The 57,671-nt window shown below is 72.0% G+C and carries 43 protein-coding genes (1 of these 43 only partly in view); 8 read left to right on the top strand and 35 right to left on the bottom strand.

Going from position 1 to position 57,671, the window contains the following annotated elements:
- Positions 1 to 143 precede the first annotated feature (143 nt).
- The gene (locus ACFYS8_RS34165) at positions 144 to 2,591 is read left to right on the top strand and encodes a DNA topoisomerase (ATP-hydrolyzing) subunit A (protein ID WP_387648877.1); all 2,448 of its coding nucleotides are present in this window, start codon (positions 144 to 146) and stop codon (positions 2,589 to 2,591) included.
- A 58-nt stretch (positions 2,592 to 2,649) separates the two neighbouring features.
- Here ACFYS8_RS34165 and ACFYS8_RS34160 read toward each other — a convergent pair whose 3' ends face one another.
- From ACFYS8_RS34160 to ACFYS8_RS34145, 4 genes are read right to left on the bottom strand one after another with little or no spacing between them, the layout of a single operon-like run.
- Entirely contained in the window at positions 2,650 to 3,279 is a 630-nt protein-coding gene (locus ACFYS8_RS34160) for a hypothetical protein (RefSeq protein ID WP_387648875.1), read from the bottom strand.
- Positions 3,276 to 3,836: a hypothetical protein gene (locus ACFYS8_RS34155; RefSeq protein WP_387648872.1), complete on the bottom strand. Its 561-nt coding sequence runs from the start codon at positions 3,834 to 3,836 to the stop codon at positions 3,276 to 3,278. The genes ACFYS8_RS34160 and ACFYS8_RS34155 overlap by 4 nt, the downstream gene beginning before the upstream one ends.
- A complete protein-coding gene (locus ACFYS8_RS34150; protein WP_387648870.1) occupies positions 3,836 to 5,290 on the bottom strand; it encodes a putative T7SS-secreted protein in 1,455 nt (484 codons plus the stop codon). The genes ACFYS8_RS34155 and ACFYS8_RS34150 overlap by 1 nt, the downstream gene beginning before the upstream one ends.
- Positions 5,287 to 5,583 (bottom strand): WXG100 family type VII secretion target, encoded by a 297-nt coding sequence (locus tag ACFYS8_RS34145; protein ID WP_387648868.1) that lies wholly within the window; start codon positions 5,581 to 5,583, stop codon positions 5,287 to 5,289. Before ACFYS8_RS34145 ends, ACFYS8_RS34150 begins: the two co-directional genes overlap by 4 nt.
- Before the next feature lie 119 nt (positions 5,584 to 5,702).
- On the opposite strand from ACFYS8_RS34145, the gene ACFYS8_RS34140 reads away from it, so the two are divergent.
- Positions 5,703 to 6,608 carry a sucrase ferredoxin gene (locus ACFYS8_RS34140; RefSeq protein WP_387648866.1) on the top strand — a complete coding sequence of 302 codons (906 nt, stop codon included), beginning with the start codon at positions 5,703 to 5,705 and terminating at the stop codon, positions 6,606 to 6,608.
- Positions 6,609 to 6,656: 48 nt separating this feature from the next.
- Here the strand turns inward: ACFYS8_RS34140 and ACFYS8_RS34135 are convergent, their stop codons facing one another.
- The 6 genes from ACFYS8_RS34135 to ACFYS8_RS34110 all read right to left on the bottom strand — a co-directional run bounded on the left by ACFYS8_RS34135 (position 6,657) and on the right by ACFYS8_RS34110 (position 13,532).
- Positions 6,657 to 8,264: a cation acetate symporter gene (locus tag ACFYS8_RS34135; protein ID WP_387648864.1), complete on the bottom strand. Its 1,608-nt coding sequence runs from the start codon at positions 8,262 to 8,264 to the stop codon at positions 6,657 to 6,659.
- On the bottom strand, positions 8,261 to 8,686 hold the full coding sequence (locus ACFYS8_RS34130) for a DUF485 domain-containing protein (RefSeq protein WP_387648861.1): 426 nt from the start codon (positions 8,684 to 8,686) through the stop codon (positions 8,261 to 8,263). The genes ACFYS8_RS34135 and ACFYS8_RS34130 overlap by 4 nt, the downstream gene beginning before the upstream one ends.
- A 114-nt stretch (positions 8,687 to 8,800) precedes the next feature.
- Positions 8,801 to 9,550, bottom strand: a complete 750-nt coding sequence (locus tag ACFYS8_RS34125; RefSeq protein ID WP_387648859.1) for a response regulator — start codon at positions 9,548 to 9,550, stop codon at positions 8,801 to 8,803.
- Positions 9,520 to 10,680 carry a sensor histidine kinase gene (locus ACFYS8_RS34120; RefSeq protein ID WP_387648856.1) on the bottom strand — a complete coding sequence of 387 codons (1,161 nt, stop codon included), beginning with the start codon at positions 10,678 to 10,680 and terminating at the stop codon, positions 9,520 to 9,522. Before ACFYS8_RS34120 ends, ACFYS8_RS34125 begins: the two co-directional genes overlap by 31 nt.
- Before the next feature lie 75 nt (positions 10,681 to 10,755).
- Complete coding sequence (locus ACFYS8_RS34115) at positions 10,756 to 11,241, bottom strand: DUF1453 domain-containing protein (protein WP_387648854.1); 486 nt, start codon at positions 11,239 to 11,241, stop codon at positions 10,756 to 10,758.
- A gap of 140 nt (positions 11,242 to 11,381) precedes the next feature.
- A complete protein-coding gene (locus ACFYS8_RS34110; protein ID WP_387648851.1) occupies positions 11,382 to 13,532 on the bottom strand; it encodes a type IIA DNA topoisomerase subunit B in 2,151 nt (716 codons plus the stop codon).
- Between the two features lie 429 nt (positions 13,533 to 13,961).
- On the opposite strand from ACFYS8_RS34110, the gene ACFYS8_RS34105 reads away from it, so the two are divergent.
- On the top strand, positions 13,962 to 14,192 hold the full coding sequence (locus ACFYS8_RS34105) for a hypothetical protein (RefSeq protein ID WP_387648848.1): 231 nt from the start codon (positions 13,962 to 13,964) through the stop codon (positions 14,190 to 14,192).
- Between the two features lie 112 nt (positions 14,193 to 14,304).
- On the opposite strand, the gene ACFYS8_RS34100 is transcribed toward ACFYS8_RS34105, so the two are convergent.
- The 7 genes from ACFYS8_RS34100 to ACFYS8_RS34070 all read right to left on the bottom strand — a co-directional run bounded on the left by ACFYS8_RS34100 (position 14,305) and on the right by ACFYS8_RS34070 (position 24,995).
- Positions 14,305 to 15,156 (bottom strand): S1 family peptidase, encoded by an 852-nt coding sequence (locus tag ACFYS8_RS34100; RefSeq protein ID WP_387648845.1) that lies wholly within the window; start codon positions 15,154 to 15,156, stop codon positions 14,305 to 14,307.
- A gap of 191 nt (positions 15,157 to 15,347) precedes the next feature.
- Complete coding sequence (locus tag ACFYS8_RS34095; RefSeq protein ID WP_387648843.1) at positions 15,348 to 16,970, bottom strand: RNA polymerase sigma factor; 1,623 nt, start codon at positions 16,968 to 16,970, stop codon at positions 15,348 to 15,350.
- 487 nt (positions 16,971 to 17,457) lie between these two features.
- Positions 17,458 to 18,330, bottom strand: coding sequence for a FadR/GntR family transcriptional regulator (locus ACFYS8_RS34090; RefSeq protein ID WP_387648840.1), 873 nt, complete (start codon positions 18,328 to 18,330; stop codon positions 17,458 to 17,460).
- Positions 18,331 to 18,647: 317 nt separating this feature from the next.
- Positions 18,648 to 19,457 carry a hypothetical protein gene (locus tag ACFYS8_RS34085; RefSeq protein WP_387648837.1) on the bottom strand — a complete coding sequence of 270 codons (810 nt, stop codon included), beginning with the start codon at positions 19,455 to 19,457 and terminating at the stop codon, positions 18,648 to 18,650.
- A 41-nt stretch (positions 19,458 to 19,498) separates the two neighbouring features.
- Positions 19,499 to 21,133 carry an ATP-binding cassette domain-containing protein gene (locus ACFYS8_RS34080; protein WP_387648834.1) on the bottom strand — a complete coding sequence of 545 codons (1,635 nt, stop codon included), beginning with the start codon at positions 21,131 to 21,133 and terminating at the stop codon, positions 19,499 to 19,501.
- A 327-nt stretch (positions 21,134 to 21,460) separates the two neighbouring features.
- Complete coding sequence (locus ACFYS8_RS34075) at positions 21,461 to 22,219, bottom strand: NUDIX domain-containing protein (RefSeq protein WP_380486908.1); 759 nt, start codon at positions 22,217 to 22,219, stop codon at positions 21,461 to 21,463.
- Between the two features lie 136 nt (positions 22,220 to 22,355).
- Positions 22,356 to 24,995 carry a glycogen debranching N-terminal domain-containing protein gene (locus ACFYS8_RS34070; RefSeq protein WP_387648831.1) on the bottom strand — a complete coding sequence of 880 codons (2,640 nt, stop codon included), beginning with the start codon at positions 24,993 to 24,995 and terminating at the stop codon, positions 22,356 to 22,358.
- 660 nt (positions 24,996 to 25,655) lie between these two features.
- Here ACFYS8_RS34070 and ACFYS8_RS34065 point away from each other — a divergent pair.
- Complete coding sequence (locus ACFYS8_RS34065) at positions 25,656 to 26,969, top strand: alpha/beta fold hydrolase (protein ID WP_387648829.1); 1,314 nt, start codon at positions 25,656 to 25,658, stop codon at positions 26,967 to 26,969.
- Positions 26,970 to 27,006: 37 nt separating this feature from the next.
- Here ACFYS8_RS34065 and ACFYS8_RS34060 read toward each other — a convergent pair whose 3' ends face one another.
- Positions 27,007 to 28,509, bottom strand: a complete 1,503-nt coding sequence (locus ACFYS8_RS34060; protein ID WP_387648827.1) for a DUF4192 domain-containing protein — start codon at positions 28,507 to 28,509, stop codon at positions 27,007 to 27,009.
- 207 nt (positions 28,510 to 28,716) lie between these two features.
- On the opposite strand from ACFYS8_RS34060, the gene ACFYS8_RS34055 reads away from it, so the two are divergent.
- Positions 28,717 to 30,912, top strand: coding sequence for a RecQ family ATP-dependent DNA helicase (locus ACFYS8_RS34055; protein WP_387648824.1), 2,196 nt, complete (start codon positions 28,717 to 28,719; stop codon positions 30,910 to 30,912).
- Between the two features lie 307 nt (positions 30,913 to 31,219).
- Positions 31,220 to 31,906: a hypothetical protein gene (locus ACFYS8_RS34050; RefSeq protein WP_387648937.1), complete on the top strand. Its 687-nt coding sequence runs from the start codon at positions 31,220 to 31,222 to the stop codon at positions 31,904 to 31,906.
- Positions 31,907 to 32,104: 198 nt separating this feature from the next.
- On the opposite strand, the gene ACFYS8_RS34045 is transcribed toward ACFYS8_RS34050, so the two are convergent.
- From ACFYS8_RS34045 to ACFYS8_RS34035, 3 genes are all read right to left on the bottom strand, one after another.
- The gene (locus ACFYS8_RS34045) at positions 32,105 to 32,458 is read right to left on the bottom strand and encodes a hypothetical protein (RefSeq protein ID WP_387648823.1); all 354 of its coding nucleotides are present in this window, start codon (positions 32,456 to 32,458) and stop codon (positions 32,105 to 32,107) included.
- A gap of 505 nt (positions 32,459 to 32,963) precedes the next feature.
- Positions 32,964 to 33,647, bottom strand: a complete 684-nt coding sequence (locus ACFYS8_RS34040) for a ribonuclease HII (RefSeq protein ID WP_387648821.1) — start codon at positions 33,645 to 33,647, stop codon at positions 32,964 to 32,966.
- Positions 33,648 to 33,859: 212 nt separating this feature from the next.
- On the bottom strand, positions 33,860 to 34,483 hold the full coding sequence (locus tag ACFYS8_RS34035; protein ID WP_387648818.1) for a TetR/AcrR family transcriptional regulator: 624 nt from the start codon (positions 34,481 to 34,483) through the stop codon (positions 33,860 to 33,862).
- A gap of 143 nt (positions 34,484 to 34,626) precedes the next feature.
- Between ACFYS8_RS34035 and ACFYS8_RS34030 the strand changes: the two genes are divergently transcribed.
- A complete protein-coding gene (locus tag ACFYS8_RS34030; RefSeq protein WP_387648815.1) occupies positions 34,627 to 36,180 on the top strand; it encodes an MFS transporter in 1,554 nt (517 codons plus the stop codon).
- Between the two features lie 97 nt (positions 36,181 to 36,277).
- Here the strand turns inward: ACFYS8_RS34030 and ACFYS8_RS34025 are convergent, their stop codons facing one another.
- From ACFYS8_RS34025 to nrdR, 11 genes are all read right to left on the bottom strand, one after another.
- Positions 36,278 to 38,020, bottom strand: coding sequence for a DUF4153 domain-containing protein (locus ACFYS8_RS34025; protein ID WP_387648812.1), 1,743 nt, complete (start codon positions 38,018 to 38,020; stop codon positions 36,278 to 36,280).
- A 209-nt stretch (positions 38,021 to 38,229) separates the two neighbouring features.
- A complete protein-coding gene (locus tag ACFYS8_RS34020; protein WP_387648810.1) occupies positions 38,230 to 41,343 on the bottom strand; it encodes an Ig-like domain-containing protein in 3,114 nt (1,037 codons plus the stop codon).
- Positions 41,344 to 41,563: 220 nt separating this feature from the next.
- On the bottom strand, positions 41,564 to 42,520 hold the full coding sequence (locus tag ACFYS8_RS34015; protein ID WP_387648807.1) for a carbohydrate ABC transporter permease: 957 nt from the start codon (positions 42,518 to 42,520) through the stop codon (positions 41,564 to 41,566).
- The gene (locus tag ACFYS8_RS34010; protein WP_387648804.1) at positions 42,517 to 43,542 is read right to left on the bottom strand and encodes a carbohydrate ABC transporter permease; all 1,026 of its coding nucleotides are present in this window, start codon (positions 43,540 to 43,542) and stop codon (positions 42,517 to 42,519) included. The genes ACFYS8_RS34015 and ACFYS8_RS34010 overlap by 4 nt, the downstream gene beginning before the upstream one ends.
- 95 nt (positions 43,543 to 43,637) lie before the next feature.
- Complete coding sequence (locus tag ACFYS8_RS34005) at positions 43,638 to 45,008, bottom strand: ABC transporter substrate-binding protein (RefSeq protein WP_387648801.1); 1,371 nt, start codon at positions 45,006 to 45,008, stop codon at positions 43,638 to 43,640.
- 184 nt (positions 45,009 to 45,192) lie between these two features.
- The gene (locus tag ACFYS8_RS34000; RefSeq protein WP_387648800.1) at positions 45,193 to 45,759 is read right to left on the bottom strand and encodes a Clp protease N-terminal domain-containing protein; all 567 of its coding nucleotides are present in this window, start codon (positions 45,757 to 45,759) and stop codon (positions 45,193 to 45,195) included.
- Between the two features lies 1 nt (position 45,760).
- Entirely contained in the window at positions 45,761 to 45,991 is a 231-nt protein-coding gene (locus tag ACFYS8_RS33995) for an RNA polymerase subunit sigma-70 (RefSeq protein WP_387648797.1), read from the bottom strand.
- Between the two features lie 51 nt (positions 45,992 to 46,042).
- Positions 46,043 to 46,795, bottom strand: a complete 753-nt coding sequence (locus ACFYS8_RS33990; RefSeq protein WP_387648934.1) for an SDR family oxidoreductase — start codon at positions 46,793 to 46,795, stop codon at positions 46,043 to 46,045.
- A 91-nt stretch (positions 46,796 to 46,886) separates the two neighbouring features.
- The gene (locus tag ACFYS8_RS33985; RefSeq protein WP_387648795.1) at positions 46,887 to 47,624 is read right to left on the bottom strand and encodes a hypothetical protein; all 738 of its coding nucleotides are present in this window, start codon (positions 47,622 to 47,624) and stop codon (positions 46,887 to 46,889) included.
- A gap of 85 nt (positions 47,625 to 47,709) precedes the next feature.
- Positions 47,710 to 50,589 (bottom strand): vitamin B12-dependent ribonucleotide reductase, encoded by a 2,880-nt coding sequence (locus ACFYS8_RS33980; RefSeq protein ID WP_387648793.1) that lies wholly within the window; start codon positions 50,587 to 50,589, stop codon positions 47,710 to 47,712.
- A 157-nt stretch (positions 50,590 to 50,746) separates the two neighbouring features.
- Positions 50,747 to 51,217, bottom strand: a complete 471-nt coding sequence (nrdR, locus tag ACFYS8_RS33975; protein ID WP_387648791.1) for a transcriptional regulator NrdR — start codon at positions 51,215 to 51,217, stop codon at positions 50,747 to 50,749.
- 453 nt (positions 51,218 to 51,670) lie between these two features.
- Between nrdR and lexA the strand changes: the two genes are divergently transcribed.
- On the top strand, positions 51,671 to 52,396 hold the full coding sequence (gene lexA / locus ACFYS8_RS33970) for a transcriptional repressor LexA (protein WP_198520699.1): 726 nt from the start codon (positions 51,671 to 51,673) through the stop codon (positions 52,394 to 52,396).
- Positions 52,397 to 52,508: 112 nt separating this feature from the next.
- Here lexA and ACFYS8_RS33965 read toward each other — a convergent pair whose 3' ends face one another.
- The 3 genes in view from ACFYS8_RS33965 to ACFYS8_RS33955 are tightly spaced (at most 12 nt apart) and all read right to left on the bottom strand, a layout consistent with a single transcriptional unit that may run on beyond the window.
- Positions 52,509 to 54,590 carry an ATP-dependent DNA helicase gene (locus ACFYS8_RS33965; protein ID WP_387648788.1) on the bottom strand — a complete coding sequence of 694 codons (2,082 nt, stop codon included), beginning with the start codon at positions 54,588 to 54,590 and terminating at the stop codon, positions 52,509 to 52,511.
- A 12-nt stretch (positions 54,591 to 54,602) separates the two neighbouring features.
- Positions 54,603 to 56,378 (bottom strand): IucA/IucC family protein, encoded by a 1,776-nt coding sequence (locus ACFYS8_RS33960; protein WP_387648785.1) that lies wholly within the window; start codon positions 56,376 to 56,378, stop codon positions 54,603 to 54,605.
- A protein-coding gene (locus tag ACFYS8_RS33955; protein ID WP_387648784.1) for a GNAT family N-acetyltransferase crosses the window boundary here: on the bottom strand, positions 56,359 to 57,671 show its 3' portion. The gene runs 592 nt beyond the window's last position; 1,313 of the gene's 1,905 nt are visible here — the last part of the coding sequence; the start codon falls outside the window, past its right edge — the gene reads right to left on this strand; the stop codon is at positions 56,359 to 56,361. Before ACFYS8_RS33955 ends, ACFYS8_RS33960 begins: the two co-directional genes overlap by 20 nt.

The following is a 57,671-nucleotide window of genomic DNA, read 5'->3' as shown; positions in this document are numbered from 1 at the left end:
CCGTCAGGTGTCCGTGCGTCGGGCGCGTTCGCCAGCGGCGGAAGCGGCCCGGGTGACAGGCGGTGTCCCACCGAGGGTCCACAATGGGGGGCGTTCATGCCTTGGCCCTGCCCACCCCAGTACCGCAAGGGAGCCCCGCAGCGATGGCCCGCCGCAGTTCGCCCACCCCGCCGCCCGGTGACTTCGAGGAGCGCATCCTCGATGTCGATGTCGTGGACGAGATGCAGGGCTCGTTCCTGGAGTACGCCTACTCGGTGATCTACTCCCGGGCCCTGCCGGACGCCCGCGACGGCCTGAAGCCGGTGCATCGCCGGATCCTCTATCAGGCCAACGAAATGGGCCTGCGCCCGGAGCGCGGCCACGTCAAGTGCGCCCGCCTGGTCGGCGAGGTGATGGGCCGTCTCCACCCGCACGGCGACGCCTCGATCTACGACGCCGTGGTGCGCATGGCGCAGCCGTTCTCGATGCGGCTGCCGCTGATCGACGGTCACGGAAACTTCGGCTCGCTCGGCAACGACGACCCGCCGGCCGCGATGCGCTACACCGAGTCCCGGCTGACGGCCGCCTCGATGTCGATGGTGGAGTCGATCCACGAGGACACCGTCGACTTCGGCCCGAACTACGACGGCTCCGAGCAGGAGCCCCAGGTGCTCCCCTCGGCGTACCCGAACCTGCTGGTCAACGGCGCCACCGGGATCGCGGTCGGCATGGCCACCAACATGCCGCCGCACAACCTGTCCGAAGTGGTGGCCGCCGCCCGGCACTTGATCAAGCACCCGGCCGCGGACCTGGAAACCCTGATGCGGTTCGTCCCCGGCCCGGACCTGCCGACCGGCGGCCGGATCGTCGGCCTGTCCGGCATCCGCGACGCGTACGAGTCCGGCCGCGGCACCTTCAAGATCCGCGCCACCACCACGATCGAGAACGTCACCGCCCGCCGCAAGGGCATCGTGGTCACCGAGCTGCCGTACACCGTCGGCCCGGAGAAGGTGATCGCGAAGATCAAGGACCTGGTCAACGCGAAGAAGCTCCAGGGCATCGCCGACGTCAAGGACCTCACCGACCGCGAGCACGGCCTGCGCCTCGTCATCGAGGTGAAGAACGGCTTCGTCCCCGAGGCGCTGCTGGAGCAGCTGTACAAGTTGACGCCGATGGAGGAGACCTTCGGCATCAACAACGTGGCGCTGGTGGACGGCCAGCCGCTGACGCTGGGCCTGAAGGAGCTGCTGGAGGTCTACGTCGACCACCGCTTCACGGTGGTCAAGCGCCGCAGCGACTTCCGCCGCCGCAAGCGCCAGGACCGGCTGCACCTGGTCGAGGGCCTGCTGATCGCCCTGGTCGACATCGACGAGGTGATCGCGATCATCCGCAACAGCGACGACGCGGCCCAGGCCAAGAACCGGCTGATGGAGCGCTTCGGCATCTCCGAGACGCAGACCGCGTACATCCTGGACACCCCGCTGCGCCGGCTCACCCGCTTCGACCGGGTCGAGCTGGAGGCCGAGCAGGCCAAGCTGCTCAAGGAGATCGCCGAGCTGACCGAGATCCTGGAGTCCGACACCAAGCTGCGTTCCGTGGTGTCCTCCGAACTCGGCGCGGTGGCCAAGCAGTTCGGCACCGAGCGGCGCACCGTGCTGCTGGAGGCCGGATCGGTGCCGTCGGCGGCGCTGTCGGTGCCGCTGGAGGTCGCGGACGACCCGTGCCGGGTGCTGCTGTCCTCCACCGGCCTGCTCGCCCGCACCTTCGACCTGGAGCCGGTCACCGACGAGCCGTCCCGGGCCAAGCACGACGTGCTGGTCTCCGCCGTCCCCGCCACCGCGCGCGGCGACATCGGCGTGGTCACCACGGCCGGCCGGGTGCTGCGCCTGCCGGTGATCGACCTGCCGGCGCTGCCCCCGGGCACCACGGCGCTGGCCGGCGGCGCCGCGGTCTCCGAGTTCCTCCGGCTGGAGGCCGACGAGACGGCGCTGGCGCTGACCACCCTGGACGAGTCCTCGCCGGGCCTGGCGCTCGGCACCGTGCAGGGCACGGTCAAGCGGGTGGTGCCCGAATGGCCCGCCAACAAGGACGAGTTCGAGGTGATCGCGCTCAAGGACGGCGACACCCTGGTCGGCGCGGTCGAACTGCGCACCGGCGAGGAGGACCTGGTCTTCCTCACCTCCGACGCCCAGCTGCTGCGCTTCCAGGCGAGCCAGGTCCGCCCGCAGGGCCGCCCGGCCGGCGGCATGGCCGGCATCAAGCTGGCCGACGGCGCCCGGGTGCTGTCCTTCACCGCCGTCGACCCGGCCGAGGACGCGGTGGTCCTCTCGGTGGCCGCCGCCACCGGCACGCTGGACGGCGAACAGCAGACCAGCTGGAAGCTCACCCCGTTCGACCAGTACCCGCGCAAGGGCCGGGCCACTGGCGGCGTCCGCTGCCAGCGCTTCCTGCGCGGCGAGGACGGCCTGGCGTTCGCCTGGGCCGGCCCGGTGCCCGCCCTCGGCGCCGCCGCCAACGGCCAGCCCGTCACCCTCCCGGAGCGCGACCCGCGCCGCGACGGCTCCGGCACCCCGGTGCCGGCGCAGATCGCGGCGGTCGGCGGCCGGATGTGACGAAACGGCGGGCGCCCCCTCGCACGAGGGGGCGCCCGCCGTTTTCACCCGTGCGGATTCAGAACAGCGGCACGCGCTCCGCGGGGCGCTGCACCGGCAGCGGCGCCGGATCGTCCGTCAACACCTCGACGGTGTCGGTCAGTTCGGACAGCAGCGCGACGTACTCCGGCAGGTCGGGCAGCGACGGCGTCGTCAACGAGAACACCAGCAGCTCGGAGATCTCCGGCAGCGGCAGGTAGACGTCCACCCGGACCAGCGGCAGCGCCGGCTGCTCGGGCACCGGCGTCCACTCGACGCCGCTGAACGCCACCACGGCCGGGCCCTGCTCGGTCTCGGTGCGGTGCACGTCGGCGGCCGGGTCCAGCGAGAGGACCTCCTCCAGCGTCTCGATCACCGCCTCCGGGTCGGCCGCCGGCTCCAGCGTCTCGCTGCGGGCCACCAGCGACGCGGTGGACACCCGGTCGTCCTCGGTGGCCATCAGGCACACCCCGGCGTAGCTCGCACCGTCCTCGGCGGCGGCGTCGGCCAGCTCGCCGTAGAACTGCTGGACGCCCGCACGCTGCGCCTCGGTGCCGCCCGCCCATATCTCGCACGCCAACTCCCGCAGGTGGACGGCGCGTTGATCATCGTCCAGGTGCATGCCGAGGTCGTGGAAGTGCACCGGCACGTCGAAGGTGTAGCTGCTCATCGGGCCACCGTCCGGTTCCACCCGGCCACGGGGGCAACGGGGGCCAGCTCGACGCCGAACTCGCCCGCGGAGCGGGCCGTCAGGCCGTGCTCGGCGGCGATCGCGTGGATTCGCTCCGGCCGCACGCCCCGGTAGTCCTTCGGGGAGAGCAGGAACGCGGACATCTCGCTTCCCCAGCGCAGCCCGGCCCAGCCGTCGAGCTCCTGCTTCCCGGCCGGCCGGCGCGCGTAGGCCGCGGCCGCGGTGCGGCAGATCGCCGCCATCCGGGCGTCCCAGAGCCGCTCGCCGTCGCCCCACTCGCGGACCAGCCGGACCGGGCCGACGAACCTGGTCAGCGGCCGCAGCAGCATCCGCAGCCAGCCCCGGTCCGGCCACTCCAGGTCGGTGGCCACCTCGATCACCACGAATACCGGCACGTACAGCAGCCGGGCCATCAGGTCCAGCGGGACCAGCACCCACTGGACGGCGAACCACAGCACCAGCCCGATCCGCGAGCGCCGCCCCGCCGACGGGGTCAACGGCGCTGTGCCGTACGTCAACGGCGGTGTGCCGTACATCAGTTGCCTCCGCTGAACTGGTCGTGGATGCCGGTGACGATGCCCGGCAGCGAGGGCACCCCGTTGATGCCCCGGCTCCACCAGGACATCGGGTCGAGGCTGCCGTCGGCCCGGATCGCGTTCTGGAACGAGGGGATCGAGCGCAGGCCCGGCAGGTTGGCGACCCGGGTGGACTTGAACGTGTCGACCGCGGTGCCGTACACCGACTCGGCGACGTGCTTCTCCCAGGCGAACTTCATCCGGTTGCCCATGCCGGGCAGCGCCTTGAAGGTGGTCTTCAGCGCGCCCTCCGCGCCGATCTCGGTGACCCGGACGGCCGACCCGCGCAGTGCGTCGCCCATGTGGTCGACGATCTGGCTCTTGGCGATCTCCCGGACCTTCCCGCCGGTCTGCCGCATCACCGTCTCACCGGTCTCCAGCGCCACCTTCTCGATCTTCGGGACCAGCTTGGTGGTGACCTTCATGACCGGCTTGGCCGCCGTTCCGACCAGCTTGCCGAACGGCAGCGCACCCAGCCCGTCGCCGACCAGGTCCATCGCGCTGACGTCCGCGCCGCCGAGCTTGGCCAGGCCGTGGCTGGCCAGCGCACCCGCCGAGAGCACGCCGCCGGCCAGCGCCAGCGCGCCGGACAGCGGCGGGAACCACAGGGTGCACAGGGCCGCCACGCCCAGGATGGTGGAGGCGATGCCCAGCCAGTCGCCGATCTTCTTCAGCAGGTCGGCGTGCTTGGTGGCCCACTCCTTGAGCGCGTGCCCGGCCCGCTTCAGCGCGTCCTTGAAGCCGTCCCACATGCTGGTGGACGGCGCGTTCTGGTTTGCCTTGCGCAGGGCCCGGGCGACCTTCCCGGCCTCGTCCTGGTGATCCTCGCGAAGTTCCTTCGCCTGCTTCACTATCGCCCGGAAGGCGTCCTCGGCGTTCTCCAACGCCTGCTTGGCGTCGTCGAGTTCCTCGCCGGCCGCGTTCAACTCGCGCTGCGCGGCGTCGATCTCGGCCTGGGCCTGCCGCAACTGCGCGTCGTCGGTGTACATCCGCCCGGCCAGCCGGAACGCCGGGGCGCCGGCCGCCGTCTCGTACCGCGAGCGGGCGCCGTCCTGCTGACGCTCGCAGGTCTCGCAGCGCCGCTTGGCCGCCTCCGCGTCCGCCTCGTAGCGTCTCGCCACCTCCTGGAAGTGCGTCAACTGGCCGCGCCAGCCCTCCAGTTGCCGGGCCGCCGTGCGCACCGCGTCGTCGCTGTCGCGGAGCAGGCCGGGCAGTTCACCGACCTTCCCGGCGAACGCGCGCGCCGCGTCGCCGCGCCAGCTGCCGCCGGCCCGGGTGAGCCGCTCCAGGGTGCCGTGGGCGCTCTCCAGCGCCCCGGCGGCGGTGGTCAGCCGCTGCACCAACTCGTCCACACTGGCCGGGTTTCCGGGCGCCGGGTCGAAGCCCAGCGCGGGGAACTGCGCCGTGTCGCTCACGCGGCACCGCCGCCGAACGCGTCGCGCAGGGCCTGGTCGGTCTCCGCGTAGGCCCGCCGGGTGATGTTCAGCCCCTCCTCCACCTGCTGGGTGGACTCGGCGATCTTCTTGATCGCGTCGTCCCAGCTGTCGTGGAACTCGTCGCAGGCGTGGTCCAAGGACTTGGCGCCGGTGGTCTTCGGCCCGGTGTCCCGCATCGCGTTCAACGCGGTGCGCAACTCGCCCTGACTTCGGTGCAGGTCCGCCAACAGGCGGTCCAGGTCCGCCACATCGACCGCGAAAAAAGACCCCAAGACTCCCCCAAAAGAACGTCAAATCCAGGTAATGGAGCCCAGCATAGTGCGCACCCTCCCGACCCTCCGCAGGCGAAGCTCCACCGCTCCGAACGGCCGCCCGGACATAAGGTGGGCAGGTGAGCACCTGTACGACGCTGTCGCGCGAACTGACCGAGCCGCTGGCCGCCACCGCGGCCACCGCCACCACCTGGCTGCTGCTCGAACAGCCCGGCCCCTGGGGCGCCCAGGCGCTCGTCGGCAGCCACCTCGACCACGAGCTCGGGGCGGCGCTGGACCAGGTCACCGAGGGCACCGGCGTCCGGGTCGCACTGATCCGCCGGCCCGGCCGGCACGCGGACACCGACACCGCCGCCCGGCACGAGGTGCTGATCGCGCACACCGCGCCCACCGACCCGTGGGTGCGCCGGGCCCGCCTGGACGACCCCGCCGCGCTGCTCGACCTCGACTTCGCCGCCCTCGGCGCGGGCCGCCACGACGGCTTCGGCGCCGAGCACATCGGCGGCCCGATCGCCCTGGTGTGCACCAACGGCCGCCGCGACCGCTGCTGCGCGCTGCTCGGCCGCCCGCTGGCCGCCGACCTGCTGTCCGCCGGCCACAGCGAGGTCTGGGAGGTCACCCACCTCGGCGGCCACCGCTTCTCCCCCACCATGCTGGTGCTGCCGCACGGCTACGCGTACGGCCGGCTCACCGCGGAGTCCGCCAAGGAGGTGCTGTCCGCCACCGCCGCCGGCCACACCGTCCCCGCCCACTCGCGCGGCCGCTCGTACTGGCCCCGCCCGTCCCAGGCCGCCGAGCAGGCCGTCCGCGACCTGACCGGCGAGAGCGCCGCCGACGCGCTGACCATGCGCCAGACAGCCGACGGCGACGGCTGGACGGTCGAGGTGGCGCACACCGACGGCCGCCGCTGGCGGGCGACGGTCGCGGAGGCCGCGAGCGAGCCGCCCCGCGCCGAGAGCTGCGGCAAGGCCCCGGGCACCCCGTCCCGGATGGACGTCACCGCCCTCGCGGCCGTCACCGAATGACGAACGGGCCCCGCACCACCCGGTGCGGGGCCCGTCCTCGACGCTCCGTCAGGCGGCTCCGGCGCCGGTCAGGGCGCGGACCTCCAGCTCGGCGTAACCGTCCTCGTCGGCGGGCTCCCGGTCCAGCAGGGTGCCCAGCCAGCCGGCCAGGAAGCCGAGCGGGATGGAGACCAGTCCGGGGTTCTCCAGCGGGAACCAGTGGAAGTCCATGCCGGGCAGTACCGAGGTCTTCGCCCCGGAGACGACCGGCGAGAACAGCACCAGCACCACCGCCGGGACCAGGCCGCCGTACACCGACCAGACCGCGCCCCGGGTGGAGAAGCGCTTCCAGAACAGCGAGTACAGCAGCGTCGGCAGGTTCGCCGAGGCGGCCACCGCGAACGCCAGGCCGACCAGGAAGGCGACGTTCAGGCGCTGCGCGTACAGGCTGAGCACGATCGCGAGCCCGCCGATCACCACGGCGGAGACCCGGGCCGCGATCACCTCCTCGCGCTCGGACACCTGCCGGCTGCCCTCCCGCCGCCAGGCCCGGGCGTACAGGTCGTGGGCGAAGGCCGCGGAGGACGCCAGGGTGAGTCCCGCGACCACCGCCAGGATGGTGGCGAACGCGATCGCCGAGATCACCGCGAACAGCAGCAGGCCCCAGGTCGAGCCGTCGCCGCCGCCGAGGTCCAGGGCGAGCAGCGGAACGGCCGTGTTGCCCGCCGCGTTGGACACCCGGAGGTCGTGTCCGCCGACCACCGCGCCCGCCCCGAGCCCGAGCACGATCGCCATCAGGTAGAACGAGCCGATCAGGCCGATCGCCCACATCGTGGAGCGCCGGGCGGCCCGCGCGGTCGGCACCGTGTAGAACCGGCTGAGGATGTGCGGCAGTCCGCCGGTGCCGAGCACCAGCGCCAGGCCGAGGCTGACGAAGTCCAGCCGGTCGAGCGCGCTGGAGCCGTAGTTGAGGCCCGGCCGCAGGTACTTCTCGCCCTCGCCGCTGCGCCGCGCGGCGGTCTCCATCAGCGCGCCCAGGTCGCCGTGGAAGCGGGCCACCACCAGCACCGTGAGCAGCACCGAACCGCCCACCAGCAGGAAGGCCTTGACGATCTGGATCCAGGTGGTGGCGCGCATTCCGCCGACCGTCACGTAGACGATCATCAGGGCGCCGACCCCGATGATGGTCCACGCCTTGGCGGCCCCGCTGTTGGTGCCCAGCAGCAGCGCGACCAGGCTGCCCGCGCCGACCATCTGCGCGATCAGGTACATCAGCGTGACGACCATGGACGACAGGCCGGCCGCGGCCCGTACCGGCCGCTGGCGCATCCGCAGCGCCAGCACGTCGGCCAGCGTGTACCGGCCCGCGTTGCGGACCAGTTCGGACACCAGCATCAGCACGACCAGCCAGGCGACCAGGAAGCCGATGCTGTAGAGCACGCCGTCGTAGCCGTACAGCGCGATCAGTCCGGTCACGCCCAGGAAGGAGGCGGCGGACAGGTAGTCGCCGGACAGCGCGAAGCCGTTCTGCAGCGGGGAGAAGTCCCGGCCGCCGGCGAAGAAGTCCTCGGCGGCGTGGCCGCGGCGGCCGACCCAGACGGTGATGGTCAGCGTCACCGCGACGACGACGGCGAACAGGGCGACGGCGAGGCCGTGGTTGGGGTGGTGAGCAGTCATCGCAGCTGGTCCTGGGTGTCCCAGCGCAGCTCGAGGGCGGCTCGATCGCGCTTGGTGCGGGCATTACGGGCATAGAGCCAGGTGAGCAGGAACGTCGAGGCGAACTGGCCGAGGCCGAGCGTCCAGGCCACGTTCAGCGGCCCGGCGATCCGGCGGCCCAGCAGGTCCGGCATGAAGGCCTCGGCCGTCACGAACAGCAGGTACCAGGCCAGGAACCCGGCGCTGGCCGGGAACACGAACGAGCGGTAGCCCCGCCGGATCTCCTGGAAGGCCTCACTGTCCTGGACGCTCCGGTACACCGCGCCCCCGACCCGGTCCTCCGGCGGCACCGCGTCCACTTCCGCACTGCGCCGCGGCGCCACCACCCGCGGTTGGGGGGCGGCGGTCCCGGCCCACCAGTCGACTCTCTCCTGCTGCGCCACTTGCCGACACCTCATCATTTCGGTCGTTACGACCGAACCATGATGGAGTGTCACAAACCACACAACGAAACCCGTGAAGAAACCTTCAACCGAAGCAGCGAAAGGGCGGTACGTTCACCAACCTTCGGAAATTCCATGCTTGAAGGCGTACGCGACGGCCTGCGCCCGGTCCCGGACCGCCGTCTTCGCGAAAAGGTTGTTGATATGGGTTTTCACCGTTGCGGGGCTGACGAACAACCTCTCGGCGATCTCCGCGTTGGACAGTCCGGACGCGATCAGCGCCAGCACCTCGGCCTCCCGCTGGGTCAGCCCGTCCGGCAGCACCGCCCGGGCGGTTTTCCCGGCCTCGGGCTTCGACGGCCGCACCGGCTCCGGGGCCCCGCTCGGCGGCGGACTGGTGCTCGGCGCGCCCGAAAGCCGCTCCAGCAGCCGCAGTTGGACCTGCGGGGAGAGCCCGGCCGCGCCCGAACGGACGTCCGCGACCGCGCGGGCGATCTCCTCCGCGCCGGCGTCCTTGGTCAGGAAGCCGCGCGCCCCGGCCTGCAGCGCGGAGAACAGCGAATCGTCGTCGGCGTACGTGGTGAGCACCACCACCTCGGTGCCCGGGTGCTCGGCGCGGATCCGCCGGGTGGCCTCCACACCGTCGCAGCGCGGCATCCGCAGGTCCATCAGCACCACGTCGGGGGCGTGTTCGGCGACCAGCCGCACCGCCTCCTCGCCGTCCGCCGCCGAGCCGACCACCGTGATGCCCGGCAGCAGGCCGAGCAGCATCACGATGCCCTCGCGGACCACGGTCTGGTCGTCGGCGACCACCACCCGGATCGGTCCGCCCGTCACGTCGGCACCCGCAGCAGCACGCGCCACCCTCCCTCCTCGGGGCCCGCCAGCAGTTCGCCGCCGAGCAGTTCCGCGCGTTCGCGCATCCCGAGCAGACCGTACCCGCTCCCGCTGTCCCCCAGCACCGGGTGTCCGCCGCGGGGCGCCCGGGAGTTGTGCACCCGCAGCTCCACCGCGCCGTCCAGGTAGCCGAGCCGGACGTCCACCCGGCCGCCGGGCGCGTGCTTGCGGGCGTTGGTCAGCGCCTCCTGGGCGACCCGGCGGACGGCCAGTCCGGCCTCGGCGGGCAGCGGACGGGGCACCCCGTCGACGGCCAGTTCGGCCCCGGACTGCGCGGCCAGCCCGGCCACGAACTCGGTGACGGGGGCGAAGTCGCCGCGCAGCGCGGACAGCGCCTGCCGGGTCTCGGCCAGCCCGTCCTGCGCCATCCGCCGGGCGGCGACCACCCGTTCGCGGATCTCCGCCCGTTCGGCGCCGGCGTCCAGCATCAGCCGGGCCGCCTCCAGGTGCACCAGCTGCGCGGACAGGCTGTGCGCGAGGACGTCGTGGATCTCCCGGGCGATCCTGGTCCGTTCGGCGAGCGCCGCGGACTCCGCCTGCGCGACCTGCGCGGCCCGTTCCTGGGCGAGCAGGGCGCGCTGCGCGGCGCGGGCCTGGCTGTCCAGGCGCAGCAGGTAGCCGAGCAGTCCGAGGCCGCCCGCGACGGCCAGCATCATCAGCATCGAGTCGCCCGAGCTGAGACCGTAACTGCCCAGCGCGGCACCGGCGGTGAGCAGCCCGGCGCCCAGCGGCAGCCGGATCACGGCGAGCACCGCGAGCCCGCACCAGATCACCGAGGCCAGGGTGTCGGCGCCGCCTTCGTGGGCCAGCGCGGAGAACACCAGCAGCCCGGCGGCGCAGCCCAGCGCGGGCCACAGCCGCTGGGCCCGGCAGTTGAAGAACCAGCCGGTGAACAGGGCGGCCGATCCCGCGATCCAGAAGATCGGGGGCAGCAACCGCCAGCCGGAGTACCGCTGTTCGGCGAAGGTCCCGAACAGCACGGCGGCCAGCATCGCGCCCCGGCCGAAGAACGACAGCACGAGCCGGGCCCGGGAGCTGCGTTCCCTGATCGGGGCGTCCCCGGCCGGCCACCGGGTCCAGCGTTCCAGCGTGCTCACCGGCTGTTCCTCTCTCAACGGCGGTGCCGCCGACCCCCGTTGCGGGGCCGGCGGCTCTGGTGGTCCGACGGGCCGTCAGGCGGCCAGCGTGTGCTGCTTGCCGCCGTCCAGGTGCTTGGCCCGCCACTGGATGGCCACCGAGCGGGTCAGCAGCAGCAGGCCGAGCGACAGCAGCAGCACGCTGTTGGACTGGTGGATGTGCAGCGCGACGGCCACCCCGTACCAGCCGGCGCGGATCAGGATCGCGCCGACCCAGGCGAACGCGGTGGAGGCGGTGCCCTTGGTCCACAGCGCACCGTCCGACTCGCGCCAGATCCGCACCGTCCAGCCCCAGGCGCAGCCCATGCCGACGGTGGTGATCAGCGAGCAGCCCACGATGACGGCGGCGGCGGTCTTGTGCTGCGGGTCGATCAGCACCGGGTCGCGCAGCGCGACGGCGGCCAGCACCAGCGGCAGCAGCCAGAAGCGGCGTTCGGTGTCCAGCCGGCGGGCCCGCAGCTGCCGGCCGACCACGAGGGCGATCACGGCGACGGCGATCAGGACATCGGACAGGGCGGTCATTTCGGTTGCCTCCTGGGCGGGGTGTTCTCGACACCACGAACGCTACGGAGCACGGGCCGCGGAATCCTCGGAGCGCGGGTTGATCCCGCAGCTGAAAGGGCTCTCCACCCGTGGGTGGAGAGCCCTTCCGAGCGGCTTGCTCAGGCGTCGATCCGGGAGCGGTCCAGGGTGGCCGCCGAATCCACGATGAACTCCCGCCGCGGCGCGACGTCGTTGCCCATCAGCAGGTCGAAGGTCTTCTCCGCGGACTCCAGGTCGCCCAGGTTGATCCGGCGCAGGATCCGGTGCCGCGGGTCCACGGTGGTCTCCGCCAGCTGGTCGGCGTCCATCTCGCCGAGGCCCTTGTAGCGCTGGATCGGGTCCTTCCAGCGCAGCCCCTTGCCCTGGAACTCCAGCAGGGTGCGGCGCAGTTCGGCGTCCGAGTAGGTGTAGTGGTACTTCTCCTGGCCGCGCTTGGGGTTGGTCAGTTCGATCCGGTGCAGCGGCGGCACCGCGGCGAACACCCGGCCCTGCTCGACCATCGGCCGCATGTAGCGGTGGAACAGCGTCAGCAGCAGGGTGCGGATGTGGGAGCCGTCGACGTCGGCGTCGGCCATGAAGATGACCTTGCCGTACCGGGCCTGGTCGATGTCGAAGGTGCGGCCGGAGCCTGCTCCTATGACCTGGATGATCGACGCGCACTCGGCGTTCTTGAGCATGTCGCTCACCGAGGCCTTCTGGACGTTCAGGATCTTGCCGCGGATCGGCAGCAGCGCCTGGAACTCGGAGTTGCGGGCCAGCTTGGCGGTGCCCAGCGCCGAGTCGCCCTCGACGATGAACAGTTCGCTGCGGTCCACGTCGTCGCTGCGGCAGTCGGCCAGCTTGGCGGGCAGCGAGGAGGTCTCCAGCGCGGTCTTCCGGCGCTGGGCCTCCTTGTGCTGCCGGGCGGCGACCCGGGTGCGGGCGGCGGCGACGACCTTCTCCAGCACGGCCCGGGCCTGGAGCTTCTCGTCCTTCTTGGCGGAGGTGAGGAAGCTCTTCAGCTCCTTGGCCACCACCGCGGCCACGATCCGGTTGGCCGCCGAGGTGCCCAGCACCTCCTTGGTCTGCCCCTCGAACTGCGGCTCGGCCAGCCGGACGGTGACCACCGCCGTCAGGCCCTCCAGCGCGTCGTCCTTGCTGATGTCGTCCTCGGCGACCCGCAGCAGTTTGCTGGCGCGCAGCACCTCGTTGACGGTCTTGGCGAGCTGCCGCTCGAAGCCGTTGACGTGGGTGCCGCCCTTGGGGGTGGAGATGATGTTGACGAAGGAGCGCACCGTGCTGTCGTAACCGGCGCCCCAGCGCAGCGCGATGTCCACCCCGAGCTCGCGGGTGACCTCGGTGGGGGTCATGTGCCCGAGCTCGTCGAGCACCGGGACGGTTTCCTTGAAGGTGCCCTCGCCGCGCAGCCGCAGCACGTCGGAGACCGGGCGGTCGGGCGCGAGGAACTCGCAGAACTCGCTGATGCCGCCGTCGAAGCGGAAGGTGTCCTCCTGGACCTGCTCGCTCTCCGTCAGCCGCTCGTCACGGACCACGATGGTCAGGCCGGGCACCAGGAACGCGGTCTGCCGGGCGCGGGCGTGCAGCGACTCCAGCGAGAGCTTGGCGTCCTTGAGGAAGATCTGCCGGTCCGCCCAGTAGCGGATCCGGGTGCCGGTCCGGGTCTTGGCGAACTTGCCCTTCTTGGTCATTCCGCTGCCGGCCGTGAACTTCGCGTCCGGGCCGTCCTCGCCGAACGTGCCGGGGGTGCCGCGCCGAAAGCTGATCGAGTGGGTGGTGCCGAAGCGGTCGACCTCCACGTCCAGCCGGGCGGACAGCGCGTTCACCACCGAGGCGCCGACGCCGTGCAGACCGCCGGAGGCCGCGTACGAGCCGCCGCCGAACTTGCCGCCCGCGTGCAGCTTGGTCATCACCACCTCGACGCCGGACAGCCCGGTCTTGGGCTCCACGTCCACCGGGATGCCGCGGCCGTTGTCCCGCACCTCGACCGAGCCGTCCTGGTGCAGCAGCACGTCGATCCGGTCGCAGAACCCGCCGAGGGCCTCGTCCACCGAGTTGTCGATGATCTCCCACAGGCAGTGCATCAGACCGCGACTGTCGGTCGACCCGATGTACATGCCCGGCCGCTTGCGGACCGCCTCCAGCCCTTCGAGGACGAGCAGATGCCGCGCGGTGTAGTCGGACCCGCCCTCGCCGGTCACCAGTGAGGACGGGACGGTCTTTTCTCCACTCACGCTCTGCACTCCTCCACGATGTTGACGGACACCCCGCATGCTCTCAGCAACTGAGACTTCGGCCGCCGAGGCCCGCGCGCCTTGTACGCGCTGCGCGAACACGACTCCCACCACGAACGCGGCCCCCACCCTGCCATGTCCTGCCGACACCACGGGTCCTGGCGGACCGGGGCGGCCGGGCAGGGCGGCGGAGCTGCTGCGATGCGGTCAAACGGGGTCCGGGACGGGGCTTATGCTCCAACCCAGCGGAGGATTATGCTACGCGGACCTCGCTCCCCGGCCCGATCGGGTGTTCGAGGTGATTGGCAGACCATCGGAATCGGTACGCATGAACCACCGGTGCCCGGGGCACGCCCTCATCAACGAGACAGCAGAATCCTCAAAGAGAAAAGCCACGAGCGGGAACGAATTCGACCTGGTTGGATGTTGATCCTGGTACACAGCTCGTCGAGCTAGAGAAGAGGCGACGTGACTACTGTTCTGACCCCTGCGAGCCCGCTCACCGCGGCAGACCGCTGCGACCGTTGCGGCGCTCAGGCCTACCTGCGCGTCGTCCTTTCCAGCGGTGGAGAGCTGCTGTTCTGCGCCCACCACGGGCGTAAGTTCGAGCCCGAGCTCAAGAAGATCGCCGTGGAGATACACGACGAGAGCGAGCGCCTCTCCGGCACCTCGGCAACGGCCGGCGAGGGCGAGCGCTGACGCTCCCGCTCGTCTCCTGAGCTGCCTGAACGGCCGGGCGGCCCACCCTTCGGGGCGGGCCGCCCGGCCGTGGCGTTCTGCCCGGCCGTCGCGGCAGCTCGCGTCGGGCACGTCACAGCACGTTCTGCACGGACTCCGCGACCGCCGAGATCCTGGTGTACACCCCCGGGCGCCCGGCCTGCGCGCAGCCGGCCCCCCAGGACACCAGGCCGGCCAGCCGCCCGCCCACCAGCAGCGGGCCGCCGCTGTCGCCCTGGCAGGCGTCCTTGCCGCCCCGGTCCTCCCCCGCGCACACCATGCTGGTCGCGTCGTACGCGCTGTCCGGTCCGCCCGGGTAGGCGCGCCCGCAGGCGGCGTCCGAGAGCACCGGCACCGTCACCTGCCGCAGCGTGTTCGAGTAGCTGCCGTTGCCCCGGGTGTCGCCCCAGCCGAACACCGTCGCCGGGGTGCCCACCGCGTACGGCCGGCTCTCGCCCGCGCCCACCATCTCCAGCACCTGCCGGTCCTCCTGCGGCTCGGCCAGGGTGACCACCGCCACGTCCCGCGAGTTCGCGGCGAAGCTGTAGTTCGGCTCGATCCACACCCCGCTGACCGCCACCTCCCGCCCCGCGCTGCCCCGCAGGTCGTCCCGCCCGACGATCGCCCGCAGCCCCGGCCGCTGGACCGGCCGGCCGGTGGTCTCGTCGTAGAAGCAGTGCGCGGCCGTCACCACTTTGGTCGGGGTGACCAGCGCCCCGCCGCAGAACTGCCCGGAGCGGGACGAGCCGAACTGCGCACGGCTGGACAGCGCCACCATCCACGGATGATCGCCGGTGCTGGCACTCGTCCCCCCGACGATCCGCCGCTGCGCGGCGGCCGGGGCGGCCGCACCCAGCGCGATCAGCGGGGCAGGCAGGGCCGCCAGGGCGACGAGCGCGACCGCCCGGCGGCGGAGCCGAGGCGCGGACGGGTCCAGGATGGGCACCGGTTCTCCAGGGGGTTCGGCGTGCAGACGTGGGAAGTGCACTGGTCGGAGTGCGACAACCTGCCCAGCGTAGTCACCCCGTCACCCAACGTGCCCAATCTGAACGCACCGGCCACCCCATCGGGCGACCCCCGGACATACGAACGGGCCCCTCCGCCGGCGGCGAAGGGGCCCGTCCAGGTGACGAACTGTCAGTCCAGGTAGTCGCGCAGCACCTGCGAACGCGACGGGTGGCGCAGCTTCGACATGGTCTTCGACTCGATCTGACGGATGCGCTCACGCGTCACGCCGTAGACCTTGCCGATCTCGTCCAGCGTCTTCGGCTGACCGTCGGTCAGGCCGAAGCGCATCGAGACCACGCCCGCCTCGCGCTCGGACAGGGTGTCCAGCACCGAGTGCAGCTGCTCCTGGAGCAGGGTGAAGGAGACCGCGTCGGCCGGGACGACCGCCTCGGAGTCCTCGATCAGGTCACCGAACTCGCTGTCGCCGTCCTCGCCGAGCGGGGTGTGCAGCGAGATCGGCTCGCGGCCGTACTTCTGAACCTCGATGACCTTCTCGGGGGTCATGTCGAGTTCCTTGGCCAGCTCCTCCGGGGTGGGCTCGCGGCCCAGGTCCTGGAGCATCTGGCGCTGCACGCGGGCGAGCTTGTTGATGACCTCGACCATGTGCACCGGGATACGGATGGTGCGGGCCTGGTCGGCCATGGCGCGGGTGATCGCCTGCCGGATCCACCAGGTCGCGTAGGTGGAGAACTTGTAGCCCTTGGTGTAGTCGAACTTCTCGACCGCACGGATCAGACCGAGGTTGCCCTCCTGGATCAGGTCCAGGAACAGCATGCCGCGGCCGGTGTAGCGCTTGGCCAGCGAGACCACCAGGCGGAGGTTGGCCTCCAGCAGGTGGTTCTTGGCGCGGCGGCCGTCCTCGGCGATGATCTCCAGCTCGCGCTTGAGCTTCGGGGCGAGCTTGTCGGCCTGGCTCAGCTTGTCCTCGGCGAACAGGCCGGCCTCGATCCGCTTGGCGAGCTCGACCTCCTGCTCGGCGTTGAGCAGCGGGACCTTGCCGATCTGCTTCAGGTAGTCCTTGACCGGGTCGGCGGTGGCACCGGCCACCGCGACCTGCTGCGCCGGGGCGTCGTCCTCGTCGTCGTCGGAGAGCACGAAGCCCTGGTCCGACTCCTCCTCGGGGCCGCTCTCTTCCTTGCCGTCGCCGGGCAGGGCCACGTCTTCGAGGAGCTCTTCCTCGCCGATCATGTCCTCGTCGCCCTTGGCGCCGGCCTTGCCGGCCGCGGTCTTCTTGGCGGCGGTCTTCTTCGCGGGAGCGGCGGTCTTCTTGGCCGCCGCCTTCTTCGCCGGCGCGGCCTTCTTGGCGACCGGGCGGGCCTCGGCGAGACCGATGGTCTCGACGACGGTGACCTCACCGGTCGTCACCGCGGCGGCCACGGCCACCGACGGGGCCGAGACGGGCGCGCCGGGGGCGATCCGGACCGGGGGCTTGGTCTGGGCGACCGGCGTGCGGGTGGTGACCGCCTTGGTCGCGGTGCGCTTGGTGGTGCTCTTGGCCGCAACGCTCTTGCGCTTGGCGCCGGCCGGCTCGGCCGCGCTGACCATGAGCTCCACCCCCTCCTCAATCAGCACCTGATTGAGGCTGCGCATGACGTTCTTCCACTTGGTGACCGGGATCTGGTCCGCCTCGAACGCGTGGCGCACGTCGTCACCGGCGATCTGCCCCTGGGCCTTGCCCCGCTCGATGAGCGCCAGCAGTGCCGCGGACTCGGCGATCTCGGGGGGAAGCGAACGGGATGTGCTGGCCGACACGAACAACCTCTCGGACGATGAGTGGACGATCCCGCACCGACCGCCCGAGCAGCTCGGGTGAGTGGACGGTGATCGGGGTCTGCAGGACGGCAGCAGCGCCGCGCACCAACACAGCCATCTGGTCTGTGGTGGTATTCCGGAGCTGCTTCCGCTCCGTACACATCGCTGCCGCCACTCAAGTGTTACGCATGCCCGTCGTGGCGCCCGTCACACCACCCGGCGGCCGGTACGGGCTGCCCCGGGCGGCCTATCGGCGAGCGGGGCGCCGGGGCCCTCGCGGCCGGCGGCCGAGGGCCCGGTGGCCCCCTCCCGGACGGACCGCGGGCCTTTGCGGACAAGGTGCCGGGGCCCTCGTGGGCGATGTCTTCGCGGGCCGCCTCGCGGTGTGGCCCGCGCAACTGTGTGGCACGCGACACGCCGATGGCCCCCCGGCTGCGGGTGGAGCAGCAGAAGGGCCATCCGTTCGGAACGGGCGGGGCTGGACCGCTCAGTGCTCCCGCGGGGCCGGGACGGCGTGCTCGACGTCCGGGTGGACGGTGAGCAGCGCGCGGACGGCGGCCTCGGCGGCGGTGCCGTCCCCGGCGCCGAGCGCGTCGACCAGGCGGGTGTGCAGGCCGACCGCCGACTCGGACGGGCGCTCGCAGGTGCTGCCGGAACCGCCGGACACCTGGAGCGCGCCGGCCACGATCCCGGAGAGGTGCTCCAGCATCCGGTTCCCGGCCATCTGCAGCACCAGACCGTGCAGCTCGGCGTCGGCGCGGGAGTAGCTGACCAGATCGCCCTGGCTGCCCGCCTGGCTCATGATCTCGGTCAGCTCGGCCAGCCGCTGCTGAACGTCCTCCCGGCCGTGGCCGGCGGCGAGGCGGGCGGCCAGCGGCTCGATCGCCCAGCGCAGCTCGAACAGCTCACGGCGCTGCTCGTCGCGCTGCGGCCCGAAGGCGCGCCATTCGATGATGTCCGGGTCCAGCAGGTTCCAGTCGCTGACCGGGCGGACCCGGGTCCCGACGTTCGGCCGGGCCGAGACCAGGCCCTTGGCCTCCAGCACCCGGAGCGACTCGCGCACCACGGTGCGGGAGACCTCGAAGCGCTGGCCGATCTCCTCCGGCACCAGCGGGCGGTCGGCGCCCAGGTCTCCGGAGACGATCATCTGGCCGAGCTGCTGAACCAGCTGGCCGTGCAGGCCGCGGCCGCGGCTGCTGGTGGTCTTCCGACCGGCCCGGGCGAGTTCGTTCTCCGCCCCCTCCCAGCGGGGAGCGGGTGGCATCGGGCGGTCGGCGTACGGAAAACGGTCCAGCTCGGAGGCGGAGATCGACTCGGCCTGGCGAGCGGCGGTCACGGTGGGGTGCGCAAGGGTACTCACGCCATCCTTTGTCGGCGATCGGCGGGGCCGTCTTGAGCATTCTCCTGAAAAGCACACGAAAGGGTGATCGGCCGTGTCTGGATAATTGACTTCTTATCAGCCAGAAATGCGCATATCGGTCATCCTGGCTCGAATTCAGCTGCCGTTCCGAACGGTGCTTCACCCCGCCGCCACCGGCTCCGTCACACCTGCCGAACCGTCAGCACCGGCTGCCCGATGCACCGCCACCGACAGTTCCGGGGCGGGGTTTCCGTGCGGATCTCCGCGGTGCGCGGGGCATCCGAAAGCGAGCGGGGCCTTCACGGCAGACCGGATCGTTACAGTGCGCGACGGCGGAACTGAGCCACCAGCACCGCCAGCACCAGCAGCCCGGCCGGCGCCAGCAGGGCGGCGATCACCACGACGTCCAGCGCCGCCGCCGTCCGGTCGGCCGCCTCGCGCACCAGGTTGAAGCCGTACTGGAAGGGCAGCAACTCCCATACCCACAGCGGCCAATTCCGGCCGGAACGGTGCAGCAGCAGACCGGCGGTGGGCTCCAGCAGGGCAGGCGTCGCGCAGGTGAGCAGAACTCCCAGGACGGCACTGCGCACCAACGTCGCCAGCAACAGGCCGGCCCAGCCACCGGCCACCGCCAGCGCCAGGAACACCGGGAGCGGACGGCCGATCCCGCCCACCGCGAACGGGCCCGCCGCCGGGGCCGGCGCCAGGCCCGGGAAGGCCGTCAGCTCGGCGGGGTGCGGCAGGGCGAACACCGCCGAGGCATCCACCGCGCCGGGCAGCGCGAACCGGACCACCAGGGCGTTCACCACGAGCGTCAGCACCGCCAGCAGGAGCGCCGCCGCCCCAACCACCAGCAGCTTCGCGAGGAGCGCGCCGAGCCGACGGCCCAGATTCACCCGGGACGCGGCCAGGCCCGGCCAGCGCATCTCATGGCTGTACGCCAGCGCGCCGAGCACCGCAGCGGCCAGCGCGGTCAGCGGGAGCGGCAGCCACGGGACCACACCGGCCAGCGCCCGCACCGCCCCCGACACCGCCAACTTCCCGGCCGGGAACCGCTGGGCCAACGTCGCCGCCAGCGCCGCGTTCAGCAGCAGTGCCGCCGCGACCACCACCCACGTGGAGCGCACCCCGCGCAGCCGACGCACCTCACAAGCCAGCAACCGCACCGTCACTCACTCCCGTTCTCGTCACCGACGGCACGCCTGCGCACCGCACTTGCCCCGCCCTCGCCCGCCGGCACCTGCGCCCGACCCGCCGCCGCCGACCCGACCGGCCCGACCGGCCCGACCGGCCCGGCCGACCCGGCCGACCCGGCCGACCGCAACTCGGTGGCGTGGACCGGCCGGAGACGCACCTGCGCCCGGTCCTGCTCCTGTGCGGGCACCGGCCCCTGGGCTTGCGCCGGAGTGGAACCGTGGCCAACTCCCCTGATCCGGGCGGGAGTCAGCAACTCGGCGTCGGTCGGGTTGGCGGCCAACTGGTCGGCCTCGAGCACGATCGGCGTGGACGCTGCGGGCGTCGGGCCGGGCCGGGTCGCTGCGGGCTCGGGAGCGTTTCCGGCGGGCTGCTCCAGGTGTTCGGAGACCGGCTGCTCGGTGCGTACTCGGCGGAGCGCGGAGGCGCCGCGGGGCGTCCGGCGGGTGAGGTCGACAACGGGCGGCTCGGCCGGGGGCGTCGGGGCTGCGGGCGTCGCCTCGGGGGCCGTCGGGGCGGTCAGGGCCGCCGGATCGGTCGGGGCCGCCGGGTCGGGCGCGAGGGCGGCGGCGGCCCAACGGCCGGCCTGGAGGCCGCGATGGCCGAGGGCGCGGTGCTCGATGGTTCGCTCGGCGTCCGGGCCGGTGGCCGGGCGGCCGACGGTGGCGGGCCTCGGGGCGGCGGGGGCGATCTGGGCCTGCCCGCCGGTGCTTTGCCGGACCGGGCTCTGCCAGGCCGGCCGGATCGCGACCTGGCCGGAGTGGCCCGATCCGCTGGGCAGGGCGGCCGGGAAGGAGATCGAACGCTGCACCACCCGGTCGGCCAACTCGTGCAGCAGGACACCGTTGCGGTAGGCGAGTTCGCCGATCTCGGTGCGACCGACCCCGCTCACCGCGAGACCGACACCGCCCTCCCGCCGGACCTGCGCACCTTGGGCGACCAGCAGGTCCGCGAGACGGGCCATCTGCGGGCCCCGGACCAGGACTTCGGGGTGCAGCCGACTGCGGCGGAACTCCACCACGGGCTGGTCGGCGGCCAGCCTGCCAGCGTCCAGGGTGACCACCCGGTCGGCGAGCACGGCGGCCGTCTCCGGGCTGCGGGTGGACATCAGAACGGTGCCGCCCGTCAGCGCGAAGGAGCGTAGGAAGCCGTGCAACCACTCCTCGCTGCGCGGAGACAGGCCCTCGGCCGGGGCATCCAGCAGCAGCGTCGCCGGGTCGCCGAGCAGGGCGGCGGCCAGGGCGAGCCGGCGGTGCATTCCGGGCGAGAAGGTGCCGATCCGGTGGTCGGCGACAGGGGCGAGGCGGACCTGCTCCAACAGGTCGTCGGCCCGACGTGCCGAAACCCCGACCGCCCCCGCCAGCATCCGCAGGTGCGCCCGGGCCCGCTGCCCCGGATGTCCGGCCTCCGGCCTGCCGGACGGCAGCAGCGTGCCGATCTCCCGCTCCGGTCGCCGGATCCGCCGGTAGGTGCGGCCGTCGAACAGGGTGAGGCCGTGGCCGCGTTCGAGCTCCACCATCAGCCGGAAAGCGGTGGACTTGCCCGCCCCTTCCTCCCCCAGCACCGTGGTGATCATCCCTGGACGGGCGTCGAAGGTCAGGTCCAGCACCGCTGGGGGGTGGCCCCTTCGGTATTTCTTGGTCAGTCCGGTGATTTGGATCATCGCCGCCCGCTCCCTCGCCCGCCGACAGACCGGGGTTCGTCCGCCAGGCCTGAGCCTGCACAGTAGGACGCGGAAGCGGTGAAACCAGGCATTCCGGATGGATCGTTGACGGTGTTAGCGCCGAGCTCACCCGAACAGGGGACAGCGCACTCGCGCCACTGACGATTTACTTACGGATCGCCACCACCCCACCACCACAAGGGAACTGGCCCACCTCGTCTCGCCGAGCCCTCCCCTCTGCGACGGCGGCCACGATCTCGCCAGGGTCGGGCGTCAGGCCTCGGGGCGGAGCATCGGCGGATTGAGGACGGTCGCCCCGCCCGCGGTGAACAGCTGTGCGGGGCGCCCGCCTTGACGGGTCGTCGTGCCGCCGGAGGGCAGCAGGAAGCCCGGGGTGCCGGTGACCTTGCGGTGGAAGTTCCGCGGGTCCAACACCACGCCCCAGACCGCCTCGTACACCCGGCGCAGCTCGCCGACGGTGAACTCCGGCGGGCAGAAGGCCGTTGCCAGCGAGGAGTACTCGATCTTCGACCTGGCCCGCTCCACGCCGTCCGCCAGGATCTGGCCGTGGTCGAAGGCCAGCAGTTCACCGTCGTTGCCGTCGACGCCGAACAGTTCACTGACCGGTGCCCACCGGGCGCTGCTGGCGTCGCCGCCCGCACGGGGCGACGGCAGGTCCGGGGCGAGCACCAGGTACGCGACGCTCACCACCCTCATCCGGGGGTCGCGCTGCGGGTGTCCGTAGGTGGCCAGTTGCTCCAGGTGCGCCCCGAACGGGTTCTGCCCCGCCAGGACTTGGCCCGGTGCGGACTGCGCCCTCAGCCCGGTCTCCTCCGCCAGCTCCCGGGACGCCGCCTCGGCCAAGCCCTCGTCCGGCCGCACGAACCCGCCGGGCAGCGCCCAGTAGCCCTGGAACGGCGCCTCACCACGCTTCACCAGCAGGGCGCACAGCTCATGGTCGCGCACCGTCAGCACCACCAGGTCAACCGTGACTGCGAACGGGGGGAAGGCCGACGGGTCATAACGCGACATGTCGCCGATCTTAGTCGTCTCTCTGACGATAATCACAGACCACGGCCTTTTCCCGTCCCCTTTCCCGCGCCTTTCTCTTGTCCTTCTCCCGTCCTTCCCGTCTTCTCTCCCGCCTCCTGGACCGCCCCGCGGACCGTCAGCCGGCGGCCAACTGCAGGAACGACGGCGCCTCTTCCACCACCGCGACGCCGATCCTGCTGACCCGAACCGAGAACGGCTCGCCGGCCACCCGCAGGCCGGTCAGTTCCAATGCGCCCAGGGGCGCGGTGCTCGCCGGGTGGGTGGCCACCCGCCCTGAGGGGACGTCGGGCCGGACTCCGGCCAGTGAGAGCACCAGGTGGACGGCCGCGGCCGCCGACATGGCGGCCGGACGGCAGGCCGCCGGGTGCGGCACCGGCGGGCAGTCGGCGACCTTCTGCTCGCCCGCGTACATCTCCGGCAGCCGGTACTCGAAGTGCGCGGACGCCTCCAACAGGCCTTCCAGCAGAATCTCGGCCTCCCGCTCGAATCCGGCGTCCACCAGCCCGCTCACCGCGAGCGCGGTCTCCTGCACCCGGACCACGCCGCTGCGGTGGCCGAGCGGGTTGAACCGTGGGGACTTCGCGCTCAACGTCCGCAGGCCCCACCCGCAGTCGAGTTCGGGCGTCACCAGCCGCTGGGCGAGCAACCTGGTCTGCTCCCGGTCGAGCAGGCCCTCGTGCAGCTCGCCCTCGACGCCGAGTCCGACGTCGAAGAGGTGGACCAGAGTTGAGGCGAGGGCCGGCACCGGCCGGTCCGGGGCCAGCAATGCGGCTGCCGGCCGACCGCCTGACAGGTCGTCGATCCAGAACTGCTCGCGGAACCGTTCCCTCAGCTCAGCTGCCCAGGCCCGCCACTCCGCCGCTCCGGGACGGTCGAACGCCTCCAGCAGGTCCGCCCCTTGGAGCGCCGCGCGGTGCGCCTGCGCCTGGACTTCGCACCTGGCCGGACCTGGCCGCGCGGCCCGCTCCTCCGCCGGGCGACCGAGGTCGGTGACGAAGCCGACCGGCCCGTCCGGCCCCTCCGCCACTGCGGCCCGCAACGCCCCGAGGGCGCGCTCCGCGGCGGGCAGCAACTCGGCGACCTCGGCCCGGGGCATGCCCCAACGCCAGGCCTCTGCCAGCACGGTGACGAACAGCAGCGTCGCCTCCGTGGCCGTGCAGCTCGCCGGCAGCTCCGGGCCTCCGTGCCGCAGCGGCCCGGGGATCACGCCGTCCATCGCCTGCGCCGCCGCACCACTGTCAGTGGCCGGGGCGGACACGCTGCCCGCGCCCTGCACAGCGGCAGGCTGCGCTGCCGGTGCGCCGCCCGGCGCGGCGGCGACGGCCGGCGACGAACCGACCGCCGATGGGCTGGACGACGCCCCGTCGGCAGCGCCACTTTCGGCCGGGCGTGCGGCGCCTGTCGATGGCTGGGGCGCGAGGTGCTGGCGGCGGGCCGTCGCGCGGAGCGTTCCGGCAGCGAGCCGGGTGCCGAGCGGCAGCGTCATCCGGGCCGCCCAGAGCGCGTCGGCGGCGGTGAGGCCGAAACGCCAGGGGGCGCCCGAGGCGGTGTAGAGGTCGGTCGGACGGTCCGCGTCGGCGAGCAGCAGCCCGCTCAGCGTGTCGAGGGCGCGGCCGACCAGGCGTGTGGCACGGCGGTCGTCGGCCCGGACCTCCGGCTCGGACCACGGCAGCGGCACACCCGGGCCGCGCCCCGTCGGTGGACGACCGGTCGATGGAGCCTCCAGCTCCACCTGCAGGTCCACCGACCATCGGGCCCCTGGCTGGATGTCCAGATCCCACCGGAGCACACCCGCGCCGGCCAGCACCGCGTGCGGCGACGGGCGGGCGCTGACGGTGGCCGCGCGGCCCTGCCCGGCCCAGCGCAGGCCCGAGGACTGGACCTGGCCCGGCAGGTCGGCCGAGCGCCGGCCCGCCGCGATGTCGGTGAGCTGGCCCAGGTCGGTACCCAGGGCGATCTCCAGTGGGAGGCGGGCCGGTCGGGCACCGGTGTTCCGGACCGTCACGGTCTCCGCGCCGTCGGCGTGCCGCAGCCGTTCGACCGTCAGCGCCGGATCCGGGTCGAGATCGCCCGGCACCCGGACCGAGCCGAGGAACCGAGCCGCCGCCGCGGACGTCAGGGTGCCCTGGAGCGGGAGCGGCTCCACGCCACCGAGGCGCAGCTCCATCCTGGCCAGGGTGCGCACGCCGTGCCGGAAGAAGCCGTGCAGGCTCTGGCCCCGAAGCTGCCCGTCCGGGCCGGAGGCTGCCATGCCCGGGGCATTGACGCACAGGACGTCGTGCGCCGCCGAGGGCTGCGGTCGTGGCACCGCCGCCGGAGCCGGCTGGCGGGCCGCCCCTGGAGCGGCCGCACCGGCCACCTGCTCCGAGCGTGCGCCCGCCACGCCACGCCCCGGGGCCGTCACGCCCGGGCCCGGCCGGGTCGGGGTGCCGTACGGCGGGGTGGGAGTGCCGTACGGCGGGGTGGCCCCCGGCGCGTACGGCGTGGGCGTGGTGAGCGTGCCGTGCGGCGGGGTGGCCCCCGGTGCGTAGGGCGTGGGCGTGGTGGGAGTGCCGTACGGCGGCGTGCTGAGCGGGGCTCCGTGCTGCTGGACGGCGGCACCCGCGAGCGGCGTGCCGTACGCGGGGGTGGCGGATGCCGGGCTAGCGCCGGGCGTCCCGGGGACGTGGCCGGTGGGTGCCGGGGCGCCGGTGGGCGTGCCGTACGGGGGTGTGGCCCGGCGCGGACTCGGTGGGCCGGCCAAGTGTGGGGGCATGGGGGGAGCCGCTGCTCCGATGGGTGCCGAAGCGCCGCCCGGTGCGGGCGGGTTGGTGGGCGGCAGCGGGTGGGACGCTGCGTGGGGTGGCCTTGAATCGGTCACCAGGCTCTCCTCCCCTCGACCGGCCGACGGCTGCGGGCCCGGCCGGCCGCGAGCGTGCTCGATCGCGGACTGTGCTGCTCTGCCGCCGGAACACGCGGCTCTGACCTGGGCGGGACCGGATCGCCGGTGCTCCGCCCCGACCGGGGTGGTGTCCCGGCCCGGACGCCAGGGTCGCGCGTGGCCCGGTCGCGCCGGGTCGAGCGACGCGTGACCCGTGCCCGACACGGTCGCCCTGGCCGCTACTGGCCCGGCGGTGCCGGTTCTGGTTGCGGCGTTCCGCAGGTTGAACGCCGTACACCTGCCCGAGGTCACGCCTGTCCGGCGGACCTCCGGTCGAATGCGGCCACGCGCCGTCGGTCCTTCGGCAGTCTGCGGCCGGCACCCAGGGTGCCCGCTGTGTCGTGGCGCCGTTCGGGGTTCTCCGCACGTGGCGGCCGCCCCCGGGCGGCTCCTGTCCGCCGTCAGGATACGGTGCGAGCACGGCGACGGAACCCCTGGTGACCTCGGTGACCGGCGCCGCAACCAGCCTGTGACCAGCTCACATCTAGGAGTTGCATGTCCTCCCTCAGCCGCATCCCCGGGATCGTCGCCACGGATCATGTCTTCCGGGTGCCGCTGGACCACGGAGCTCCGGGCGGCGAAGCGATCAAGGTCTACGCCCGCGAGGTGGTGGCCGCCGGACGCGAGCACGACGAACTTCCTTGGCTGCTCTACTTGCAGGGCGGCCCGGGTGGAAAGGCCAATCGGCCGCTCGGCCGGGACGGCTGGCTGGACCGGGCGCTCGACGACCACCGGGTGCTGCTGCTGGACCAGCGCGGCACCGGCCGCTCCACGCCCGCCAACCGGCAGACCCTGGCCCGGCGCGGCGACGCCCGGCAGCAGGCCGACTACCTGGCGCACTTCCGTGCCGACTCGATCGTCCGGGACGCCGAGCTGATCCGCCGCCAGCTGCTGGGCGAGGACGGTCGATGGAGCCTGCTGGGGCAGAGCTTCGGCGGCTTCTGCACCCTCACCTACCTCTCGCTGGCCCCGGAGGGCCTGCGAGAGGCGTTCGTCACCGGCGGGCTGGCCGGCCTTCGCCGCTCGGCGGACGAGGTCTACCGCGCGGCATACCCGCGGGTCGCCCGCAAGAACGCCGGGCACTACGCGCGCTTCCCCCAGGACGTGGCGGCGGTACGGCGAATCGCGGCGCACCTGATCGAACAGCCCGCGCCTCTGCCGGACGGTGGGGTCCTCACCGTCGAGGCCTTCCAGGCGCTGGGCATGATGCTGGGCAGCGGCACCGGCTCCTACGTCCTGCACTATCTGCTGGAGGAGGCCTGGGTGGAGGGGGCGGACGGGCCGGAGCTGTCCGACACCTTCCTGGCGGGCGCGCAGGTGCAGCTGTCCTTCGCCCAGGGGCCGCTGTACGCCGTGCTGCACGAGTCGATCTACGGGCAGCGCTCGGTCGACGCCGGGGCCACCGACTGGTCGGCGGAGCGGGTGCGCAAGGAGTTTCCCGAGTTCGACGCCGCGGCAGCGCTGGCCGGGGACGGGCCGGTACTGCTCACCGGCGAGATGATCTACCCCTGGATGTTCGAGACCGACCCGTCGCTGCGGCCGCTGCGCGAGACGGCGCAGCTGCTGGCCGAGCGCACCGAGTGGCCCGACCTGTACGACCCGCAGCGCCTGGCTTCGAACCAGGTGCCGGTGTACGCGGCGGTGTACCACGACGACATGTACGTGGACACGGCGCATTCGCTGGAAACCGCGGATGCGGTGGCCGGTGTGCGGACGTGGATCACCAACGAGTGGGAGCACGACGGGGTGCGGGTGAGTGGCCGCCGGGTGCTGGACCGCCTGATGCGGATGGCGCGCGGCGAGGTCTAGCCGTTCGCCCCGCGGCCGGGGGATGAGCGTACACATGTCAGCCTCCGGTGGACTGCTGGTGTCGGAATGCCCTGCTGCGGGGCCTGGGGATTCGCGGCGACGCGGCCCGCAGCGGGCAGGATCGGTGCTCGCCGCCCGGCCGGCGGACCTCGGCTGACGCGGCGTCGGGCGAGATTGTCGACCGGCCGCCGCCTGGGCTGCCGTCCTCGCCCGGCTCGGCGTGGCCCGGCCCGGGCTCGGCGCCCGCGCGGTCCGGCCCGGATCCGCCCTGGCCTGCCCTGACGGCTTTCGTCGGCTCGGCGCCGGACCGGGGCGGGGGCCCGGGCGGGGCGGCGGACGCCCGCGAGGGACCGCCGGGCCGTTCGGCTCCCGACGGCCCGGCGGGCGGCAGGAGCTCTGGGTGCCGGCGGCTCGCCGCCCCGCGCAGCCGGGTGCTGCGTTCGCTCCGGACCACCTGGAGCAGTGCCTCCGCGGCGAGGCCGGAGTTCAGTGATTCGTAGAGCAGTTGGGCAAGGGTGTAGCCCGCGTCCAGTTCCAGTGCCCTGGCCAGTACGACCCTCGCCGTGGCGGGGTCTCCGGCCAGCCAGGACGTCCAGGCCAGCAGTGTCATCGGCGGGGCGGCGAGGTGTTCGAACGGGTCGACGCAGCGCTGGATGAGGTAGCGCCACAGCTTCTGGGCGGTGGCGAGTTCGTGCGGTTCGGCGTACTCGGCAGCGCGATCGCGGCCGAGTTTGTCCTGCAGGCCGATCAGCAGGCGGGCCGTCCGTCTGGTGTCGAGCTCCCGGGCGCCGCTGCGGAACTCGGCCATCGCGCTGGCCAGCAGCTCGTCGGTGCGCTCGACCGCCGTATGGCGGCCGCCGGGGCCGGCCAGCTCACGGATGAACGGCGGCCCGGCGTCTTCCAGGGCGCGGCGCTGCACCTCGCAGAGCGGCGGGCCCACCGGGGCGAGGCCGGCCACGATCGCCTTGCGGCTGCCCCTCGGGGCGAGGCCCGCGAAGGTGGCCGCGGCGGCGAGCGGACTGGGCTCGTGGGCGGCACGGACCGGAGTGCCGTCCGGCGGACAGCAGTCGACTCCGGTGCACAGGAAGGACCACCAGCGGCCCGCAGAGACGCACAGCGACTCCTTGACGATCACCTGCTCGCCTTGGAAGGCACTGGTGAGTGCGGCCGCCAGTGGGCGGAGCTCCGCCAGTACGGCCTGCCGCCCCTCGGACACTGGCGTGCCGTCGGCGGGATCCCGGCACAGGTACAGCAGGACTTGGACGGGGCGGCGGTCGCGCTGCTCGGACAGCTCGACCAGCAGCCGGGCGGATTCTTCGGCGGTGCGCTCCCAGGATTCCGGATCGGCCGGAATGTCGATCCGGATCACTCCGCCCTGATCGAGCGCGGGGCCCTGCAGGCCCACCGCGACGATGCTGTCATCGGGGAAGAAACCCAGCAGGTAGGGGAGCATCTCCGCCATGTCGGCGGGGCCGCGCAGCCGGACCGGGAGGTGGCCGGGGCGCGAGGAGGGCTTGGTGGTGCGGTCGTCTGCGGTCATGGCGGAAAGCCTGGACCCGATTCCGCCACCACTGCGGATATTTCATTCGCCCTGTGGATAAACCGGGGGGTTCAGCATTAGCTACCCCTGATGGCGGACAATTCCGGCCCGAACAGGACACTCTGACGTCATATCACCCGATTAGAGCCAGGTTGTCCACAGCCTCCCATTCGCGGTCCGTCCGTGAAGCGCGGTATCCATGACCTCATGCAGACGCGCGAACTCCATCCGACCACCCCAGCCGACCGCGAAGCCGTCCGGGCCGCCGCGGAAGCCGTGCTGCACAGCCTCGCGGGGCCCTCCACGACGCTGCGCGAGGACCAGTGGAAAGCCATCGAGGCCCTGGTGGTGGACAGTCGCCGCGCCCTGGTGGTGCAGCGCACCGGATGGGGCAAGTCCGCCGTCTACTTCATCGCCACAGCGCTGCTCCGCGCGCGCGGGGCCGGCCCGACGGTGATCGTCTCGCCGCTGCTGGCGCTGATGCGCAATCAGGTCGAATCGGCCGCCCGGGCGGGCATCCACGCCCGGACGATCAACTCGGCCAACCCGGAGGAGTGGGAGGAGATCCAGCAGGAGGTCGCCGACAGCCGGGTCGATGTCCTGCTGGTCAGCCCGGAGCGGCTCAACAACCCCGACTTCCGCGATCAGGTCCTGCCCAAGCTCGCCGCCTCCACCGGCCTGCTGGTGGTGGACGAGGCGCACTGCATCTCCGACTGGGGCCACGACTTCCGGCCCGACTACCGACGGCTGCGCACCATGCTCGCCGAGCTCTCCCCCGGCGTCCCGGTGCTGGCGACCACGGCGACCGCGAACGCCCGGGTCACCGCGGATGTGGCCGAGCAGCTCGGCACCGGCGCCGGTGACGCGCAGGCCCTGGTGCTGCGCGGCCCGCTGGACCGGGAGAGCCTCAGCCTCTCGGTGCTCTCGCTGCCCGACCCGGCGCACCGGCTGGCCTGGCTCGCCGACCACCTGGCCGATCTCCCCGGCTCCGGCATCATCTACACCCTGACGGTCGCCGCCGCCGAGGAGGTCACCGAGTTCCTGCGCGAGCGCGGCTACCCGGTCGCCTCCTACTCCGGCCGGACCGAGGACGCCGAGCGCCGCGAGGCCGAGGCCGCCCTGCTGGCCAACCGGGTCAAGGCCCTGGTCGCCACCTCCGCGCTCGGCATGGGCTTCGACAAGCCGGATCTCGGCTTCGTGGTCCACCTCGGCTCGCCGAGTTCTCCCATCGCCTACTACCAGCAGGTCGGCCGCGCTGGCCGTGGCGTCGACCGTGCCGAGGTGCTGCTGCTCCCGGGCCGGGAGGACGAGGCGATCTGGCGGTACTTCGCCTCCATCGGCTTCCCCGCCGAGGAGCAGGTCCGCCGCACCCTGGCCGCGCTGGCCGAGGCCGGCCGCCCGCTCTCCACGGCGGCGCTGGAGACCTCTGTCGACCTCCGTCGCTCCCGGCTGGAGATCATGCTCAAGGTGCTCGACGTGGACGGCGCGGTCCGCCGGGTACGCGGCGGCTGGGAGTCCACCGGCGAGCAGTGGCGGTACGACGGCGAGCGGTACGCCAAGGTCGCCCGGGCCCGCGCGGCCGAACAGCAGGCGATGCGGGACTACATCGCGACCGAGGGCTGCCGGATGGAGTTCCTGCGCCGCCAGCTCGACGACCCGGAGGCAGCCCCGTGCGGGCGCTGCGACCGGTGCACCCATGCCCAGCACTCCACCGAGGTGTCGGCCGAAGCCACCGGCGCGGCCCGCGCCGCCCTCGGCCGGCCCGGGGTCTCCTTCGAGACCCGGCGAATGTGGCCGACCGGCATGGAGTCCCTCGGTGTCCCGCTGCGTGGCCGCATCCCTCCCACCCAGCAGGCCGAGCCGGGGCGCGCCCTCGGCCGGCTCTCCGACATCGGCTGGGGCACCCGGCTTCGCACGCTGCTCGACGAGCGCTCCCCGGACGGCCCGCTGCCGCGCGAGGTGCTGGACGCCGTCGTCGGTGTGGTCGCGGACTGGGCGCGCGGCCCGGGCGGCTGGGCCGGACCGGCCGGTCCGGACGGCACCCGGCTGGAGCGCCCGATCGGCGTGGTCGCCCTGGAGTCCTCCACCCGACCACAGTTGGTGTCCGATCTCGCCGGAGGCCTCGCCTCGATCGGCCGGATGCCACTGCTCGGCCGAATCCAGTACGCCACCGGGGAGCCCCCGCACGGGCCGCGCAGCAACAGCGCCCAGCGGCTGCGCTCGGTCGCCGGAACGCTCGTACTCTCGCCGGGCCTGGCCGACACACTGGCCGCGACTCCCGGCCCGGTCCTACTGGTGGACGACCTGGTGGATTCCGGCTGGACGCTGACGGTCGCGGCTCATCTGCTCCGCCAGGCGGGTGCCACCGCGGTGCTCCCACTCGTCCTGGCCATCCGGGGGTGAGGACGATTCGGCCGAGCTCGACGCCGGTCCTGGCACTCCGGCACGCCCGGACGCCTGGCCCCGTTCACCGGTCGGCCTCCACCCATACACACCCCGCTCACCGATCGGTCAGCCGAATGGCCGCACGACAGGGCTGGGACATGTCGGGCAATTAGGCGGGTCCCGGGCGGCGTTTGTCAGTTCATCATTGCCGCCCGGCGGCTCTCGCCCGAGAATTGGAAGGCATCCAGCGCCCGGTCCGTCGGACCCGGCCTTCGGCGTACGCCCGCGCACCTCCGGGAGCGTGGGCACGGGAAGGAGGATCGTGATCAACGGCATCGACCGAGGTCCTTCCCACTACGACGGCCGTCGGGCCATCACGCTGCAGGAGTGGGAGCGCCTCGGCGTGCCCCTCCTTCGCACACCCCGAGAGTTCGTCACCGAACTTCACCAGCGGCACCTACCGCAGCCCGGCACCACCGTGGTCGCGGTACTCGACCCCGAGCATCGGGTGGTGGCGTCGGCCTCCTTCGGCGTCCGCCCGCAGTTCAGCGACGGCTGGGACCACCGCAACGCCCTGCTCGGCCACCTCCGCCGGGTCACCCCGCACGACCTGAGGCGGATATCCCCGAGCCGCACCGCCGTCCTGCTGCGCTGCCGGGACGGCGGGCCGGACTGGACCGAGCAGGACGGGGCCTGGATGTGGGCGCTGCGCGCCGCCGCCGAGCTGCACGGGCTGCGCTGCGGCTCGTACCTGACGCTCACCCCGGCCGGCTGGCAGTCGCTCGGCGACGGCCGGCGCGGGCGCAATCCGCACGCCGGGTCGTGGGCGCTCGGCCCGATTCACACCGTCACCGAACTGCCGTCGCGCATCCCGTCCGGCACCGGCTCCGAACACCCCGCACTGCCGGCGCCCTTGGAGCCACCGGTCGCCCCGGTCACCTCACTGAACGCGATCCGCGCCCTGGAGGTCGGCCGCGACAGCCGGGCGATCCGTCGAACCGCCGCCCGCTGAGCGGTCGTCCACCCGCGGTGACCCGCTCACCAAAGCAGGCAGCCCGACGCGCCCCGGCAGCAAAAGCCCCAACGGCACCGCAGGACAACCGCGTTACGGCCCGACGGAACCAGGACACGGCAACGGTCCGACCCCGCCCGCAGGCGGAGCCGGACCGGCACGACGAACCGGCGGTCAGGCGGACCGACGAACCAGCGGTCAGGCGAACAGCGGGGCGACGGTGTCCGTCTCGCCGCAGACCACCAGCAGCTTCGCGGCACGCTCCAGCGCCTTGCGCGCCGCAGCGGCCACCCGCTCCGGGTGGTTCTCGTTGACCACCAGCACCACCACGTCGCGGCGCAGCGTCCGGGCCGTGCCGGCGTCGGCGTAGAACACGTCGCCGCCGTCGGCGAGTTGAGCCCAGTAGCGCTCCTCGCCGAAGCTCGTCTCGTGCTCCTGCCAGGGGTGCGCGGCACCGACTGTCAGGACCAGCACGTCGCCGGGGCGGCGGCCGGACTCCAGCAGTGCGTCGACGGCCTCGTCGGCGCGGTCGAGCGCCTCGGCCGCAGCCACGGGCAGGAGTTGAACGGTCGGCCGACCGGGGCGCGGCGCGTGGCCGGGCTTGGGTCGGGGTGCGGGCCGCGGACCGGGAATCGGCCGGTCCGCACGGGGCGGTGCGGGACGCGGCGGGCCGGGGCGAGGGCCCGGAACCGGAGCGGCGACGGCGGTGGAGGAAGGCATACGGTGGGCAGGTGCGTCCGACTTGTGGGGAAGGGGAACGCCGGGGCCCGGGATCGTCTCGTGAATCTCCGGCTCCTCGGGGAAGACAGGCATACCCGGATTCCTATCAAATGCCGGTCGGATGCGCACGGGCACCCCACCACTTGAAAGTGTCGCCGCCGGAACGCGGGTACGCGACAACGCCCGAGTGACGGGTGGATGAATGTTGACGAACCGTCAGAATCGACGAATATCGACGGACACGGTCGCCGCCAAAGCCCTCGGAGGGCACCCGGCAGCCGCAGCGAACCATCGGATTGTGCGACTGCCCGAGGGCGCGTTGCGGCACTGAGGGCGCTCAGAAACCGAGCGAGAGCTGCTCGCCGGTGTCGACCGGGACCCGCTGCCGCTTGAGGTGGCTCCACTTCGGCAGGGCGTCCATGTAGGCCCAGGACAGGCGATGGTGCTCGGTGGGCCCGAACTCCTCCAGCGCGGCGCGGTGGGTCGGCGAGGGGTAGCCGGCGTTCTCCTCGAACGCGAACGCCGGGTGGTCCACCCCGAGTTCGGCCATCAGCGCGTCCCGCCGGACCTTGGCCAGCACCGAGGCGGCGGAGACGCAGACGCACGACTGGTCGCCCTTGATCACCGTACGGACCCGCCACGGGCCGCCCAGGTAGTCGTGCTTGCCGTCCAGGATCACCGCGTCGGGCTGCACCGGCAGCGCCTCCAGAGCGCGGACGGCGGCCAGCCGCAGCGCGGCCGTCATGCCGAGGTCGTCGCACTCCTGGGACGAGGCGGCGCCGATCGCATAGGCGGTCACCCAGTCCTCCAGGATCGGGACGAGCGCCTCCCGGCGCCGCTCGGTGAGCAGCTTGGAGTCGGTGAGCCCCTCCGGCGGGCGGCGCAGGCCGGTGACGGCGGCACCGACCATGACCGGCCCGGCCCAGGCGCCGCGGCCCACCTCGTCCAGCCCGACCACCAGGCGGGCTCCGGCCCGGCGCAGGGAGCGCTCGACCGAGTGGGTCGGGGGGTCGTACGGCATCGGGGTTCCTTCACTGGACAGGGGGACAGCCGGGGCCGCGCCCGAGGACGCGCCCAGCTGCTTTCAGCCTACGCCGCCGCCCGGACAGCCCAGCCGCCCAAGCCGGGCCCGGCGGCCCGGGCCCGGACCCGCCACGCCCCGCCCCGCCCCGCCCCGCCACGCCACACCACGCCACGCCACCGGTCCAAGCCCGCTCCCCCGCCCGGCCCGCGTTACGGCCTGATCGCCGGCAGCAGCACCTGCCCGAGCAGGTCCTCGCAGAACTCGTCGTCGAACACCCCGGCGCAGAACTTGGCGCGGTACAGCAGCATCGCCGGCAGCACGTCGGCGACGATCGACACCGCCGCGCCCCGGCGGACGTCGCCCCGGGCCTCGCCGCGGCGCAGGATGCCGAGGATGCCCTCGGCGGTCGGTCCGACCACCCGCTCGTGCATGAAGCCCTTGAAGAACTCGGCGCGCTCGTGGTCCAGTTCACCCATCAGGGCGCGGACGGCCGCACCGGTCCGGGAGTTCAACACCGCGGTGTAGGCCTGGATGACGTGCCGCAGCTCGGCCTCCGCGGAGCCGAGGTCGGGGATGTCGGCGGGGGGCGGCATCACGGCGACCAGGGCGTCCATCACCAGGTCCGCCTTGGAGGCCCAGCGCCGGTAGAGCGCGGCCTTGCCGGTCTGCGCGGCGCCGGCCACGCCTTCCATCGTCATCCGGGCGAACCCGCCGGACGTGAGCTGGTCGAGCGCGGCCTCGAAAATCGCGGCCTCCAGCGCCTTGCCGCGCCTGCGCAGCGGGGCTCCCTCCACGGGGCCGTCGGCCGATTGCCGCCGGTCCGGCTGATCCATCGTCATCCACCCTAAAAGACGGTTGCGTTCACTATCGGCGCCGACTAATGTCCCCGACAGTGAACGAGACCGTTCACTATCCGTATTGCCGAGCACCTTACCCAGACAGCAACCGATAGCAGTAGCCGGCAGGGGGCACAACAGTGGCTATCTCCGACATGCTCAGCAAGTCGGCTCCACCGGGGGCCGGTCGCGACCGGCGCAAGGGCATCACGCTCACCGTCATCGCGGCCACGCAGCTCATGGTCGTCCTCGACGCGACCATCGTGAACATCGCGCTTCCGCACATCCAGGACGCGCTGAAGTTCTCCACCACCGACCTGTCCTGGGTGATCAACGCCTACACACTGACGTTCGGCGGCCTGCTCCTGCTCGGCGGCCGGGCCGGTGACATCCTCGGCCGCCGGCGGGTGTTCGTCGTGGGCGTGCTGTTGTTCGGCCTGGCCTCGCTGCTCGGCGGTTTCGCGCAGAACGGCGGCATGCTGCTGGCCGCCCGGGCGCTGCAGGGCGTCGGCGGTGCGATCTGTTCACCGACGGCGTTCGCGCTGATCGCCACCAACTTCAAGGAGGGACCGGAGCGGAACCGCGCGTTCGGCGTCTTCTCGGCGGTGGCCGGCTCGGGCGCCGCGATAGGCCTGCTGGCCGGCGGAGTGCTCACGGAGTACCTGAACTGGCGCTGGGTGTTCTTCGTGAACGTGCCGATCGCCGCGCTGATCGCCATCGCCGCGCCGCGCTACATCAACGAGTCCGAGCGGCACCCGGGCGCCTTCGACCTGCCCGGCGCGCTCGCCTCCACCCTCGGCCTGGTCAGCCTGGTGTACGGGTTCATCCACGCCGCGGACCCGAAGGCCGGCTGGGGCAACGGCGTGACGATCGCCTCGTTCGCCGTCGGCGCGGCCCTGCTGGTCGCGTTCGCGGTGATCGAGCAGCGCACCGCCCAACCGATCACCCCGCTGCGGCTGCTGCGGAACCGCAACCGCACCGGCGGCCTGATCATGATGCTCTGCCTGGCCGCGGCCATGTTCGGCATCTTCTTCTACGTCACGCTCTTCGTTCAGCGCGTGCTCGGCTACAGCGCGCTCAAGGCGGGTGTGGCCTTCCTGCCGATCAGCGCCGCAATCATCGTCGCCGCGCAGCTCGCCTCCGCCCTCCAGGCCAGGCTCGGGCCCAAGCCGTTCCTGGCCACCGGCAGCCTCCTGGTGACGGCCGGTCTGAGCTGGCTGACGCAGACGGACGTGCACAGCAGCTACCCACTGGGCGTGCTCGGCCCGACGGTCACCTTCGGCTTCGGCATGGGCCTGATCTTCGTCCCGGTCATGCTGATGGCGGTCTCCGGGGTCGCGGCGCACGAGACGGGCGCAGCCTCGGGCCTGCTCAACTCGGTGCAGCAGATAGGTGGTTCGGTCGGCCTGTCGATACTCACCACGGTCTTCGCCAAGGCCGCCACCTCCGAGGGCAGCCGCCAGCAGCCGGACTTCCTCGCCCACGCCGGCCCGGCCGAGCTGCAGTTCGCCCAGCAGCACCAGACCTTCCCGCCCGGCAGCAGGTGGGCCAACGAGGTGCTGGCCTACGCCGTCTCGCACGCCTTCGTGGTGGGTGTGGCGTTCGCGGCGGTCGCGCTGCTGTCCGCAGTGTTCGTGGTCAGGGCGCGGGCCTCCGACCTGCCGGCCGAAACCCCGGCCGGAATAGCGATATGACGCCACATCACGCCGGCTGACACACAACGATGGCGGGGGGTGCCACTCGACACTCCCCCACCCCCGTCAACGACCGCCGGCCGCCGGCCGCCGAACGTCAGCGGACCTCGATTTCCGTGCCCAGCCCGACCCTCTGGCAGGCCTGGTTCCGGTCCCAGACCACCGGGTGTGCCGCGAGGATCTCCCGGGCGCGGGCCTCGGCCCGGCTGACGGCGTACCAGGAGGGCGCGGGCTCGTTCGCCAGGTCGGCGGCGATCGGCTGGAGCGCGCAGGTGCGCAGGTCCTCGGGCAGCCGGTCGAGAGCGGGCACGGCGTCGACGGAGAGGCCACGCAGGTAGTCGACGTCGAGGCGGGCCGCAGAGGTGCGGTAGCGGTCGACGTTCTGCTCGGCGATCAGGCCGTCGGTCCGCAGCAGGCCGAACAGCGCCACGGCCAGGGCGGCACTGAGCACCACCGCGCGGGGCAGCCAGCGGCGGGAGGAGAGCACCGAGCCGACCAGCACCATCAGGAAGACCAGGCCGAGCCAGATCTCCATCGCGGCGACGTTGACCCGCAGGCGGGTGAGTCCGAACGCGTCCATGTACAGGCTCATCCGGACCAGCGCGGTGCCGACCACCACCAGGGTGAGCGCGCACAGCAGTCCGAGCATCACCTTGACCAGCAGCCGGTCGCCCGCGCTGCTGCGCGGCGCCCAGTACTTGGCGAGCGCGACGACCACCAGGGTGAGCACGGCGATCCATCGCAGCTGCCAGAAGCCCTGGCGGGCGTACTCGGCGGGGGTCATCCCGGTGCGGCGCATGATCGAGCCGAAGCCGCCGATCAGCACCACCAACTGCACCACCACGAAGACGCCGAACAGCAGGTTCATGACCGCCAGCGGCATCGCCCACTCCAGCCGTCCGCGCTCCTTGCCGGCCCGGGTCCTGGTGCGGTCCCAGCGACGGGGGGCGGCGGCGGCGTGCGCGGCACCCAGGGCAAGCAGCACTCCACCGACGAAGTACACGAAACGCTGCGGGACATCCCCGGCCTCCACCGAGGGAACGAGGTGCCCCAGCAGGTCGGCAACGGTGGAGTCGGCGCCGGCGAACAGCATGCCGAAGACCACCAGCAGCACCAGGGAGACTCCGACGGCCTTCACCACCTGCCCGACCCGGGCCTTGGCCGGAAAGCGACGCTCCTTCAGCGCCCGTATTCCCCAGGCGAGTCCGGGCAGGAAGTGGGCCCACAGACCGATCGATCCCATCGCCACCCCGACCCAGCGGGCGCCGCCGTGCAGGGTGAGTGAGCCGACGCAGATCGCGGCGATCACCGCGAGCGTCACCGCCCCACCCGCACCGCTGACGGCCGGGACCAGGCAGAGCAGCAGCGCGGCCGCGGCGAACGCGAGGTGCCAGGGCTTGACCCGCCGCCCGGTGCCCAGTGCGGTGATCGCGGCACCGACCGCGCCCGCGAGGGCGCAGAGCAGCAGGTTGACGCCGAGTCCGCCACCGAGTGCCAGCGCGCTGACCAGCCCGGACGCACCCGCCGCCGCCAGCACCCGCAGCCCGGCGGGCTCGATCGTCCGGGCCTTGCTGGGCCGCAGCCACTCCGGCTCGGGCAGCGGCGCCTGCGGCCGGTGCTGGTACGGCGCGTAGGGATTGGCACCCGCCGCACCCGCCGCAGTCGCCGAGCCCGCCGCACCCGCCGAGCCCGCAGCGACCCCCAGCGGCGTCCCCTTCCCGAACGCCCCCGGACGCGGCCCCGCAGGTGCCGCGAACGGGTCCGCCGGCTGCGGCTGTTCGCCGGAAGCGCCGGGACCGGTAAAACCGCCAGCGCCACTGGCGTCGGACGGCTGCGACATGAAACCCCCTCAGAATGCGGGCATGCGGCGGTTTTCGGCCAGCCGCACGCCCGGTCGTGCCGGTGACTCTAGAGCCCGAACACCACTTCTGAACAGGTTCAAAAAGCCGCCGGGGCGGCTTGGTCACAGACTTGTGACACAAACCGCCCCGGCGGTGGGACGACAAGCGGGACAACGGGTGGGACGTCGGACGGGGCCAACAGGCCCGGTCAGTAGGCCCCGTACAGCGAGTACACGAGGTTGTCCTTCACGGCGGTGCCGAAGCTCGCCGGGAAGGTGCCGAACGGGACGCTCGCGTTGCTGTAGACGCCGGACCCGGCGGGGCCGGAGCTGTAGTGCATGTTGTTGACGGTGGAGCTGGTGCCGTTGGAGTTGTAGACCAGCCAGTAGGTGGTGTTGGCGGCCAGCGTGTAGGTGACGGCAGCGCTGTTCCAGGCGTTGGCGTTCAGCACGCCGACCGAACTGCTGGCCAGCAGGGCGTCCGGCGAGCCACCGTTGTCGCTGTAGACGGCGATCTGGAACTGGTTGTTGGGCGAGGCGCTGGTCTGTCCGGTGTGCACGTTCAGCGAGCTGAGCGCGATCGGCGAGTTGCCGGTGGTGATCTTCGAGCCGTTGAGGTGGTTGGAGTTGGTGTCGTCGAGCTGGGTGCCGATGGCGTTGTTGCCGATGGTCTGCGGCGGTGCGCCGGCGGTGGTGAAGGCCGCCGTGTAGGCGGCGGCCTGGGTGTTGCCCGCCAGGTCCTTCACGTTGGCGACGCTCAGCGTGTAGCCGGTGTTGAGCGAGAGGGCGGCGTTCGGGGTGAAGGTGGCGGTGTTGGTCGCGGAGTCCAGCGCGACGGTGCCGGCCACCGTGGTGCCGCCGCTGGTGGTCTTCAGCGTGACGTTGGTGGAGTTGACGGTGGCGGCCTGGACCGGCTCGCTGAAGGAGGCCTTCACCGGGGCGGTGGCGGCGACGCCGGTCGCGCCGTTGGCCGGGACGGAACCGGTGACGGTCGGCGGGACGGTGTCGGTGCCGTAGGTCGCGGTGTAGGAGCCCACGTTGCCGTCGAAGAAGGCGTACGTGATGCCGTGGATGGTCTCGATCCGGTAGTTGACGGCGGTGGTGCCCTGCTTGATGCCGGTGAGGGTGCCGCCCGCCGAGTTGACCGGGACCATGGCGCGCAGGCCGTTCGCGCCGCCGGTGATGCTGAAGCTCAGGGTGTTCGCGTTCCACGCCATCCCGGAGAACGCGGAGCCGTTGCGGAAGTCCAGCCAGTTCAGCAGCTGGCGGCCGGAGACCACGGGGGTGCCGTGCGCCTTGGCCGAGGCGATGACCTGGTCGGACGCGGTGGAAGCGGCGTAGTCGGTGTGGATGTTGGCGGTCAGGACGGTGTAGTAGCCCTTGGCGTTGTACGCGTTGTCCAGCAGCGTGTTGACGGTGCCCGGCATGGACTGCCCGGACTCGTCGGTGAGTTGGGTGGTGGCCTGGTACTCGTTGATGGTGGCGCCGTTGCTGTCCGCGAACTTCATCGGCAGGCCGGTGCCGTTGAAGTAGCCGGGCCGGTCCTGCACGAAGCTGCCCGGGTAGTAGTAGTAATCGGTGTCCAGCCGGATGCCGTTGGCCAGCTTGGTCTTGGCCTGGGTGGCCCAGTCGTCCCACTCGACGCAGTGGGTGCGGGTGCTGTCCGGGTTGGGCAGTGAGGGGTACTTGGCCTTCCAGGCGGCGAGCTGGGTGGTGTAGACGTTCGCCAGGTCGGTGGGGGCGCCCCACGGGGTGCAGTTGGTGGTGATGTGGGTGCTGATCTCGAAGCCCTGGTCGGAGTAGGCCTTGGCCTGGGCGTCGGTCATCGGCCCGCTGGCGTAGACGTTGGACGAGGCGCGCACGCACTCCCAGTTGGCGACGTTGCAGCCGGCCGGGCTCTGCGCGATGTAGCCGTCGAAGCGTCCGGTGGTGCCGCCGATGCCGTGGTCGTCACCGGTCATCACGACGACGGCCTTGACGTCGCGGGGGAAGTACCAGAACTTCGGCAGCGGCTTCTTGGCGGCGTCCATGGTGGTGATCAGGTTGCCGAGCAGGCGCTGCTGTTCGTCGGCGATCGGGATCTGCGCCTTGTCGAGGTTGTTCCAGTTGAGTTGGCCGCCCGTGCCGAAGAACATCTCGCTGGCTTCGATGCCATCCACGTTGTCGCGTTGCTGGCCGCCCCAGGCGATGTTGCCCTGGCGGGTCTGCACCACGGACTTGGCGAGGTCGAAGGTGAACGCGGCGGCCTGGCCGGTACCGGCGGTGCGCAGGGTGACGGCCGGGTTGGTGGTGGCCACGGCGACGTCGCTGTACAGGGTGGCTACGGCGGTGGCGCCGTTCAGCGTGTACTTGTCGGCGGTGCCGTGGAAGCCCATGGTGTCGGAGGTCAGTCCGGTGCCGGGCGCGGCGGTGGTGTCGATCTTCAGGTAGGAGTCGGCCAGCGTGTCGGTGGTGGCGGTGAGGCCGAGCAGCCCGGCGAGCTGCTTGTCGGGCCTCATCGCGACCAGCCGTCCGCCGCCGTTCACCCAGGTGGTGAACATGGTGGTCTGGGCGGCCGTCAGCTGGTTCTCCGCCAGCAGCACCACGTCGTACTGGGCGAGCGTGGCGGAGGTGACGGTGCCGAGGTCGGCGGTCTTGTAGTAGTTCAGGCCCTCGGCCTTGAGGATCTCGCCGTAGTACGAGGTGTACGGGTTGGCGGGGTCGGTGACCAGCAGGATCGGGCCCTCGTTGCCGGGGCCGTTGCCGGGTGTGGTGCTGCCGCCGCCGGACGGGGTGTAGGTGGCGTAGATGGAGTAGTTGAGGCTGCCGGTGGAGACGGCGCCGAAACTGCTGGGCCAGGTGCCGAAGGCCTGGCCGCCGGTGGAGTAGCCGCTCTGGCCGCCGCTGGAGTAGTTGAGGTTGTTGACGGCGGCGGAGACGCCGTTGGAGTTGTACGCCAGCCAGTAGGGCGTGTTGGGCGCGAGGGTCGCGGCGACCGGCAGGGTGTTCCAGGCGTGCGCGGTGAGCGTGCCGGACGCGGAGGAGCCGAGCAGCGGGCCGGGCTTGCCGGCGACGTCGCCGTACACCGCGACCTGGTACTGGTCGTTGGGCGTGGAGCCGACGGCGCCCACGTACACGCTGACGCTGTTGACCGTTCCGCCGCTGGAGCCGGTCACGAAGCGCGAGGTGTTGATGTAGTTGGAGTCGCCGGAGTCGGTGGCGGTACCGACGGTGTTGTTGCCGAGGACGGCGGTGGTGTCCGCGTGTGCCGCGGGCGCCGCCATCAGTCCGGTGGATGCGAGCAGGGCCACGAGCAGCCCGGCGAGCCGTTTTCTGAACCTCACGCCAACCCCCCAAGGTCGGATGACCGGATGAACGGCAGAAGTGCCGTCCTCCGTCCTATCGGCTCCGGCCCCGGCGCGTCCGCAGAATCCTCACATCACAGCCACGACTTCCGGCCAACTCAAACGCGAAAGCTCCGCATCCGACCAGTATGTCTGCACACCTTCAACACAGGCGTTTGCGTTCAACACTTGAACAACCCGGTCGCAGGCGTCACAGGCTTCAGCCCTTCACCGACCCTGCCAGCAGCCCTCGGACGAAGAAGCGCTGCAGCGCGAAGAACACCGCCAGCGGCACCAGCATCGACAGGAAGGCGCCCGCCGAGAGCAGTTCCCAGCGGCTGCCGTTGGAGCCGGACAGCTGGGCGAGCCGGGAGGTCATCGGCGCGACCGTCGGATTGCCGCCGGCGAAGGTGAGCGCCACCAGCAGGTCGTTCCACACCCACAGGAACTGGAAGATGGCGAACGAGGCCAGCGCGGGGGCGCTCAGCGGCAGCACGATCGAGCGGAAGATCTTGAAGTGCGAGGCGCCGTCCACCACCGCGGCCTCCATCAGGTCGCGCGGCAGCTGGGCGATGAAGTTGTGCAGCAGGAAGATCGCCAGCGGCAGCGCGAACATCGTGTGGGTCAGCCACACCGGCACATAGGTGTCCTTCAGATTGAGCGCCGGAATGATCGTCATCGAGCCGAGGTGGGCGCCGCCGGAGAACAGCCGCAGCAGCGGGATCAGCGACATCTGCAACGGCACGATCTGCAGCGCGAAGATCACGAAGAACAGGGTGTCGCTGCCCTTGAACCGCACCCAGGCCAGCGCGTACGCCGCCATCGCGGCCAGCACCAGCGGAAAGACGGTGGCGGGGATGCTGATCGCCACCGAGTTGACCAGGTACGGCATCAGGCCGCCGGAGGTGCCGAAGGAGTTGTCGAACAGCACCGCCCGGTAGTTCTCCAGCCCGAAGTCGGGGTGGACGAACGCCTCCCACCAGCCGGTGGACGCGACATCGGCCTTGGGGCGCAGCGAGGTGACCAGCAGACCGACGGTCGGGATGGTCCACAGAGCGGTCACGACGACCACCAGGAGGCTCGCCAGCGGGCTGCTGAAGGACCGCCGGACGGCCTTCACGGGCGGCAGTTCGGGCTCGGGTGCCTTGGTGGGGGCCAGGGTGGGCTGGGCGCTCATCGGGTCGCACGCTCCTTGCGCAGCAGGGCGATGTTGTAGACCACCAGGGGGACCACCGCGAGGAAGAGGATCACCGCGAGGGCGCTGCCGCGTCCGTAGTTGTACTGCTCGAAGCTCTGCGAGTACATCTCGTTGGCGAGCACCTGGGTGCCGTAGTTGCCTCCGGTCATGGTGCGGACGATGTCGAAGGCCTTCAGTGTGATGATCATGATGGTGGTGAGCACCACCACCAGCGTGGTGCGGATCATCGGCACGGTGACGTGCAGGAACAGCCGCAGGCCGGTGGCGCCGTCGAGCCGGGCGGCCTCGGTGATCTCGTCCGGGATGGCCTTGATCGCGGCGGACAGCACCACCATGGCGAAGCCGGTCTGCACCCAGATCAGGACGGCCATCAGCAGGAAGTTGTTCAGCGGCTGGGACAGGATCCAGTTCGGCGGGTCGTCCCAGCCGAGCGCGACGGCGAGCTGGCTGAGCAGGCCGACCTGGTTCTGCCCGGCGCCGCGCGACTCGTACACGAGCTTGAAGATCAGCGAGGCGGCCACCAGCGAGACCGCCATCGGCATGAAGATCAGCGACTTCCAGACCGCCTGCCCGCGCATCCGGTCCACCATCAGGGCCAGCGCGAGGCCGAGCCCGGTGGCCGCGAGGGGGGCGATCACCAGCCACAGCAGGGTGTTCAGCAGCACCCCGTGGATGGGTGAACTGGTCAGCGCCCAGCCGTAGTTCTTCCCGCCGACGAAGCTCGCGCTGTCGGCGTCCAGGAAGCTCAGCACGACGGTGCGCAGCAGCGGCACCACCAGGCCGGTGAGCAGCAGGACGATCGCCGGGCCGAGCATCAGCGCGATCGCCAGTGGCCGGGAGAAGCGTCCGGTGGCGCGGCCGGCCGCGAAGAACACGGCGAGCAGGACGCCGACGAAGCCCAGCACGGCGCCGCCGGTGTTGCCGAACTTGACTGCCGCGTCCTGCCACAGCGAGTCCGCGAGCTGGAGCGCCGGCCCGGCGAGCCGGGTGTCGGTGGGCATGCGCAGGGTCCTTCCTCAAGACCTGGTGATCCCGGGCATGGGGAGGGCAGCGCGGGCGGACGGCTCACCTGCCCGCGCTGCCCTGCGAGTTCGACCTACTGGGGCCAGGCGGCGTCGATGTCGCCGGCCGTCTTCTGGATCGACTGGCCCTCGGCGAACCAGGCGGTGAGCGCCTTCCATTCGGCGCCGGCGCCGACGGCGGCGGGCATCAGGTCGGAGGCGTCGAACCGGAAGGTGGCGGTCGGGTCGGTGAGGAACTGGGCGGACAGCTTGTCGATCGGGTCGGTGTAGAGGCTCTTGTCGACGCCCTGGTTGGCGGAGACCCAGCCCGGCGAGACCTTGACCCGGCTGCCGGCCCACTCCGAGGTGGACAGGTAGTTCTGCACGGCCTGCACCTCGGGCCGGTCGGAGAACGCGGTGAGGAATTCGCCGCCGCCCTCGACCGGGCTGGTGACCTGCGGGTTCACCGCGGGCAGGTGGAAGGCGAAGACGTCGCCGTCGGGGCCGATGTTGGTGCCCTTGGGCCACTGCGCGCGGTAGAAGGACGCCTGCTGGAGCATCGCGCACTTGTTGCTGAGGATCGGGGTGCCGGCGTCCTGGAAGGTGGTGGTGGCGATCGACTTGACGTCGCCGAAGCCGCCGTTGACCCAGGCCGGGTTCTGCATCCAGTCGGCGACGGTCTTCATCGCTGTGGTGATCTTCTCGTCGGAGAACTTCACCTTGTGGCTGACCCACTGGTCGTAGACGTCGCCGCCGTACGAGCCGAGGACGATCTCCTCCAGCCAGTCGGTGGCGGGCCAGCCGGTGGCGGTGCCGGAGCCGATGCCGCCGCACCAGGGCTTGGTCGCGCCGGCCTTGGCGATCTTGTCGCTGAGCGCCATCAAGTCGGCCCAGGTCTTGGGGACTTCGTAGCCGGCGGCCTTGAAGGCCTTCGGGGAGTACCAGACCAGGGACTTCATGTTGGCGCTCATCGGCGCCGCGTAGAAGGTGCCGTTGACCGATCCGTAGGTCTTCCAGATCGGCGACCACTTGTTCTCGTTGTCGACGGTCTGCTGCGGGGGCTTGACCACCTTGCCGCTCTTCACCATCTGGGCGAGCAGGCCGGGTTGCGGGATGACCGCCAGGTCGGGGGCGTTGCCGCCGGCCACCCGGACCGGCAGCTGCGACTCGAAGTCGTTGGAGCCCTCGTAGACGATTTTGATGCCGGTGCAGGAGCTGAAGTCGGCCCAGGACTTCTCCAGCGAGTCCGACTCGGGCGCCAGGATCGACGCGTACATCGACACCTTGGTGCCCGAATGACCGGCGTAGGCCTGGTACTTGGCGCAGTCACCGGTGAGCGCGGCGGCCGACGATCCGCCCCCGCCGCCGGACGAGGAGCTGTTGGAACAGGCGGCTGTCAATGCCAGTGCCAGAACAGCCGGTACGGCCAGCAGCCTCCGGCGTCCAGTGGTCACGGGGGTGATCAATGCGGTCCTCCTTGCCAGGGCATGGGCATGCCAGCCGTAAGAGAAACAACACTGCGCTGTACCGAAGATGGGGTCTGTGTACCCAGCTGATCGCTGGCTCAAAGACGTTAACCCACCGGCCACCCCACGCCAAGGAGCGCGTTCGACCTTCATCACCCGGCGCCCCAGTTGTGACCGCGCCGTGCTACGAGGTCGCCGCCCGGCCCTCCGTCAGCATCGCCTCGGCCTCCCGCTCCAGCTCCGCCAAGTCCACGCCCTGTTCACGCAGCACCCGGACTGCGACGCCACCGCCCTCCCGGATCAGCCCGAGCAGGAGGTGGCCGGTCTCGATCCGGCGCACCCGCGAATCGGCCGCGGCGCGCAGCGACAGCACCAGCGACCGTCTGGCCCTCTCGGTGAAGCGCGGCCCGCCCCACCGCGGGCGCCGCCCCGGCGGCGGGGCGTCCAACGCGCCCGGCCCGAAGGTCGACTCGACTGCGTCGCGCACCGCTTCCAGATCGATGCCGATCGCCGCCAGCGCCGCCCCGTCCCGCCCCGGGTCCGGACCGCCGAGCAGGCCGGCGACGGCGCTCCGCCCGGCGGCCAGGTCGAGGCCGAACCGGCCGAGCAGCCGGGCGACCGGGTCCTGCGGCTGGGCGAGCAGACCGAGCAGCAGGTGCTCGGCGCCCAGGTGGTCGTGGTGCAGGCGCTGCGCCTCCTCGGCGGCGAGCGTCACCGTGCGGCGGGCCTCCGCCGCGAACCGTTCGAACATCTCAGTCCCCTCCCCGTTCCGTCGTCCGCTTGGCGTACTTCTTGTGCACCGCCTGCCGGGTGACGCCCAGGCAGACCGCGATCTCGTGCCAGGACCAGCCCTTGCCGCGGGCGTTGCCGACCTGGAGTTCCTCCAGCCGGTCGGCCAGGTCGCGCAGCGCCCGGACGGCGCGCAGGCCGATCGCCGGGTCGCCGCTGCTCGCGTCGGCCGCGAGCTGTCTCGTCTCGCTCATGGTGTCAACATAGGTTGACACGAGCGGGCCCGTCAACCTTGGTTGACAAAATCAGTACCGCTCCGCCAGGAACTCCGCGAAGGTGATCCGCCCGTCCGCGTGCTCGGGCGTCAGGTTCGCCCCGGCCCGCATCGCCCGCACCGCCCCGCCGGGCGTCGGCACCCGCAGCACCGGCCGCCGCCGGCCCCGCGCGTGCAGGAACTCCGCCGCCAGCGCCTCCACCGCGCGCACCTGCGGGCCGCCGAAGTCCGCCACCCGCCCGGCCGGGCCGCCCTGCGTCAGATCCGCCAGCCGCTCGGCGACGTCCCGGACGTCCACCGGCTGGAAGGCGACGCCGCGCGGCAGCAGCAGCACCGGCGCCTTCGACAGCCCGTCCAGCACCCGCAGCACCAGGTCGTGGAACTGGGTGGCCCGCAGCACCGTCCAGCCGAGACCGGACCCGGCGATCAGCCGCTCGCACTCCTCCTTCGCCCGGTAGTAGCCGAGCGGCACCGCGTCCACGCCGACGATCGACACGTACACCAGGTGCGCGACGCCGGCCGCGCGGGCCGCCGCGACCAGCCGGCCGGTCGCCTCCACGTCCCGCTTCCCGCTGGTGGTCGCGCAGTGCACCACCGTGGTCGCGCCCGCCAGCGCCGCCTCCACGCCGCGGCCGGTCACCAGATCCGCGACCGCCCACCCGTGCTCCCCCGGCGTGTGCGCCTGCCGGCTCAGCACCCGCACCGGGCACCCGCGCGCCACCAGCCGGCGCACCACGACCTGCCCCAGCGTCCCCGTCCCGCCCGTCACCACGATCTGCCGCATCGCGCTCACCCCTCTCCTCCCCCAGCCTGCGCGGGCCACCCGCGTCCGGCAGCCCGGCCGACGCACCCGGGGGAACGGGGTCACCCCGGGGTCACAGGTCCTCCGGCCACGGGTAGCCGAGCAGCTCCGCGTACGCCGCGCTGCCGCCGCAGACCCGGGCCTGGCCGCGCGGGTCCGCCGAGGTCAAGCGGTCGACGAGGTCGGCGGCCAGGTCGACCGGGTCGCCGGCGGGGACGGTCAGCTCGGCCAGGAACTGCAGGTAGGGGGATTCGCCGAGGTGGTCCGGCGGTCCGTCCGGGCGCCAGATGAAGGTCAGGTCGATCCGGTCGGGGCCCGAAGTCCAGGTCCACAGGGCGTCGAACTCGCACTCCCAGGCGGCCAACAGCTCCGGCCGGCGGGCGAGTTCGGCCTGCACCAGGCGTCCGACGCCACGCGCGGGCCAGTCCTCGACCCCGACGCCGGCGCGGTCGAGCTCCGCCAGGTACTGCGCGGCGTCGAACCGGTACGCCGGGAGGTCGAGGTCCTCGATGCCGGGGTTGCGCCATCCGCCCCAGACCACGGCGTCGCCGTCCTGGCGCACCGTCACGTACAGGGCGCCGCAGCACACTTCACCGCACCCGGCCACGTGGAGTTGGACTTCCCGGGGTTCGGGGCCGGGCAGCAGCGGGCTGTACGGCCCGAGCAGGGAGCGCGGGTCCGGGCCGAGGTGCCCGTCGGTGAAACCGGTGTCCAGCAGGTCGCGCCCGTCGGCCAGCAGCCGGAGCTGGCGCCGGCCCTCCGAGGCGTCCTCGATGCGGAGTTCCAGCCGGTTGTTCGATGCATCGTCCATCCCGGCATTGTGTCCGCACACGGCGCAGGGCGCCGACCGAATTAACGGTCGACGCCCTGGGCGTTCACTGCTGTGCGACGGCGGGTCAGCTGCAGCCGCTGGTGGAGCCGCAGCCCTCGCAGAGGTAGCAGCTGCCGGCGCGGCGCATCTTGGTGCCGCAGGAGAAGCAGAGCGGCGCGTCGGCGTTCAGGCCGAGGCGGATCTCGGCGAGCTCCGTGGAGTTGTGCGCGGCCGGGGCCGGCTTGGGCTGCTCGACGACCGGCAGGGCGACGTGCGGCTTCTCGGCGGCGAGCGGCGCGGACTGGGCCAGCGACTCGACGTCGAGCTCGTCCTCGATCGGCTCGTAGGAGCCGGTCTCCAGGTGCCGGGTGCGCTCCTCGACGGAGTGGATGCCGAGCGCGGAGCGGGTCTCGAACGGCAGGAAGTCGAGGGCCAGGCGGCGGAAGATGTAGTCCACGATGGACTGCGCCATCCGCACGTCCGGGTCGTCGGTCAGACCGGCCGGCTCGAAGCGCATGTTGGTGAACTTGGCGACGTACGTCTCCAGCGGGACGCCGTACTGGAGGCCGACCGAGACGGCGATGGAGAAGGCGTCCATCATGCCCGCGAGGGTCGAGCCCTGCTTGGACATCTTCAGGAAGACCTCGCCGAGGCCGTCGTCCGGGTAGGAGTTGGCGGTCATGTAGCCCTCGGCGCCGCCGACCGTGAAGGAGGTGGTGATGCCGGGGCGGCCCTTGGGCAGGCGCTTGCGGGTCGGGCGGTACTCGACGACCTTCTCGACGGCGGGGGCCGCGGCCGGGGCGGGAACCGAAGTGGCCGCCGGGGCCTTGGTCTTGGCCGAGAGCGGCTGGCCAACCTTGCAGTTGTCGCGGTAGATGGCGAGCGCCTTGACGCCGAGCTTCCAGGCCTGGAAGTAGATCTCCTCGACGTCCTCGACGGTGGCGTTCTCCGGCATGTTGACGGTCTTGGAGATCGCGCCGGAGATCCACGGCTGGATCGCGGCCATCATCCGCACGTGGCCCATCGGGGAGATCGACCGCTCGCCCATGGCGCAGTCGAACACCTCGTAGTGGGCGGCCTTCAGGCCGGGCGCGTCGATGACGTTTCCGGTCTCGCCGATGTGCGCGACGATCGCCTCGATCTGCTCGTCCTGGTAGCCGAGGCGCTTCAGGGCGCGCGGGACGGTGCCGTTGACGATCTGCATCGAGCCGCCGCCGACCAGCTTCTTGAACTTGACCAGGGCCAGGTCGGGTTCGACGCCGGTGGTGTCGCAGTCCATCATCAGGCCGATGGTGCCGGTCGGGGCGAGCACCGAGGCCTGCGCGTTGCGGAAGCCGTTCTGCGCGCCGAGCCGGACCACGTCGGTCCAGGTGTCGTTGGCGACGGCCCACACCGGAGCGTCCAGGTCGTCGAGCGGGGCGACGGCGGAGGAGGCGTCCGCGTGCTGCTTCATCACCCGCTGGTGCGGGGCGGCGTTGCGGGCGTAGCCGTCGTACGGGCCGACCACGCCGGCGAGTTCGGCGGAGCGGCGGTAGGCGGTGCCGGTCATCAGCGAGGTGATCGCGCCGGCCAGGGCGCGGCCGCCTGCGGAGTCGTAGGCGTGGCCGGTGGCCATCAGCAGGGCGCCGAGGTTGGCGTAGCCGATACCGAGCTGGCGGTAGGCGCGGGTGGTCTCGCCGATCTTCTCGGTCGGGAAGTCGGCGAAGCAGATGGAGATGTCCATCGCGGTGATGACCAGCTCGACGACCTTGGCGAAGGTCTGCGCGTCGAAGGTGTCGTCGTCGCGGAGGAACTTCATCAGGTTCAGCGAGGCCAGGTTGCAGCTGGAGTTGTCCAGGTGCATGTACTCGGAGCACGGGTTGGAGGCGTTGATCCGGCCCGACTCGGGGCAGGTGTGCCAGTGGTTGATCACCGAGTCGTACTGGATGCCCGGGTCGGCGCAGGCCCACGCGGCCTCGGCCATCTTGCGGAACAGGCCCTTGGCGTCGACGGTCTCGATGACCTCGCCGGTCATCCGGCCGCGCAGGCCGAAGCCGGTGCCGTTCTCGACCGCGGTCATGAACTCGTCGTTGACGCGGACCGAGTTGTTGGCGTTCTGGTACTGGACGGAGGCGATGTCGTCGCCGCCGAGGTCCATGTCGAACCCGGCGTCGCGCAGGGCGCGGATCTTCTCCTCCTCCTTCACCTTGGTCTCGATGAAGGCCTCGACGTCCGGGTGGTCGACGTCGAGGACGACCATCTTGGCGGCCCGGCGGGTCGCGCCACCGGACTTGATGGTGCCGGCCGACGCGTCGGCGCCGCGCATGAAGGAGACCGGGCCGGAGGCGTTGCCGCCGGAGGAGAGCAGCTCCTTGGAGGAGCGGATCCGGGACAGGTTCAGGCCCGCGCCCGAACCGCCCTTGAAGATCATGCCCTCTTCCTTGTACCAGTCCAGGATCGACTCCATGGAGTCGTCGACGGACAGGATGAAGCAGGCGGAGACCTGCTGCGGCTGCTGGGTGCCGACGTTGAACCAGACCGGCGAGTTGAAGCTGAACACCTGGTGGAGGAGGGCGTACGTCAGCTCGTGCTCGAAGATCTCGGCGTCGGCCGGGGAGGCGAAGTAGCCGTGCTTCTCACCGGCGGCGCGGTAGGTGAGCACCACGCGGTCGATGATCTGCTTCAGGCTCCACTCGCGCTGCGGGGTGCCGACCGCGCCGCGGAAGTACTTGCTGGTGACGATGTTCACCGCGTTCACCGACCAGAAGTCGGGGAACTCGACGCCGCGCTGCTCGAAGTTGATCGAGCCGTCGCGCCAGTTGGTCATCACGACGTCACGGCGCTCCCAGGAGACCGCGTCGTACGGGTGGACCCCAGGAGTGGTGTAGATCCGCTCCAGCCGCAGGCCCGACTTGGGGGCCTTGGCGCCCTTCGCGGCCTTCTCCGACTTCGACCCGCGCGCGGAACCGCTCGTGGTGTCTGTCATGCCTTGCTCCTCCTCCTGGGCAAACGCCCGAAGTGCCCTGAAAAGTCCGGGCACGACTGGTTCGTTCTCCGGGTGCGCGGGCAGGCCGGAGCCCGGCCACGGCACACGGGTAATGCGGTGACTTGAATGAAAAAAGATGAAAGGAAGGACCCGGCCGTTACGGCACGGGCAGCGGGACCGCGGGCCGCTCGGAGCGCAGCTCCGCGATCGCGGCCTCGAAGTCCTCGAGGTTGTCGAACGCCCGGTAGACGGAGGCGAACCGCAGGTACGCCACCACGTCCAGCTCCTTCAGCGGGCCGAGTATCGCCAGGCCCACATCGTGGGTGGAGAGCTCGGCGCTGCCGCTGGCCCGCACGCACTCCTCGACCCGCTGCCCGAGCTGGGCCAGCGCGTCCTCGGTGACCGGGCGGCCCTGGCAGGCCTTACGGACGCCGGAGATCACCTTCTCGCGGGAGAAGGGCTCGGTGACACCACTGCGCTTGATCACCATCAGGGTGGCGGTCTCGACGGTGGTGAACCGGCGGCTGCAGTCCGGGCACTGCCGGCGGCGGCGGATCGAGCACCCGTCGTCGCTGGCGCGGCTGTCCACGACACGGCTGTCCGGATGCCGACAGAAGGGGCAGTGCACCTGGAACTCCCTCCCTGCGACCCGACGGCGAACGACTCGTACCACTCTACCCGACTCGAAACACAAGACCTGTGCCCGATCGAGGACACTAGCCACTAGATCTAGTGGCGGACGGTGCGGCACGCCGGGCGAACGGGTGACAGCCGGGGGCTAGCCGGGGACATCGCGCGCCGGGACCCCATAGACTGTTCGAGTCGAACATGCAATCGACTTACACCCGGAGGCTTGATCAAGTCAGGCAACCTCGAATAAATTCACTCGAACGTGTGTTTGGCGCAACCTTTCGATAGAGGCGCCAGTTGAGCTGGGCAGTTGGAGCACCAGTCGAGAGGGTCGCCCGCGATGTCCACCCCCAGCGCCGCCAGCGTCATGCACACCATCGAAGCCAAGACCGCCATCCCGGTGCAGGAGCGTTCCGCGCGCACCACTGACCAGGAGAGCATGGATCAGACCATGAGCCGTAGTCAGCCGATCGAGGAGTCCCCGCTCGGTGTGCCCACCCCCGTCGTCCGTGCCCTCCCCGGCCGACCCCCCGGCATCCGCACCGACGAGGCAGGACTGACCGAGCGCCAGCGCCGCGTCATCGAGGTCATCCGGGATTCCGTCCAGCGGCGCGGCTACCCGCCGTCCATGCGCGAGATCGGCCAGGCCGTCGGCCTGTCCTCCACCTCCTCGGTCGCCCACCAGCTGATGGCCCTGGAACGCAAGGGCTTCCTGCGCCGCGACCCGCACCGCCCGCGCGCCTACGAGGTCCGCGGCGTCGAGGTCGCCCGCCCCGCCGCGGCGGAAACCTCCGGCCGGCCCTCCACCTCCTACGTCCCGCTGGTCGGCCGGATCGCCGCCGGCGGCCCGATCCTCGCCGAACAGACCGTCGAGGACGTCTTCCCGCTCCCCCGCCAGCTGGTCGGCGAGGGCGAGCTGTTCGCCCTGACCGTCAAGGGCGACTCGATGATCGACGCCGCAATCTGCGACGGCGACTGGGTCACGGTCCGGCGCCAGCCGGTCGCCGAGAACGGGGACATCGTCGCAGCGATGATCGACGGCGAGGCGACGGTGAAGCGGCTGAAGCGCGAGGACGGGAAGATCTGGCTGATGCCGCACAACGTGGCGTACGAGCCGATTCCCGGCGACAACGCGACCATTCTGGGCAAGGTCGTGGCCGTTCTGCGCCGCCTCTGAACGCACTACGTGGATCGGCCCGAGGAGAGGAGTTCTCTCGTCGGGCCGATCTTTGCGTTCAGCGCCTTCCGCTTCGCGCAGTTCCCCGCGCCCCTGTCGGGGCGCGGGGGAGTCAGCGAGGCTTGACCGGCGGCGCGGAGGCGTCAATGGCGGCCAGCGACCGGCGGACCTGGTTGCGGTCCGTGGTGTACCAGAAGTCCGGCATGGAGGAGCGGAAGAAGCTCCCGTACCGCGCGGTGGCGAGTCGCGGGTCGAGGACGGCGACGACGCCGCGGTCGTCCGCCGCGCGGACCAGGCGGCCGGCGCCCTGCGCCATCAGGAGTGCGGCGTGCGTCGCGGCGACGGCCATGAAGCCGTTGCCGCCGTGGGCTTCGACGTCCTTCTGGCGGGCGCTCATCAGCGGGTCGTCGGGGCGCGGGAAGGGGATCCGGTCCATGACGACGAGCTGGCAGGCGGAGCCGGGGACGTCGACGCCCTGCCAGAGCGAGAGGGTGCCGAACAGACAGGTCTGCGCGTCGGAGGCGAAGGTGCGGATGAGTTCGCCGAGGGTGTCCTCGCCCTGGAGGAGGATCGGCACGTCGAGGCGTTCCCGGAGGGCTTCGGCCGCGGCCTGCGCGGCCCGCATCGAGGAGAACAGGCCGAGGGTGCGGCCGCCGGAGGCGCCGATCAGTTCGGTGAGTTCGTCGAGCATCTCGGGCCGGTCGGGTTCCCGGCCGGGCGGCGGCAGGTGCTTGGCGACGTAGAGGATGCCCTGCTTGGGGTAGGTGAACGGGGAGCCGACGTCCAGTCCGCGCCAGTACGGCGGGGCGTCCTCGCCGGTCTCGGCGCTGGGCCCGTCGGGGGTGCGGTGGTCGGGCAGCCTGGTCTCGCCGGGCAGGCCGAGGGACGCGGCGACGCCGTTGAAGTCGCCGCCGAGCTTGAGGGTGGCGGAGGTGAGGACCACCGAGCGGTCCTTGTACAGGTTCTCCCGGAGCAGCCCGGAGACGGACAGCGGGGCGACCCGCAGCGACGCGGTGCCGAGGCCGAAGCGGTCGCTGCGTTCGATCCAGATGACGTCGTACTCGGAGCCGGTGAGCAGCCGGTCCGCCGTCTCGTGCAGGGTCTCCGCGGAGGCCATGGCCTGCTTGCGGACGGCGTCCTCGTCGCTGAGGCCCTTGTCGCGGTTCTCGCCGAGCGAGGTGATGACCTGGCGGCAGGCGTCCCGGATGCCGGCCACGGCGTAGCCGAGGTACTCGGGGAGTTCCTCGACCTGGCCGGGCTGGGCGGTCTCCATCAGGCCGTGGAAGTTCTCGGCGGCGGCCTGCAGCGCGTCCACGGACTTCTCGTTGGCGAGTTTCGCCGCTCGCTTGACCGCCCGGTTGACGGCGCCGACGGTGAGTTCGGCGGTGGCGGCGCCGGTGACGCGGTTCACCAGCTCGTGGGCCTCGTCGATGATCAGCAGGCCGTGTTCGGGGAGGACGGGCGCGCCCTCGATCGCGTCGATCGCCAGCATCGCGTGGTTGGTGACCACCACGTCCGCCAACTTGGCGCGTTCGCGGGCCTGTTCGGCGAAGCACTCCTGGCCGTAGGCGCACCGGGCGGCGCCCAGGCACTCCTTGGAGGTGACGGAGAGCTGGGCCCAGGCCTTGTCGGAGACGCCCGGGGTGAGGTCGTCGCGGTCGCCGGTCTCGGTCTCGTCGGCCCAGTCGCGCAGCCGCAGGACGTCCTGGCCGAGCTTGCCGGTGGGGCCGCCGAGCGCGTCGACCGGGTCGAACAGGCCCTCGCCCTCGTCGCTCGGGGTGCCCTCGTTGGCGCGGTGCAGGCACAGGTAGTTGGAGCGGCCCTTGAGCATCGCGTACAGCGGGCGGCGGCGCAGCGTCGGGTGCAGGGCGTCGACGGTGCGCGGCAGGTCGCGTTCGACGAGCTGGCGCTGCAGGGCGAGCGTCGCGGTGGCGATCACCACGTTGTCGCCGTGGGCGAGGGCGGGCACCAGGTAGGCGAGGGACTTTCCGGTGCCGGTGCCGGCCTGGACGAGGAGGTGTTCGCCCTCGTCGACGGCGGCGGCGACCGCCTCGGCCATCCGGACCTGCCCGGGCCGCTCCACGCCGCCGACGGCGTTGACGGCGGCGTGCAGCAGCTCCGGGATACGGGAGGCGGGGACGGGGGGCGCCGATGCGTCCGGGCCGCCGGGCAGGGGTGCGGTGTCGTTCGTCATGACGCAACCAGCCTACGGGGCCGGGGTGACAATTCGGTGCCGTAGGGACGGGAGGTGCGCGGTGCTGTGCAGCGGGTTGTCGACCTGGCCGTGGACGGCGGCGTGCGGACGGTCCGGGCGATCGCGGTAGCCGTCGAGCAGCAGCCGGTTGCGGTTCAGGCAGAGCCGGTCGATCCGCGGCGCGAACAGGTCGAACAGTTTGTGCCGGTCGGCGAGTTCCGGGAAGCGCCGCTGGCAGTCCCGGATCCGCTCGGCGAGCAGCTCCCAGAACTCGGTCTCGGGGAGGCCGAGTTGTTCCTCCAGCAGGGGTGCGAGGTAGCGGTAGACGCCGATGAACAGCCCGGAGTGCAGGAACTGGCACAGGTAGTCGGGGTTCTCGCGCAGCAGGACGTCGCCGATGCCGTCTGGCAGGTCGGCGAGTTCCGGCAGAGGCTGGTCGCTGATGTTGACGTCGTCGACGAAGTCCTTGACGGCGAGCCGGACGGGGACGTCCTGCTGGTCGAAGACGATGATCGCGTTCTCGCCGTGCGGGGAGAACACCAGGCCGTAGCGGTACAGGAAGTGCAGCAGCGGCGGCAGCATCACGGTGAACAGCCGGTCGGTCCACTCGCGGACGTCCAGGCCCGAGCGGGCGACGAGTTCGGCGGTCAGCGCGCGGCCGTCGGAGCCGGTCTGCAGCAGCGCGGCCAGGGTGCGGCCGTGCTCGCCGTCGTCGAGGTGGCGGCCGAGCGGCTCGCGCCAGATCGCGCCGAGCAGTTCCTTGTACTGGTAGGGCGCGTCGGGCAGGTCCCGGTACAGCGGGTGTTCGACGGTGACGGAGGCGATCTCGCCGAGCAGGATCACCCGGCATTCGTCGCGCAGGTACGGGTCCTGGTCGCGCAACCCCTGGATCCAGCGTGTGACGGCGGGCGCGGCGAGGGCGCGTTCGGTGGGCAGGCCGCGCCAGACCAGGGTGTTGAGGATGGCGAGCGGCAGTTTGACGGTGCACCGGTCGGGGCGGCTGAGGTTGAAGAACGACCGGATGGACTGCTGGGGCAGCCGCAGGTCGCCGTCGGTGGGCAGTGGGACGATCTCGCCGCTGGCGATCCAGGGCGCGAACAGGCCGACCACGGTCTCGTCCCACTGCCAGGGGTGCACCGGCAGCAGCCAGAACTCGTCGGCGCGTTCGCCGAGTTGGGCGCGGAACGCGGGGTCGAGTTCGGTGTCGTAGATGGTCTCGTCGCCGCGGAAGGCGGCCAGGTTCTTGTGCACGGCGAGCCACGGCAGGGCGCGGGGCAGCCGGGCCTCGGGGGCCCAGCGGGCGGCGTCGGCGGCGGAGAAGCCGAGCCGGCCCTTGTTGGCGACGATCCACGGGTGGCCGGTCTGTCTGCCCTCCAGCGCCGCGTGGTCGAGGTCGGCGAGTTCGGCGGCGGTCAGTGCGGTGGCCCGCAGGTGGGCGTCGGCGATCAGGGTGGCGGTGAGTTCGCGGACCAGGTGGCCGGTGGTGTCGCCGGTCAACTTCAGGGTGTGCCGGGCCTGTTGGAGGAATCTCAGCGGGTCGTCGCCGCCGATTATCGAGGCCGGGTCGACCCGCCAGCTGCCGTAGGCGCCCCGGCGCGCGGTGAACCGGTAGTCGGCGTCCGGGAGTTCGAGCAGGTAGTGGTCGCCCTCCGGCCGGGGGTGCAGCAGTTCCTCGTAGGCGAATTCGCCGAGCAGTTTGGCCAGCATGGCGCATGCGGCGGCCTGCCAGTGACCGGTGGTGAGCTGGGGCGGCAGGTGGAGTGCGGTGTCAACGGCCGGCTGCGGCACGCTCGTTCCCTTCCTGGGGTCGCGGGAGCACCGGGGCCGGGGCGGGCTCGGGTGCGAAGGTGGTCCAGGCGGTGCGGTGGGGCAGCGGGTGCAGGGTCTTGCCCGCGACGGCGTTCAGGATCACGGCGGCGCGGTGCGCGCCGAGCCCGAGGTCCGGGGTGCCGACTCCGTGAGTGTGCAACTCGGCGTTCTGGACGTACAGCCCCCCGGTGAGTTCCGGCCGGGTGGCGACCCGGTGGTCGAGGTCGACCCGGTAGCGGCCCTGTGCGTCCCAGTCGATCAGCCCGGCGATCGGGTCGAGCAGGGCGGGGCGGTGCGCCCGGTAGCCGGTGGCGAGCACCACGGCGTCGGTGCGGATCAGGTGGCGGCGGCCGGAGTCGGTGTGCCGGCAGCGCAGTTCGAGCCGCCCGTCGGGGCCGGGGAGGGCCCCGGTGACGGCGGTGCCGGGGAGGATCTCGACGGGTTCGGCGTCGATCGGGCGGCCCACGGTGCGCTCGTACAGGTGGTCGTGGATCTCGGCGAGGGTCTCCGTGCTGGCCGCCTTGTGCAGTTGCCACTGGGCGGGTACCAGGGCGTCCCGGACCGGCTCGGGCAGGCCGTGGAAGTAGCGGGTGTAGTCGGGGGTGAACTGTTCCAGGCCGAGCTTGGAGTACTCCATCGGCGCGAGCGCCCTGGTGCGGGTGAGCCAGCGCACCCGGGTGCCGTCGCCGGCGTGCCGGCGCAGCAGGTCGAGGAACACCTCGGCGCCGGACTGGCCGGAGCCGACCACCGTGATGTCCCGTGCGCCGTCGAGCCCCCGACGCTCCGTCAGGTAGTCGGCGGAGTGCAGCACCGCCGGGTGGTGGCGCAGCGCCGCGAACGCCTCGGGGCGGGCGGGTTCGGTGCCGACGCCGAGCACCAGGTTCCGGGCCAGGTGCACCGCGCCGGCCGCGTGCACCCGGTAGTGCTGCTGCCCAGCGTCCCAGTGGACGGCGTCGACGGGGCTGTCGAAGCGGCAGTTGGGGAGCCGGTCGGCAGCCCAGCGGCAGTAGTGCTCGTACTCGCGGCGCGGCAGCTGGAAGCGTTCACTGAAGTAGAACGGGAACAGCCGCTGCTGGTGGCGCAGGTAGTTGAGGAACGACCACGGGTTGGTGGGGTCGACCAGCGAGACCAGGTCGGCGAGGAACGGGACCTGCATCCGGGCGCCGTCCACCAGCATGCCGGGGTGCCAGCGGAATTCGGGGCGGGCGTCGAGGAACAGCGCGCTGACGGTGTCGGCCCGGTCGGCGAGCGCGGCCAGCGAGAGGTTGAACG

Source organism: Kitasatospora sp. NPDC004615 (assembly GCF_042873545.1).
Taxonomy (GTDB): domain Bacteria; phylum Actinomycetota; class Actinomycetes; order Streptomycetales; family Streptomycetaceae; genus Kitasatospora.
The sequence above is the reverse complement of the archived record's forward strand: the minus strand, read 5'-3'. Positions and strand labels throughout refer to the sequence as shown.

Coding starts and splice junctions, on each gene's coding strand:
- ACFYS8_RS34065 (WP_387648829.1), top strand. CDS start 25,656: ATGTCCTCCCTCAGCCGCATCCCCGGGATCGTCGCCACGGATCATGTC.
- ACFYS8_RS34015 (WP_387648807.1), bottom strand. CDS start 42,520: ATGAGCGCCCAGCCCACCCTGGCCCCCACCAAGGCACCCGAGCCCGAA.
- ACFYS8_RS34035 (WP_387648818.1), bottom strand. CDS start 34,483: ATGGATCAGCCGGACCGGCGGCAATCGGCCGACGGCCCCGTGGAGGGA.
- ACFYS8_RS34165 (WP_387648877.1), top strand. CDS start 144: ATGGCCCGCCGCAGTTCGCCCACCCCGCCGCCCGGTGACTTCGAGGAG.
- ACFYS8_RS34110 (WP_387648851.1), bottom strand. CDS start 13,532: ATGCGGGGTGTCCGTCAACATCGTGGAGGAGTGCAGAGCGTGAGTGGA.
- ACFYS8_RS34025 (WP_387648812.1), bottom strand. CDS start 38,020: ATGTCGCAGCCGTCCGACGCCAGTGGCGCTGGCGGTTTTACCGGTCCC.
- ACFYS8_RS34160 (WP_387648875.1), bottom strand. CDS start 3,279: ATGAGCAGCTACACCTTCGACGTGCCGGTGCACTTCCACGACCTCGGC.
- ACFYS8_RS34055 (WP_387648824.1), top strand. CDS start 28,717: ATGCAGACGCGCGAACTCCATCCGACCACCCCAGCCGACCGCGAAGCC.
- ACFYS8_RS33980 (WP_387648793.1), bottom strand. CDS start 50,589: ATGACAGACACCACGAGCGGTTCCGCGCGCGGGTCGAAGTCGGAGAAG.
- ACFYS8_RS33985 (WP_387648795.1), bottom strand. CDS start 47,624: ATGGACGATGCATCGAACAACCGGCTGGAACTCCGCATCGAGGACGCC.
- ACFYS8_RS34155 (WP_387648872.1), bottom strand. CDS start 3,836: ATGTACGGCACACCGCCGTTGACGTACGGCACAGCGCCGTTGACCCCG.
- ACFYS8_RS34010 (WP_387648804.1), bottom strand. CDS start 43,542: ATGCCCACCGACACCCGGCTCGCCGGGCCGGCGCTCCAGCTCGCGGAC.
- ACFYS8_RS34075 (WP_380486908.1), bottom strand. CDS start 22,219: ATGTCGCGTTATGACCCGTCGGCCTTCCCCCCGTTCGCAGTCACGGTT.
- ACFYS8_RS34115 (WP_387648854.1), bottom strand. CDS start 11,241: ATGACCGCCCTGTCCGATGTCCTGATCGCCGTCGCCGTGATCGCCCTC.
- ACFYS8_RS34040 (WP_387648821.1), bottom strand. CDS start 33,647: ATGCCGTACGACCCCCCGACCCACTCGGTCGAGCGCTCCCTGCGCCGG.
- ACFYS8_RS33965 (WP_387648788.1), bottom strand. CDS start 54,590: ATGACGAACGACACCGCACCCCTGCCCGGCGGCCCGGACGCATCGGCG.
- ACFYS8_RS34135 (WP_387648864.1), bottom strand. CDS start 8,264: ATGACTGCTCACCACCCCAACCACGGCCTCGCCGTCGCCCTGTTCGCC.
- ACFYS8_RS34070 (WP_387648831.1), bottom strand. CDS start 24,995: ATGCCCCCACACTTGGCCGGCCCACCGAGTCCGCGCCGGGCCACACCC.
- ACFYS8_RS33995 (WP_387648797.1), bottom strand. CDS start 45,991: ATGAGCGAGACGAGACAGCTCGCGGCCGACGCGAGCAGCGGCGACCCG.
- ACFYS8_RS33990 (WP_387648934.1), bottom strand. CDS start 46,795: ATGCGGCAGATCGTGGTGACGGGCGGGACGGGGACGCTGGGGCAGGTC.
- ACFYS8_RS34000 (WP_387648800.1), bottom strand. CDS start 45,759: ATGTTCGAACGGTTCGCGGCGGAGGCCCGCCGCACGGTGACGCTCGCC.
- ACFYS8_RS34060 (WP_387648827.1), bottom strand. CDS start 28,509: ATGACCGCAGACGACCGCACCACCAAGCCCTCCTCGCGCCCCGGCCAC.
- lexA (WP_198520699.1), top strand. CDS start 51,671: ATGAGCCGTAGTCAGCCGATCGAGGAGTCCCCGCTCGGTGTGCCCACC.